This window comes from Zunongwangia sp. L-65, assembly GCF_056859415.1.
This window is the reverse complement of sequence record NZ_JBSXOK010000074.1, coordinates 65172-118610: the sequence shown is the minus strand read 5'-3', so window position 1 is coordinate 118610 and position 53439 is coordinate 65172. Positions and strand designations below refer to the sequence as shown.

Sequence of the window (53439 nt, the reverse complement as noted above, 5' to 3'; positions counted from 1 at the left end):
GTTTTCTTTGATCTGCCAATCTGTACCTTTAAAGCTGCGCTGGTGTTCTATTTTTGCATAATACTTAATATCTTCAATACGAATAGGTCGTCCATTGATTTCACGGTTAAAGGATGCCACATAATCCTTCATCAGTTCCCGCGTATATTTTTTTAAATCTTCGCTGCTATTCTGCAATCGATTCAATTCATATTTGGAAGGGCTAACCGTAATCGAATAGAATTTGGGTTCGTTCTTTTTGAGTTTAGCAGTGTTGCCATCAATTTCTTTTACGACTTCTTCAGCGGAAATCTTATCATCATATTGATTGAAAAAATCTTCCATTTCAGAAGGCTCTAAGCCTTCGTTTTCTTTTTCCAGGTAACCCACAAAATCGCCTGAACTTTGTGAATAATTGCCTCCCAGTTTTTGAGGTGTAATCGTGATGTACATAGCTCAAAAATTTAGTGTTCGTTATGATGATTTTGCTTTTCCTGAAACCTTACTTTAGGTTGTTCTTTGGCATATTTCTTTTCCACAATCAAGGGTTTCTTTTTGGGTTCTTCTATTTCAAACAGCGATTGAATCATTGCCGCAGTCGGTTTGGTTTGTGTCTTTTCCACATCCCGCATTATGGCGATAACGGCATTAATCCTTTTTAAAAGTTTCGCTTCTATGGTCCTCCCGGTAGGACCTAGCTTTTCTTTTGGGGAGATCTCGTTATAGAAGAAAAAGTCAAGCATTGTTTCCAATGCCTCGGTGTGTGATTTGAAGTGTTTTCTTGAAAATTCCTGGAAACGTTTTGCCGTTTCTTTTTTAAACCTGATACCGATAAATGAGTCCATAATTCGCCGATTTGTCGCAAATTATTCCCTAAAAATGGGCGCTTACAAGGCATTTGTCGCAAATTGTAAGAAGTGTAGAATTTCATATTTTTTCAAATTATTGAATATCAGTTATTTGAAAATAAAAAGGAGTACTAAACATCGCATCGCGTGTTATCCTCTTGCTACTCCTTTTCGTCCCGCAGCGCGGGACAAAAATTCCGTACAATTTGGCCTATTGCCTGTCTTGATAGACAGTCAAAAGCCCCTTGCCATTTTTCAGGAAAAAATTTCCGTTGTTAATTATTTGATTGCAGGTTTATCGGCGAAAGTCAAAAATGGATACGCCTGCGTAAATTTGAATGCTGAAAGTCAGCGAAATAAATATAAGGATTTTTTTAGTACCAGGTTGTAATAAACAAATATTTCCTATTCAACAGGGTGAGCAAATTCAGGAATTTTTTTATCTTTATTGAATAGGTTTCAATGACCTAAAAAGAAAGGGGAAATTCAGGTAACAGCGAATTTTCCCTTTTTGTTTTCAAGGAATTGGTTTATATAAAAAACTGCCGAATACATTTTAGAATAAAATACTTGGGAGCTTCTTGAATGATTAACCTATTCAGATATTAAAAATATAGGTATAGGAATATAAGTTTTTTAAGCCTTCCTCCTCGATTATTTTCTTAAAATCGGATTGGTGTTCCCTTGCATACCTTTGGATCGATTTCCCGTATTTTTGGGGTTACTTCTTCCCGGGAAATTTTGATTAGCCGTTTTTGGGGTTTTTTGTTCAAATCGTTAAAATTCAGATAAACCATGACTTTCGGGTTTTAAAGCATGCCATTATCGGCAAAACTATAGTAATCTCCACCGGGCGTTAAAATCAAATGATCCAACACTTTGATATCAAATAACCCAGCGGCATTTTTAATTTTACGGGTAAGGTCTTTGTCGGGGTTACTTGGTAGTAGCGTTCCCGAGGGGTGATTATGGCAAAGGATAACCGCTGTACTAAGGCTCTTTAGGATAACTCCGAAAATAAGGCGCAGATCCACAAGGGTATAGGTAATCCCGCCTCTGGACACTTCAAAAATCCCTTTTACACGGTTATTGTTGTTGAGCAGAAGGAGTTTAAAACTCTCGCTCACTTCTATTTCATCTTTATCCCAATTGGAATAAAGGACATCGGCAGCGGTAGCGGAAGATTTTATTTTTGGTGCTTCACTAAGTTTTACCCTGCTGCGATAGGCTATTTTTATTTCACTAACTTTGGTTTTCATAATTATTGATTTTCTTAGATTAATAATTAAAAGAGGGCGCAACTTTGGAGATAGGCGCCCTCTTAGTTTTAAAAATTACTGGTCTGCGTTTTCCTTGTTTCCAAGGAATAGGATTTCATTCACCAAAATTTCGGTAACATATCGTTTCTCCCCGCTTTGGGTTTCATAGGACCTGGAAGTTAGTTTGCCACGGATGGCCACTTCTTTACCTTTATCAACATATTTCTCGATAAGCTCCGCCTGTTTTCCCCATGTCACAACATTGTGCCATTGCGTATCCTGTACTTTTTCTCCTTTTGAATTTTTATAGAATTCATTGGTTGCAATTGAAAAGCTGGCTACTTTTTTACCACTTTCAAGATTTCTGATTTCCGGGGTTTGTCCCACATTTCCGATTAACTGAACTTTGTTTCTAAGCGTACTCATAATTAAAAGATTTAAAAATTAATAATTGATTTACTTATTATATCCGGGGCGTTTTCCTGTTTTTGATTTTTTTTACTTCGCTTCCGGGTATGTTGTTTTGAAATGATTTCATGAGATTTTTATTTGATTTACTTCCTATAGAGTATCCTATGATAAATCCAAATTTCCTTTCATAATTTTCTTCTATAGTTCTGCTTTTTATCCACAAAGCCTTTTTGATCGACATACTTTTTATATCCAGAGCATTTTCCTTTTTTTGATTCTTTTGTGCCGTTGCGATATTTTGTGGTGGATTTGATTTCATCTTTTTTTGTTTTCGACTTACTTCCCATAGAGCCTTTACATTACCTTTTTTTGATGCAAATAATTTTACAATATCCAGACCTGCATAGGGCGTATAAAAAGCGAAGCGGCTTTATGCCGCCCGCAGGAATGGATGTTGTTATTTCGCCACCAAAAAAAGTTAATGTGCTATGTGGACGGCCAGGAAGTCGAAGGCCTGAAGATGAAGAGAAGCTACCTTCAACGCTAAGGCATAAAATGAGGTATGAAGGAATTCTATGCAGAATTTGGAAAATAAGTTTCTAACCGCTAAAAATGTTCACTTGGATTGAACCTTCTTGCAGTACATATGAAGAATAACTGGAGCGGTGAATTAGGAAAAGTAGCCCATTGTATTCACATAAGGTGTCCCTCGCGCAATCACCGCAAATGCCCGGGCCACCAACTTATTTCTTATTATATTGATTGTACTCATTTTGCTCTTACCCATTTCAAGCCTCCTCTCATTGTATATATTATGACAATATCCCGTTGTCCCTACAGTAAAACCTAAAAACTTAATCATGAAATAAGTAGGGAAATCTTCAGAATATCCATGAGAACTAATTGAAATTTAAACTTTCTTACCAATACTTTAAAACCTATTTAACTAATTGCGTAAATAATTATATATAATTTGAAGTTCTAATAATAAAAATTAGAGCTATGAAAATATCTAATATTTTATTTGCATTCGCAGGCAGTATGGGAAGTGGGTATTTAGCCACTAAAGTGATGGAGAAAGTGTCCATGAAGCTGTTTGAGTTAGGACCTCAAAAAGATCAAGAGAAAGAAGAAGAGGTAAGGCCAGGTCCTCCCTTTAAAATCGCGGCAAAAAAAACTCTTAAAAATTTGGGATTTGAATTAAATGAGGATCAGGAAAAAATGATGGGACAGGTTTTCCATTTTGGTCTGGGTATGGGATGGGCAGGTCTATATCCTATTTTAAAATACACCAATTCCTTCTCGACTACTTCTAATGGCTTGATTACGGGTGCTTCCCTTTCTCTAATTGTAGATGAAGGGATTACCCCTGCACTAGGTTTTAGTGCTCCAAACAAAAAATATCCTACATCTACCCATATACGCGGTTTTCTTGCACATTTGGTTTATGGTGTGGCAGTGGCGGTGATTTATGAGGGGATTTCCGGTATAGTGAGTAAAATTGATGAAAGGAGATAATTCAGCAGTATAGGACCTTTTCGGTTGGAAAATTAAGCAGTCTCATCTAACATTCAAATTAAACCAAAAGGGAGGCTAGAGAATTTGCTAATTTTTATATTTAAGTTTTTGCTTAAATAATATATTAATGATACATTTGTTTCGTAATTAAAAATACTATTTATGAGTTTAGAAATAACCTGTACCAGAAATGAAGCTGATCATAAGCAAATATTACGCTGTAAGAACACTATTGACAAATCTTCTTCCAGCTTTCAAACAATGAGTAAAATTTTAACGCTTGCGGGAAATGAGGTACGTTTAAAAATCCTTTTCCTGTTAGATATGGAAAATGAACTTTGTCCTTGTGATATCGCTGATATTTTGGAAATGAGCGTGCCGGCAGTTTCCCAGCATATCCGGAAAATCAAAGATGCCGGTATCATTTCGTCACGACGGGAAGGTCAAACCCTATTTTATTCTTTAAACGATGGAGGGGAAAAAATCCTTTCTTATATATTTCAAGGAATAAAACAATCTAAAATAGCCGTTTAAATAGTTTAATAAATAAATCACAAAAATAAAATAGCTTAAATAATGAAAACGAATTCTAAATCACCTAAAAAAAATGAATCCAGCGGACTTTTAGGAGCTGGATTGCTTACAGCGGCGGCGGCCTCACTTTGCTGTATCACACCGATATTGGCCTTGATTTCAGGCAGCGCCGGCATCGCCTCCTCTTTTTCCTGGATGGAACCCTTCAGACCATATCTTATTGGTATTACCATCTTAGTACTGGCTTTTGCCTGGTATCAAAAATTAAAACCAAAAACCCAGGAGGAGATAGACTGTGCCTGTGATGAAGACGAAAAGCCTTCTTTCTTTAAATCCAAAGCTTTTCTGGGTATAGTTACTATTTTCTCCGTGTTAATGTTGGCTTTTCCTTACTATTCTGAAATCTTTTATCCTGATAATAAAAAAGATATTGTAGTGGTGAGCCAGTCAGATATTCAAACTATAAAGTTTGATGTTGAGGGAATGACTTGTGCTGGTTGTGAAGAAAGCGTAAAACACGCAGTAAATCAATTGGATGGGATTTTAGATGTAATCCCTTCTTATGAAAATAAAAACACCGAGGTTAAATTTGATAATACAAAAACTTCTAAAGAAGATATTGAAAAAGCGATTAATTCTACCGGATATAAAGTGGTACATAAGTAAATTCAAACAAAATATTATGAAAAATCTATTAGTAATAACAGTTCTAGTTTTATCATTAACCTCATTCCAGGTTAAAGCGCAACAATGTTGCCCTACATCAAAAAGCCAAACAATAATGGAAGCAAGTATCAACCAGCAAACAACAAACACAGTTAAGTTTAAAATTGACGGAATTACCTGCGCGGGTTGTTCTAATGCTATTTACAATGCGCTTAAAGAAGTAGAAGGTGTTGTGGAACATTCGGTTGAATATCCCGGGGATATTGCCATTATTAAATTCGAAAACTCTAAAACAAATATCGAGACCTTAAAAAAGATTATAGAAAAGAAAGGCTATAAAGTTGAAAAGGTAATAGAGACTACCCAAAACGAGTCATAATTTTTTATTTACTCATATACTTAAGAAGTTACTTATATAATTAAGGAACAATTTACCTTTTTACATATTCAAAAAAAACAAAATTAAAATGGAGTGGTGAATCGTTATTTTATGCCTTCTACAATTTTAAAACAATATAAAGGAACTGAAGCTGTTGCAGGTGAACTTGATGGGTTAGTTAGTAATATTATTGCAGAAGTAACAAAATAAATCTATAAGCTATGTTGAATAAAAAATCTTTTTTATCCTTATTAGCCTTGTTTACAGGAGGATTTGTGCCTATAAACTTAATTGTGCTTTCTTTTGGCTATGCCCAATATTTCAAGGGAATCACAATGGGACCGAAAGTCATTAAAACAGCCCATGAATTTGGTGAGCCATATATGCTATTTGTATATATCCCTTCTATGCTCATCTTAACATGGATTATTTTTTACAGCAAGAAAAATTTCCCTGATCTATATAAACGAATTGTCGTGGGCCTCTTAGCAGGGGCAATAGCTACTATAGGTCTGGACTGGCTTCGTCAGATGGGGGTGATAGCCAGCTGGTTACCGGGAGATACTCCGGAAATGTTCGGGAAGATGGTAACGGGTAGTTCCGACTTTAATTCGTATTACTGGATAGGTCAATTGATCCATTTTATGAACGGTGCAAGTTTTGGATTGATATTTACCCTGGTATTTGGAAACTTTATCTCATATAATAAAACGGTTTTATGGGCAATAGGCTGGATGCTGATTATGGAGTTAGGCATGATGACCGGCCCTCCTATGGGACCGATGGTTGGGCTTTTTGGCATCAAATATATGTGGCCTCAATTATTTTTGATCACCCTTGCGGCCCATATTGTCCACGGTACCATTTTAGGATTGTTGGTACACCACTGGCTGGGGATTAACCATACCAAATGGCTAATTCCATTTTTAAAAGATAAATCATAATCAAAAATAAATTGGGTAGTAATTACCCTCAATATAAAAATAAAATAAATATGCAGAAAGAGATCACTTTGCCCATTCAGGGTATGACCTGTACCGGTTGTGCTACAGGCATCGAAAAAAAAGTAAAGCAATTAGAAGGAGTTATAGCATTAGATGTATCTTATCCTAAAGGCGAAGGAAAATTCATCTTTGATTCCAGCACCACATCTCAGCAAGATATTATTGATAACATAGAAATGTCTGGCCAATATAAAGCTAGTAACGGCCAACAGGTTTCAGATAAAAATAATTTTGACCTTATCATTGTTGGTGGAGGGTCAGCCGCATTTTCAGCAGCCATAAAAGCTGAAAGTTTAGGTCTTAAAACCCTTATGGTAAACGCGGGCTTGAATTTTGGCGGCACTTGTGTTAATGTAGGCTGTGTTCCTTCAAAAAACTTAATAAGAGCTGCCGAAACGGCATATCACGCAACCCATTCTAATTTTCAAGGGATCAGGCCTAAAGGTGTAGATATAGATTTTAGCCAGGTTATTAAAGATAAAAAAGACCTGGTAGCGGCCCTGCAGCAACAGAAATATATGGATGTGGTAAAAGATTTTAAGAACCTGGCCATGTTAACAGGATGGGCTGAGTTTGTGGATAAAGGTACCATTATTGTTGATGGGAAAGATACTTACACAGCCACAAACATTCTTATTGCGACCGGAGCTACCACCTACATCCCTAATATTGAAGGATTAAATGAGGTTGGCTATCTAACCAATGTATCCTTATTCGATTTAGAAGAAAAACCGCAAAGCCTGACCATTATGGGTGCGGGCTATATCGGGTTAGAAATTGCCATGGCATACAATAGATTGGGCGTAAAAGTGCGTATCATAGAATTCACCGACAGGCCTTTAAGAAGCCAGACCAAGGACATAACAGATGTGCTCGAAGCACAAATGAAGAAGGAAGGAATAGAAATCCTGCCTAATTTTCGAGCCTTTAAATTTGAAAAACAGGGAGCGGATACTATTATTCATTGTAACTGTCCCGACGGTACTACCACACAAATTATTGAAAAAGGCAAAATAGTGGTTGCCACAGGAACAAAACCTAATACTTCTAAACTAGGACTGGATAAGATCAAAATGAACCTTTCAGCGGTGGGACATGTTTTGGTGAACGAAAAGATGGAAACCAATATATCCAATATTTTTGCTGCCGGGGATGTTACCCAGACCCCTCCTTTTGTTTATACTGCAGCCACTGAAGGAAGTACTGCTGTAAGCAATGCGTTCTCACTTTCAAAAACCGGTATCGATTATTCTTCATTGCCTTGGGTAGTATTTACGGACCCTCAAGTTGCTGGGGCAGGTATGGACGAAATAGTAGCCGAAGAAGCCGGCCTTCCCTTCGAAGTGTCTAAATTAGACCTTAGCCATGTTCCCAGGGCTTTGGCCGCACAGGATACCAGAGGGTTTATTAAACTCATACGTAATACTGAAACCGATAAATTAATTGGCGCCAGAGTAATCGCACCCGAAGGAGGTGAATTGATACAACAATTAAGTATGGCCATAAAGTTTGGTATAACCGTAAAAGATTTGGCAGAAAGCTTTTATCCTTATTTAACCTTAGGAGAAGGGATAAAACTGGCAGCTATTACTTTTGGAAAGGATGTTTCTAAATTAAGCTGTTGTGCCAGCTAATAGTATGGGAGTTTCACGATGTATTCAATTGAAGAAAGGGATCATGCCGGGATTATTGCTAATCCCGGATATTACTGGCTTTACTAAATATATTAACGAGGCAGATCTACAATACAGTCAGATTACTATCGCACTCTTGCTGGAGGCAATACTTAAAAACAACAAATTAGGGCTTCAGGTTTCAGAAATAGAAGGTGATGCCATACTGTTTTATAGTTTCAAAAAAGATTATACTGTAGATGAAATTATAGAACAATGTTTTTTAATGCATCGAGCGTTTCACCATCAATTAAAGCAAATAATTGAAACAGATTGTTCGTGTGGGGCATGTACGCTTTTAGGAGAGCTTAGTTTAAAGTTCATTCTCCATTATGGAGAATTGGGATCTGTTATGATCAATGATTTTTGCAAACTCTATGGTAAGGAAGTAATTATAGCCCATAGATTATTGAAAAATGATTTGGCACTCAAAGAGTATATCCTTGCTACGGAAGATTTCTTTACCCAGTACGGAACTAATTATATAAGAAATTTACAATTTGAAAAAACATCTCAGGTTATTGATGAAGTCGGGATTATAAATTATCGATTTCTAAAATTTTATTAATTGTAATTATTAAAAGCATATGAAGAAACAGGAAATAATATTTGACGGTCATCAATTTGTGAATGGTTTTGAAAAGATGCTCAAGGAAATGAACCTTCCCAATAGTGATAAAGTGTATTGGGAATTACTTAAGGGAAGACCCCTGCCTCGAGGTCGCTTTTCTGAAGTGATGGATGTCCCTATAGATAAAGCACATCAAATAATACAGCAATACGGAGAGGTCAATAAAGAAGGTGAAATTGTGGGTTATTTAGGACTTTCTTTAAATAAAACTGTACATCAACTAAACTTTGACAATAAAACTTTGTATGCCTGGTGTGCAATGGATAGTATTTTATTACCCCGGTATCTAATGCATAGATGGGAAATAATATCAATAGATCCTATAACCGACATTCCTGTAAAATTGTCTATTTCAGATAATCTTCTAGAATGGACCAGGCCTGTTCCCCTCTTTATTTCATGGGTCGAAAAGGCCGATAGTTGTGATATCAAATCAAGTTTCTGCCGGCACTCCTTCTTTTTTGGTTCAGAGGATGCCGCAAACAAATGGTTAGAAAAAAATCCATTAGGAAAAATTTCAAAAGTAGAAGATTTTTTTTCCAATTCTAGCGGGTTTAAATGTTGTTAATTCTATTTGTATGTATATCATAAAGTTATTCTAAACCTTCTTTGGTTTTTAGGAAAGAAAACGAGATTTATATAAATTAAAAACTAACCAATCTAAAATTTAAATTATGAAAAAGTACGATGTATTTGTAATAGGTTCTGGTATGTCAGGTATGACCGCTGCCAATAAATGTGCCTCCAAAGGCCTTAAGGTAGGCATTACCGATGAACTTCCCTATGGTGGAACCTGTGCCCTAAGAGGCTGTGATCCCAAAAAGGTGATTATAGGCGCAACGGAAGTACGTGATTTTGCAGAAAGGCTTAAAGGAAATGGAATAGATACAGTGCCTAAAGTCAATTGGGAAGATATTATGGCATTTAAACAATCTTTTGTGGATGCCATGCCTCCTAAAATTGAAAAAGGATATAAGAATAAAGACATAGACACCTATCATACTTCAGCTAAATTTTTATCTGATAACACCTTAGAGTTAGGTGATGAAGTTATTGAAGCCGATAAATTTGTGATCGCAACCGGAGCAAAACCCCGGGTACTGGATTTTGAGGGTGGAAATTTGGCTCTTTCAAGTACAGATTTCCTTAACCTGAAAAAACTACCTGAATCGCTTTTATTTATTGGAGGTGGCTACATTGCCTTTGAATTTGCTCATATCGCTGCACGGGCTGGTGCCGATGTTACCATATTGCATCGTGGTGATCACCCATTAGAAAACTTTGATCATGACATTGTACAACATCTTGTGAATGCAACCCGAAACCTGGGAATTAAACTTGTTTTGGAAACTGAAGTCTCTAAAATTGAAAAGAAAGAAGATCATTATGTAGTTACAGGAAAATCAAATGGAAAAGAGGCCACTTATAAGACTGACTCTGTCTTTAACTCGGCCGGTCGTCCTCCCGCCATATTTGATTTAGATTTGGAAAAAGCAGGGATATCTTTTTCAAAAAAAGGAATTGCGGTAAATGAATACCTTCAAAGTACCTCTAACGCCAATATTTATGCAGCGGGAGATTCGGCAGATTCAAGAGGATTACCCCTTACCCCTGTTGCAGTAATGGAAGGGCATGTTGTGGCATCAAATATCATCAAAGGGAACAAGAAAAAAGTTAATTATCCACCAATGCCTTCCGTAGTTTTTACTTTGCCTACCCTGGCATCAGTAGGATTAACCGAAGCAGAAGCCAAATCAAAACAGATAGAATATCAGGTCAATTATAACCATGCGGAAAGCTGGTTCAATGCAAAAAGACTGAATGTTAAGGAATATGCCTACAAAACTATCATTGATAAAGAGAATCAGACTATTCTTGGCGCACATTTAATAGGACCTAACACGGAGGAAACCATCAATTTATTTGCCATGGCGATAAAGACCAAAATGAAAATCAATGAGTTAAGGACGATGATCTTTACGTATCCAACTTTGTCATCAGATATCCCTCATATGCTTTAAAAATAAATAGATTATGGAAATAGAACTAGTTTCTACCATTACATGTCCTGGTTGCGGACACACAAAAGAAGAGGAAATGCCCACAACAGCCTGTCAGTTTTTTTACCAATGTGATAATTGCAAGCATTTATTAAAACCAAAAGAAGGTGATTGCTGTGTTTATTGTTCTTATGGTAATGTTGCCTGTCCACCCATTCAGGAAGGAACAAATTGCTGCTAAAAATTTAAAATACTTTTGGTGACCTCCCCCACTCCAGATGTATCTTGCTGAAAATTAAAAGTATGATTCCTAGAGATCTAAGTAAAGATATAAAAACTCGCTTGCAGAGCATCAGCGGCCAGCTTAACGGACTTATAAAAATGCTGGATGAAAATAAAGATCCAGAAAAGATTCTGATCCAGTTCAAAGCGGCGCAAAAAGGACTTGATAAGGCGCATTTTCTTCTTTTAGATGAAGTGTACCGCAAAGCGCTGGCGATCACAATTTCAGAAACTGTGGAAGCCTGTCCCGGTAATTGCGGTAATGAAGAGCGAATTGAATTTATTCGCAAACAATTTCCCGACCTTGAGCTTAACAGCCTTACCGATAAAATGAAGGAGATTGATGAACTTAAACGAAGGCTGGAATCTTACATTTCCGAAAATAGATCAGAGTAAAACATTCAAAAATTTTCCATTTAATTTTAATACTAATAAAAATCTGTCGTAAAAAAGCAGGTTTTTTTATTTGGAGACCACCCCGGTTCCGCTCTTATCTTTGGATTGTTCTTTAATAAGAAGGATAAAACTGATTGTTAATTTAAATTCAAAAAAAAATGAAAAGACAAATAGAAATATTTACGGCAAATTGTCCGGTTTGTGATCCGGTTGTAAAAATGGTGAAAGAGTTGTCCTGCGATAGTTGCGAGATTACCACCTATAACCTGGTGGAACAATGTGAGGATAAGACCTGTATAGACAAAGTGCAGGAGTACGGTGTAAAGAGAATTCCCGCGGTGGCGGTTGATGGAAAATTGCTTGAGTGCTGTACAAACAATGGTATAAGCAAAGAAAAACTTATCGAAGCAGGAATAGGAAAAGCCAGTTAGCAAAACCATCGTACTGAAATTAAAATCTGAAACTTTTTATGGCAGCCATTTTTGGCTGCCTTTTTTTTTAATCAAATTAAAATGTTAAATCTTTATTAATCGGCTTGCCTACCCCCCGGGCTATGAGTCGATATTTGAAAAGAGGTTCGGCTCTTAATCTTTTATTTCTGATTTCCGAGCAAATCAGGAAGTAACTAAAACCATTTAAATTATGAAACCATTAAGTTCAGAAATGCAAAAATGTATCGATGATTGCAACGCCTGCATTACTGCGGCGAGAATTTGCCTTGACCAACATTTGGGGGAACCAGACATGAAAGAATGCCACAAATTTTGTCTGGATTGTATTGCTTTATGCACAGCCTGTGTTCAACTACTTGCAAGCCAGTCTGATTATTCAAAACGCCTATGTGCCATTTGTGCCGACTTATGTAAAGCCTGTGCTGATGAATGTGCAAAGTTTGACAGTGAAGTTTGCCAGCAATGCGCAGAAAAATGTCGAACCTGTGCCGAAAGCTGTAAAGAAATGGCAGCTTAAAAAAAATGTAAAAAAATTTTAAAAGGAGCGGCTAAAAAGTTGCTCCTTTTTTTTAATAAAGAAAGCTAACATTAGGATACCACCCCAGGTTAGATTTTATGTTTGACATCTTTATAACTGTGAGATGGCAGTTTATTCAAGAAGCCAAATAAATATAACAGCTTTAAAATTCCCAGTAAAAATAATACAGAGTAATGGAAAATCCCAATTCAAATAAACCCTTAAAAACCATTTTTGCTCCCCTGGCCATGGCAGCGGGCTTAATATTTTTTCAGGCGTATATGATAGCGCCACTTATTCCTAAACTGGCAACTATTTTTAATGTATCAGAACAGCGGATTGGTCTTATAGTACCAGCTTATATGCTGGCTTACGGAGTTTCAGTCCTGTTTTATGGTTTCATATCCGATAAATTTGGAAGAAAACGCATACTTCAAATATCCCTACTGGCTTTTATTGTATTAACAGCGATAACCGCCCTGGTGCAATCTGCTTCACAACTCATCCTGTTACGATTGCTAACGGGTTTAGGGGCAAGCGGTGTGGTGCCAATGTCCCTGGCCCTTGTAGGAGATATGTTCAAACCTTCAGAGAGAGGGAGACCCCTGGGACTTTTATTTGCCGCTATGGAAGGGGGAATGGCTTTAGGTTCTACCGCCGGGGTAATGTTGGAACCTTATACAGGCTGGCGTATGTTATTTTTGGCAACTGCCCTCTTGGCCGCTTTGGCTTTGTGGATACAAGTAGCCCGAATGGGCTGGAAACAGGAACCTCATAAATCCAATCGTACTTCATTCAAAAAAATGGTAGGTGGGTTTTACAGGCTACTTGCTTTCCCACGCGGGTTAAGGACCTATTTATTTGTATTCTGGAATGGGATCTTCCATTCAGGTATTTATACCTGGTTAGGGGTCTATTTTGTACAAAAGTATGATCTGGGGCCAATAGAAATTGGTTTGGCCATTCTGGGTTATGGCCTGCCAGGATTTTTCTTTGGTTCCCTTATAGGGCGCGCAGCCGATCGCAGGGGGCGATATCCTATTATTTTAACAGGCTTGGCAACAGCGGCCATAGCAACAGCCAGTCTCGCCCTGGAAATACCCGTTCTTGTCGCGGCCCTTGCAGTCACCTTGATCTCTTTGGGATACGACCTCACTCAACCTCTATTTGCAGGTATAGTAACCGAATTGGGTGGTAAAACAAAGGGAGGCCAGGCCATGGGACTGAATGTTTTTGCATTGTTTACCGGCTTTGGCCTTGGGAGCTTATTGTTTGGGGAATTATTGAAATTAGGATTAGATCAGGCGTTAATTATTTTTGCGGTTGTACAGGCAGTATTTACGATTGTAGCCGCAAAACTTTTGCAGACAGAAATGAAATTATCAATAAAATGATAAGCTATAACATCCATTTAGATTCTGGTAAGGCCATAACTTTTTTAAGGTGGAGCATTGGCATAATTTTCATCTGGTTTGGGATGGTTAAATTTTTTATTGGTCTGAGCCCGGCAGAAGATTTGGCTTCCTCAACCATTTGTACCCTGAGCGGCCATTTCCTTCCACAAGGAAGTTGTATGCCTATATTGGCTATTTTTCAAAGCCTTATTGGCATATCCTTGTAATTGGGGAAGTTTTTGAAATGGGCTTTAGGCTTATTTTTCCTGCATATGTTAGGAACTTTTTCAACCTTCTTCATTTTTCCCGAACAAATGTTCTCCCATTTCCCATTTGTATTAACTATGAAAGGTCAATATGTAATGAAAAATATAATCATACTGGCAGCAGTGACCAGTATTTGGGCCTCAACAAGAAAAATGGTGTCAATAAGGGATGATCCCAAAAAATAGAATGTGCTGCAAACAATTTTTTAAAGCCTATTTTAAATATAAAATTTTTAGCCTATGAGAACTACAGAAGAAGTATTAAAAGATCATCTGGAACTTTCTAAAAAGGGATCTATAGAAGAGGACCTGCATAGAAACTTTTCCAAAAATTTGATCCTTCTTACTACGCATGGTATTGATAAAGGACATGAAGGACTAAGGGAATTAAATAAAATGCTGATAAAGGATTTCCCCGAAGCGGAGTTTAACTATATCAATTTTCTTTTTGAAGATGAAATAGCTTTTCTGGAATGGACTGCATATTCAGACAGTTCACAAATAGATGACGGAGCAGATTCCTACATAGTGCGCGAGGGGCTGATAATTGCCCAGACCATTCATTATACTATCCGAAAGAAAAAATGAAAAAAGAATATTTCAGATTTTTAGAAGATTAAGCAGTAGGATTTTTTTAAAGAAAAAAATAAAATCTAATTTGGTTACCACCCCCCTGCTGCCCCTAATTTTGACATAGTTAATTTTTAAAAATCAATTATAAGATGATAGGTTTACATAAAGAATTATTCGCGGTATTGTTAACCGGAACGACCCTTGCGTTTTCTGGAAATACCGCTAGCGCTATGGATCAGAAAAATGAAAATCAAATTGAATTTAAAATCCAAAAGGAGATGACGGAAAAAATCTTACACTTAAAAATTAAAGGCATGCATTGCCAGTCCGGTTGTGCTAATGGTATCGATACGATGCTGAAGGAACAAAAAGGCATTATAAAAAGTGAGACAAGCTTTGATAAAAGCTCCTCGATAATTGAATATGATCCAAAGCAGATTTCAGAAGAAAAGATACTCTCCCTTATCAAAGACCGTGGGTTTGAAGTGGAAGTTGTAACCGAAAAGGGGGCTTCTGTAAACGGATAGAGATACCTGTATAAAAACAATAAAGATGTTTGCTAAAATAAAAGAAGACTTCGTAAGTATAGGATCCCTTTTTACCTCGGTTTCCACCTTACTGTGTTGCGCCCTGCCTTCGCTACTGGTTGCCCTGGGAATGGGAGCTGTGGTTGCGGGATTGGCTTCTGACCTGCCCTGGCTCATTACCATGAGCAAATATAAAGACTGGACCTTCCTGATTGCCGGGATTATGATAGGCTTTAATTTCTGGTTGTTCTACGGAAGAAAAAGAAACCAAACCTGCGAGATCGATGAAAACGGAAATGAGACCGCATGTGATACAGCAACAAGATGGAGCAAAGCCATTCTTTGGTTTTCCTTTGGCCTTTATGTCCTTGGATTGTTTGCTGCTTATTTACTATTGCCCATTCAAAGATTTTTAGAAGTTTAAATTTACAAAACATGAAAAATTATTTTTTGATCCTATTCATAGGGTTATCGACACTGTATAAAGTAGAAGCCCAGGGGCATGGCCCAATTTATGGATTACAAACCCCCACCCTGGCAAAAGGCGGTATAAACATGAACGCTTCCGGAATGAGTATAGCGACCGAAGACGAGGCCTCTTATATGCTTCGGTATACATTTTTCTATGGCATTACGGAAGATTTACAGGTTACCCTTACCACTCCTACTGTGATTGAGCGTCTGGAAAATGCTCCACGAACCCGTGGAAATAGCATGATGCCTTCCAATGGAGATATCGAGGCTGCTTTGTGGTATCGTTTTTTTTCAAATGCTTTTGGGGTAGGAAAGAGGTTTGAATCCACAGCAATTTTAGGTGTATCTGCCCCTACTGAGGATGTTCGCGGACAGGTGAATGTAGGGAACTCTATCCATGGGGCCATTTCTACGGGATATGCCTCACGTACCTGGTACGCCTGGTTAGGTGGCGGTTACCAATATTATTTTGAAAAGGACAACGAGCAATTAGGCGATTTACCCTATGCAAGCATGGTGATAGGTTATCGTCCCGATGTTTTTATGGGGGATTATCCTAAACCCGACTGGCGGATATTTGTAGAATCACTGGCCGAATTTCCCGGAGATAATAAAGTTAACGGACAATTTTTTTCTACAGATGAACGGAGTAAAAAAGTATTGGTTGGTCCTTCAATTTTAGGACTTACCGGTCCCTGGGGAATTTCCTTCGGGGCATTGTTCCCGGTATACCAGGATCTTATTCCGAATACGCCCCGTGAAAAATATAGGGTCTCACTGAACATAAGTTATTGGTTATAACAGATATTAAAGAAGAATTTTAAACATAAAAAAAGAGTAAAATGAAAAGAATAGCATTAATTATCGTAGTGACAGTGTTTGGAATCATAAGTTCCAACGCCCAAATCACCAAAGTAGATCAGGAAGTTTTTGGAATGGATTGCGCACCTTGTGCCTATGGCCTTGAACGCGGACTCAAAAAAATGGATGGTATAGAAAAGGTACAAGTAAGTCTGAATGAAGGCAAAGCTTATTTAGATCTGACTGCAAACAATAATTTAAGCTTGAAACAAATTCAGGAAGAAGTGAAAGTGAATGGTTTTTCAGCTAAGAATGCCGAAATAGTTATAAAGGGCAACTTCGTTGAGCAGGATGGCACTTATGCAATACAAACCGGGAAAGAAACTTTTAAGATAGCTGAAGCAACTTCTACCAACTTACGTTCCAGGTTAAAACCCGGAGTCCTTACAGTTAAAGGGATAGTTCAGGATGAAGAAGACGGGGAGCTAACCACTAAGTGGGAAATTGAGCTTACTGAAATCCTTTAATTAAATGAAGATTAAAAAATACAGCTTATTGGGCGCAAGTTTTCTTAGTGCAGGGGTTCCATTTTTATGTTGCTGGACCCCTGCTATATTAACTGGAGTAGCGGGAGTCACCGGTATTTCCTCTGGTTTTGAATGGTTACATCCAGTAAGACCGTATATGTATAGCATGTCTTTCTTATTCTTAGGTGTCGCTCATTATAGGGTGTATAAGGATACCAAATTCTCGACTTTAGAAAATAACAAAGATGAAAACGAATGTGGATGTAGTCAAAATCCTGAAAATTCAACAAAAAACAAATCGATATTATGGCTAACCACTTTTTTGGTCTTTTTTATGATGATAATAAACTACTTTCTGGAATGGTGAAGATTTCCGGGAAGAATATTATTATTACCTGCTTAATATTCATATTGGGTTTTAATATGAATGCTCAGGGCCCGCCTATTTTTACGGATACACCTATCATATTAGGTGTGCAGGGACGTGGAGTGCGTACTTTTGGCAATATAACTTCTAAGGAAAATGCCAAGGCTTACGCGCAGGTACTTATTGTTCCTTATAACATTACCAGTAAATGGCAGGTAGATGCGGTAATACCCTATGTCTCAATTTCGCCCGATGGCTTGGATTCCCAGTCGGGATTTGGAGATTTAAAAGTATTTACAAAATATCAACTCTTTCAAAAGGATGATAAAGGAGAGGCCTTAAGAAGTTTAATTAAATTAACCGAAACTTTTCCTACGGGAAATTCCAGTCAAATGCCTGCCCTGGGTGCCAGTGCTTTTCAAACTACCATAAGCCTTGTATTGACGCACAACCTTCCCGTTCCCCTGTAAAACCTTCCTAAAAGTTCGATTAACCACGATCTGATCACCGGGACATGATTCCAGGTATCCAGTATACCTTGTATATCAAGCTTTTCGCGGAACTGTGAAAGCAAATCTGTATCTTCGTCGATAGCCTGTAGCATACCAAATTCAATCCCATTGTGCACCAGCTTAGTAAAGTGACCTGCCGATGGAGGACCGGCATGTACATAACTCTACCAGTAGCAACAGAATAGCTGCCTTACGATAATCTTTCGCACATATTGTTCATTGAATCTCGAATGGTTTGTAATACTTCATGTGTATAGAATATGGTTATCCTTAAATGGGTATAATCCAAATCCCGCTAAATTACTTTCTTTCTTATTTTCAACAACAGTTGCGAGGTTAAAGCCAAAATTGGCAATTCAATTAAAGGACCTATAACTAATGACAATGCAACCAATGGTTCATAAGCAAATGCGGAAACTGCAATGGCCAATGAAATAGGTGAATTTCTTGCCATTGTTGTCAATGTGAGGCTTACCCTGTTTTGATAACTGAATTTAAAAAACCTGCTGACCAGCTGTGCCAGTAAAAAAGTAATGATAAAAAATATAATCACGGGAAATAGCAATTTGTAAATAACATCAGGATTTTCCAGTAGATTTCTTCCTTCTGAAGCAAACATTGCGACTACTGCCAATGATAAAAACAACACCTGGGATTTTACAAAAAAGCCGGTAAAAGACGTCCCTGAAGTATTGCTTCGGCTAACTATTTTTTTGGTAACTAATACTAATAAAAAAGGAATCAGGAGCACCAGAAGAATACTTTCAACCAGTGACCTGAATTCAACATTTCCTGATCTTCCAAAGAATAGTAACAAAAATATTGGAAGTAAAAGAATCTGCAATATCAGGTTGATTGGAAGAATAGAAGTAGATAGCGGCACATTTCCTTTTGCAACACCGGTAAACACCAGGTACCAATCTGTACAGGGAGTTACCATAAGCATCACAAACCCTATCTAGATGGCCAGCTCGTTATCCAGAAACAAGTATCCCAGCAAATAAGCAAACAGGGGAGTCCAGATAAAATTAATAACAAGGCTGCTAACTGAAAATTTGAGATTGAAGAAAGCACTTTTAAGCTCGCCGATGTTTATACTTAAGAATAAGCCGTAAAGCATTACCATAAGCAAGAGTACAATAAAGCTCGATGCATATCTCTCCAAAATAGCCAAATTCCCCAATAATAATCCCAGTACAACTGCCAATAAAATGACACCTGTTTGGTATTTATTGATTTTTTCCATTTACTCTTCTGTAACCAATTCTTGTGAGGACTTGTCTGCTTTTTGATTCAGATTCCTCCATTGGAAAAAAACTATAATACCAAGTACGAGGAGCTGCGCCAGGATAGACTGTAAATTCGGGTAAATCCCCAATAGTTCTATACGGGGAGCAAAATCTATGGGTGAAATGGGGATGTAACCTGCTTCCTGAAAGGCCATAATTCCTTTGCCTGTTAAAACAATTGCCAGGGCTGCTACCATATAGGAAGCCAATTTGAAGAATTTTCCTACAGGTAGTTCTTTAGTAAATTTCAGAAACACGATTGTTATAATGGCTATTATAATAACGGAAGTCAATAAGGCCCAGTTAATAGCAGAATTTGCGACATCGGGATTGCTCAGTTTCAGTGATGAAAGAAACAGAACCACTTCAAAAGCTTCCCTAAACACCACGATGAACGAGAAAATCAACAAACCTATCATATTTCCGGTTTCAGAAATGCGGTTTATTTTATTTTTTATGAAGTGTTTCCACTTCGATATCTCAGAATGGGAATGAAGCCAAATACCTGCAAAGAGCAATACCAGTACAGCCAGAATAGCTCCAACACCTTCCATCAATTCTCTTGACGCACCGCTTAAATTGATAAGTTTATCTACAAAAAACCAACTCACCACACCAGTTAGTACTGCGAAAATCCATCCGGAATGGACGGCTATCACTGCGCGTTTGATTTTCATAGGTCTTAGAACACGGAGAATAATGAGGATAATAAGCAACGCTTCCAAGGCCTCCCTGATAAGGATTGATAATGCAGCACCATATATAAATGCAAAGGAATAATCCTTTTCTGCTAAAACAGTTTTGGCAGAGGTTATTTTTTCTTTAAGGGCATTATAATAATTTTCCGCACCTATTTTGTTGTTGTTTTGAAGTGCTTTTCGGTAAGCAATCATATCCCGCTCAATACCCCTCACTAATGAAGGCGCAGATGCACCCAATATATTCTCCACCAGCTCAACGCCTTCAAGGTAGGATGTCAAGGCATATTTTTCGGCAATTTTATTATTGCCTTTTTGAAATTCCTGATATGAAAGATCAAGGTTGGTCATAGCAACATTTAGAGGTTCAGGCCTTTCAGGTTCATAATTCCGCACCTGGCCAACTGTTATATTGCTGAAAGATTTATTCAAAAAATGTTGCAATTCTTCATCGTTCCATTTGCTGATGCTGTCAAGATGCAAATTGGAAGGCAATGGAGCTCTTGAAATTTCTTCATTGTGCTTTAGTGACAGCACGTAAAAAGATAAGTCCCAAAGCTCTTCTTCTGTAAGACGGTTGTAAGAAGCCATCCCCGTGCCCTCAATCCCCAATTTGATGACATTGTAAGCCTGAAGTGGGGACAACTGGGCTTCGTGGAAATTGGTCGGTGCAGGATTTAAATTTCCGGCTAAAGCTCCGTTCCCATATCCTTTGCCTCCGTGGCAGGATACGCAATTATTCTGGTACAGGGTGGCTCCATTCTTTAACGAGGGATAACGATTAGGTGTAATTTTTAAAATTCCAAGATCGAGAATTTTGTTTTTGATATTTAAAGCAATTGTAGAAATCGCTTCTGGATTTTTTTTGTCCGCAACAGCTTGTTGCAATTCCCGCAGGGGTTCATCAAGCTTTTCAAACCTGGTATTATTAATTGTCGGCAATAGATCCTGCTGAAGTGCAATGGATTTTTTTGCAAACTCGCTCATTTCGGCGAATTCAAACTCATTGATTATTTCGCCATTCTCCACCGCTACTGGATAATCCTTGGAAATGTAATCCAGGAGAGTCACCAAAGTGCGCAAATCTGTGTCATTAGCCGTATTTTGCGAAAACGTATTTATTGAAATGAAAATGACAAAGAAGAAGAATACCCTATATTTATTCATACTAAATCTAAATAAGGGCAAATATACAGTTCTGTGATTTTATAAAAAAATTTATAATCACTAATACAGATTTTTTTTTTCGTTTAGCTCCAAAAGGATAATGGGATTCCTTTCGGTGCCTTAATCCGGTGGTACAAGATTTAATCCCTGGGGTTGTTAAAGAAAACTATCGGGTATTTCTTAATTTAAGTTATTGGTTATAGTATAAACAAACTTTAAAAAATTAACAGATGAAACATCCATGACAAGGGACTTGACACAAAGAAGAATGATTATTAACTTTGAGACAATTCCAAAGGGCGATTTTTACTGGAGGTTGAAATATCTTATTCAGGCCTTGAGCCATAGAAACCCCGAAGATGAAACTGCCCTCACACAGCTAAACACAAAGAAGTATTGCCTTGAGAAGGAACCTGAAATTTTCAAATTCTTAGCTGTATTTTTCTTACCAATTAGAGTTCCTGCTTTAGTGGGTAAGGGTACTTTTGTGATGGTTCCAGTTAGTAAAAATCCTACTTAATTGAAAAACTTCCGGATGGGAGTGTAATAATAGTTATTGTATTTGGAAGTTTTAGTTCCAATGCTCAGATTCAGAAAGTAGATCAGGAAGCGTTTGGAATGGACTGTGCCCCCTGTGCCTATGGTCTGGAACGCGGACTTAAAAATATGGAAGGTCTGGAAAGTGTAAAAGTGAGTCTTAATGACGGTAAAGCTTATTTAGATTTGGCAAAAAATAATGATTTGAGCCTTAGGCAGATCCAGGAAGAAGTGAATAAGAATGATTTTTCTGCTAAAAAAGCCGAAATTGTTATAAAAGGTACTCTCGTTGAACAGGATGGTAATTAAGCCAATTCAAACCGGGAAAGAAACTTTTACAATAGCTGAAGGAACTTCTACCAGCTTAAAACCCGGAATTGTAAAAGTGAAAGGAACAGTTCAGATGAAGAAGATGATAATTTGACTAATGAGTGGAAATTAAATATCATCCAGATTTATTAGCCACTAAAAACGTAGTAATAATGAACACTAATTAATGGCGGACTCCACATCGAGTCCGCCATATTTTTTTAAATTTTAGAAGTAGAATATTCTTTTCTGGTAACAATCTGATACACATAAAAGGAAAATATGTTTGGAAACTATAAAAACTAACGGATTACTAATCATTTACTTTATATGGCTATTTGTTATCATTTCTGAAAGTTAATTTAAATCATTAACCTAAATCTACCTGCCGGCTGGACAGGCTGGCTTTACTATTTCAGAGTTCAGTAAATCGATTATTAGTTATACGATACTCGGTAAATTACGCCATTGGTATCATCACTAACTAAAAGCGATCCATCGGGCAATTCTACCAAACCGGCTAACCTGGCGAATCGGGAAGTACCTTCCTCCATTAAAAAACCTTTTACAAAATCTTCAGCCTTTACAGGCTTCCCATTTTCGAAAGTTACTTTCATTATTTTGTGTCCGGAAGCTGGCCGTCTATTCCAGGATCCCCGAAAAGTTACCAGGGCAGTATTTTTATATTCCGAGGGAAACATTTTCCCTCTGTAAAACTTTAAATTCATTGGAGCGCTATGGGCTGTAAATAACATCTCCGGTTCTGTAGCTTTCTGCGCGTATTCTTTCCAGGTCATTTTTGGCGGTTCATCTGCCTTATTATATTTACCATCGTCGTAGATATACGGCCACCCATAATCAGCTCCCTCAGTGATACGATTTAATTCTTCTTTTTGTTCATCATCTCCCAGCCAGTCAATTCCGCTATCCATCCCAAAAAGTTCCCCCGTCTCAGGATGCCAGTCAAAACCAATGGTATTTCGCAGTCCCGATGCAAATATGGTTCTATTGCTCCCATCAGCATTAGTCCGTACTATAGTGGCATTTTCTTCCCGTGTTTCATCACAGGCGTTGCAGGTGCTTCCAATCGATATATATAGCATCCCATCTGGGCCAAAACCAATCGTGCGGTTGGGGTGCTGACCACCATCTGGTAGGTTCCCTATAATCTTTTCCAGTTCTCCAATAGTACCATCTTCTTTTAACTGTGCCCTGAAAACATCATTTACCGTAACAAGGTAAAACATATCTTCATGAAAAGCTACCCCATGCGCTCCTTCTTTAGTTACTACCGTTTGTTGATGGTCAGGTTTCCCGTCATCATTAGTATCCTTAAGCATCACTACGTCTCCCTCCCTTCGAGAAACATATATATTTCCCTGGGGGCTTACAGCCATCATTCTGGGTTCTCCCAGATTATCTGCGAATTTTTCTATTTTAAACCCCTGCGGTAATTGAAGTTGCGATATCCTCTCTTCGGTGGCCCCAACCATCTTAGGTTTATAAATATGTCCCGTAATATTTTCTGAAATAAGGCTATCCTTCTTTTGTGCCATGATTATACTCGTTGAAAGAAGGAGAAACAGTAAAGCTTTTTTCATAAGTGATTGATTTTCAAAATTTAAACTCATTAAAAATATAACATATGGTTTCGATGGATTGTTAATACATGGTTAAATGAAACTTATTTTTTTCATCATATAAGATTCTAATTGAGCTGTTCGACAGAGGAAAAAAAAATTTAAAACCAACTATATCCGCCTGTCCGGCTAGCAGTACCGTGGCGAAGCTATCGGGGAATTTTTAAGATTAAAAGTTTAAAAAAATTGAAACTAAACACCTGTTCGACGTTATCTTACCGTTCTAAAATAATAAAATCTGAGACCGGTAATAAATAATATTAGGGGGACAAACCCGGAGATAAAAACTAAAATTCTCCCCAGCATGCCTGCCATTTCTCCAATATGAATCGGATAAAATTGTGCTGCTATCTGTTCGCTAACCGGGTCGTCGTTAAAGGATGAGGAATAAATGGTATTACTATTATTATCTAATTTTAATTCCCTGGTTTTTCTTAGACCGGGGTTTATAAATCGGTTTTTGATATATCTAAATTGATACACTTCATTTCCATCTTGAGGAAAATAAATTGCCCGGAGTGCATATTGGTTGTCTGGAGTCTCCAATAAGTGCAGTATATCGATCCCGGTACCTGCTTCAATCTTTTTTTCAGGTTGTTTATTGCCTATAAAACCATCTATTAACTTCAAACCATCCTTATAGTAGCTGTTATAAGTAAAATATCCACCAGAAAAGGCCATTACAGCCAAAGGAAGGGAAAAAAATATTCCAAGTGACTTATGTACATCGTAGTTAAATCTTTTTCTATTTCGTTTCCATTTAATTTTAATTCCCTTTTTAAAATTTGATTTATACTTTTTCCACCATAGAAATAAACCGGAGGTAAGAAGAAACAAGAAAAATATAATAGCACTACTACCTACAATGTATTTGCCAATCTTAGGAATTCCAAGGCTTCGATGGATCTTCAACAAATCTTCAAACAATTTTATGGAAGCTGATTTTTTTCCTAAAGGTACTCCCGTCTCCGGGTGATAATAAAGGGTTTGACCATTCTTATAAATAATGGAAACCGTCTCCTGCTCTCGATAAGGTAGGAATATCTTTGCTATAGTATCTTTCTGACTCCTATAAAGTTCTGAGGAAGTTTTTAATAATGTCTTTTCCGAAAGAGTATTAGTAGATTCCCTTTGTAGTAAGCGTTGATTTAAGGCCGACGTTATTTCCGGCTGCCATACATACATGGAACCAGTAAGACCTGAAATGGATGCCAAAACCCCACATGTTATTCCTAAAAAAAGATGTACTTTCTTAACTATGTTTGAAAATGCTTTCAAGCAATAAATTTTAGTGTAAAATGGTAGTCGTTACTTCTGAATATCAATTCTTAATAACGACTACCACCCCTTTTAAAAATTATAAGTTACACCAAGACGGGCATTCGCTCCCTCCCCAGCTGTAGTAAAAGACCTTAATGGCGCCGCCCATTGAGATCTTGCCGGTAAATAATACTCATTAAGAAGGTTATTGATACCCAAGAAAACATCAATATTACTCTTAATTTGGTAGGTGGCCGTTAGATTTACCAGGGTATATCCATTTACAGGAAATTCCGTATGCCTAAAAGCATAATTTCCTTCCCCATCCTGAAAAGGAGAAAACCTGTTTCGATCTCCTAAACTCATAACATTCAATGAAGTATTAAACTGTTCTGTTGGCTTCCAGGTAACATAAGCCGTTAATTTTGGAGCAGAAATGACATCACCACCAACATAACTTAAATTATTTTCATCATCGTTTGGGTTTTTAAGCCCTTCCACATACGAATAAGAAGTCCCAATAAGTAGTTTATTGCTTGGGAGAGCATAATCTATTGCTACCTCTCCACCGAATATTTTCTGAGGTTGTTCAGAAGGTATAAACGAGTTTAGTTCATCACTAAATACAACACCAGTACCTAAATTAGAGGTACTGTAGTATCCTACAGCCTCTAAACGAAAATTATTAAATTTTGAAATAAACCCGAATTCATAGTTATTGGTAACTGCGGGCTCCAGTTGAATGTTGTCTATACTTTCAGCTCTTGCAGATCTTAAAATAGAACCTAAATCAGCTATGGAGAAACCCTGGGAATAACTAATGTAGGGAATGAATTCCTGATGTTCAATATACCGGACTCCCATATTAAATGCCAGATTATCGAACGCCAACTCTCCGCCCTGAACGGAGACCGAAGGATTAAAGTTACCATCTCCTTTAGGTGAATAGGGAAGTGTATTATAATTGGCAATATCCATTTTTAAATCATCGTATCGTAATCCAGCTTTAAAGGCCCATTTTTTATCTAGTTTTAAAGTGGTTTGTAAATACGGTGCTACGCTCATCAGTTCGATATTCGGCACCCAAAGCCTTCCATCTAACAGCCCCTGATTAGTCTTATCCCTTAAAAGATCCAGTCCATAGATCAGAGATATATTCATATCGCCATACAAATTGAACTGAGTATTAAAATTAGGTCTTAAGCCATACTTTTCTGAATTGATCACGGATTGCCCTCCGTCTTCGAATTTATCAGAATAAAAGAAAATACTTTTGGCTTTGGAATAATATAGATCGGTTTCAAAATCTGTGGTACCGGAGAAAATATTATTTAAATTGTATTTTAACCTCCCATTTATCAATTCGGAACCAGTTGGTTCCTGTCCAGGAATTGATCCTTCGATACCATAACCCGGTTCTAAAGAGTAATCCCCTTGGTCATTAAACACCTGAATATTTGCAAAAACCGGAATAAAAGGAGAATCCTGAAGTGATTTATAAAGATTCCCGTTAATGGTTATTTTTTGATTAGAAGAAAGGAGATATTCCAGTTTTCCATACGTGCTGTAAATATCGGTATTATCTAATCCATAAGTAGGAAGTAAGGGAATCCCTTCAGCATCGTATTTATTCCCGGTATGTTCTATACTTCCGCTTATATAGTAACTAAACTTATTAAATTGTCCGGAAAAGGATTGATATACCCCATATCCCAAGGCATCTTGGCTATTGGAAAGTTGGGAGGTTCCCCAAATATCAGTAGTGCCGCTCAATTTTTCTGAAGTGGTTGGATTTTTGGTGATATAATTGATAAAGCCTCCACTACCACCATTTCCAAATATTGAAGTAGCTCCTTTGATTACTTCAACTCTGCTTATATCGTTAGGATTAATACTTTTAATTCCCAATTGTCCATTACGTAGCGGGGTGGATTGAGGGATTCCATCTACCATAACGAGTAATGACCTACCTCTTAATGTTTGTCCCCAATTGGAAAATGTTCCTGTGCTTACAGCAAGACCGGGCACTGTATATGCTAGAATCTCGTTAATATTGGAGGAGATTTTAGTAAATTCCCGCAGCTTTTCTGAGTTCACCACAGTAACAGAAGCTGGAATTTCTGAAAGATATTCCGGGTTCCTGCTTGCAGAAATCACCACTTCATCCAAACTTCCATACGTATCCTGAAGGTTCACACTATAGGTTGTTAAGGAATCTCGTCCAATTTCTATAATTTGCTCTATAGTTTGATAACCCAACATTTTGACCGTTACCTTCCAGTTTCCAGGGGGAACCTCCTGGAGTTTATAAAACCCGTCAAAATTTGTAGTAGTTCCTTTTTGTAATTCCTCGATATAAATAGAGGCACCGGCAATAGGTTCATTTGTTTCATTTTTTATTTCCCCTTTTAATCCTGATTGGGAGAAAGCAGAGAGGCTTAAGGCCATTAAGGCGAGAAAAGTAATGTGTTTCATTATTCTTATTTAGATTTATTAAAAATAAATGCAAATATAGAAGCCTCTTTTAATTACACCAAGAAAATTTGATTTTTTTCAATGGAGTGGAGTGGAGTGATCACAGCCCTCTTGAAGATAATTGGTAGATTATTTTTTGATTTAATATAATGATTAAAAGCAATTTTTTACTCAAAAAGGATTGGCATAAAAAATATGATATTGGGAAACAACTAAAGTTACCATTCTATCCCTTTCTCAGTTTTTAATCGTTTCATTATGAAATGCTAAAATCCTATTATTTAACAATACCTGTTATCTGCGATGGATTTGTGGGCGGATGTATTTTTAATTATGATTTACAAATAGAGCAATTGGATTCTCCAATTAATTTGCCATCTTTATCAAACTCGTATTTACAACATTCATTGAATTTTTGTTTTAAAATATCTTTAGCTCTTCGTGTTCTAGCCTTGACATTTGTAAGACTTATTTCTAAGATTTCAGCCGCTTCCTTTTGTTTTAGTCCTTTGATATAAATCAATTCAATTATCTTTTTATAAATATCTGGTAGTTCATATACGAATTTATCAAAACAGCATATTGACTGATATTTTTCTAAAGCAGTTTCATTCTGTAAATTAACACTCGGTAAATAAACAGATTCTTTATTGAAGTAGTTTGCTATCTCGTTTCGAGCAATTTGAAAAATCCAGGCTCTTACTTTTTCATCATTCTCAAGTTGATGTAATTTTTTATGGATTTTTAAAAATGTATTTTGAAAAATATCATTTGTAGCACTTTCATTTTTTACTTTTTTGAGAATAAAGAAGAATAACTCTTCATTGAAATTGTGCCAAACTTTTTGAGTCTCCATAGTTCAAAAATAAATAAAGGTTAGCTTTTAAACCAACCTTTATTCAATTCAGCAACAATCGCATTTACCACATTCACATTTTGTACAAGGGCAATTGTTATCTAAACAATTTATGCAATTACATTTAGTGCAATCACAATTAGTACATTTACAATCATTCATACTTATAAATTTTATTGTTTACTACGGAGACCTTTAATTTTCTAAAAAGATACATTTAAATTGAATTTTCTTTTAAAATATGGCTGCAGACTCATGTTAAGCATTTTATTGACTAAGCTTTGCGCCTGGAACATTTTCTCCAACTTCTCTAAAAAACTGAGAAATTTTAAGCCTTCTGCTTCGTAATATTGTAATTATCCGAAAGATAAACTAATCATGCTACCCCGAGCAGCCCACTCCATTAGTTAAAAAAGCATATCATTCTTAAAAATAGGTGCTAAAACCTAGGTACCAGGTGGCCGTTTTTGTGGCTGGATTATTTAAAATGTCATTCTGCCACTGATAACGATAATTCAACCTTAAAACCGTTGCAGGTGACGGTCTAAAACTTATGGAAGGAGTAACCGCAATTAAATCATCCCCTATATTTGTATTAGTTTGAGTGAAGTTACCAATATTAAAATCAACATAATCTGTCCGAGCGGAGACGTTTAAGGATGCATTTTCCCAACCGAACATTTTCTTTTGCAACACTGGTTGAACTACATCCAGAAAAAATCCTGCTTGTTTATTTCCAAACTGTTGCGTAAATGTTTTTGGCACATCCACCCACACATAAGCGCCTTCTCCAACAATATAAGTGCCGGTTGATTCAATAGTAGTGCTAAGATCAATAGCGAAGACATCCACCCTCCTATTCTTTTCATCTATCTGTAGTCCATCTTCCATTACACGATTGTATGTACCGCCCATATAAGAAAAACCAACCTCACCTATATTTCTATTTCCTATAGCGAGTTTTGTAGTAATTAAAGGGTCACCGCTGAAATTTTCTTCAAAACGCTCTTCATTTTCTTTAACGGATGAAAGAGAGGTTCGATCTTTTGAATTATTAATTATACTATTGTCAAATCCATTTGAGAGGTATGCTTCATATCCGATAATCCAATCTCCAGTATTTGTTTTACCATACATTCCAAAACCTGCATTAGAAAAAGTGGCGGGTAGTAATTTTACTGCCACATCAGGTCTTTCTACAAACTCCCATTTAGGACCATCGTGATTTTGATTAAAAGCACCGATTGGATTCAAGATTATTCCACCTCGTAAATTGAGAAGAGGATCAAAGGAGATATCCATAGCAGCAAATTCTATGGCAATCTCTTTACCTCCCTCTTCAAACTCTACTTCCGTTAAAAATTTAATTCTTTTGTTAATTGAGGCAGACAGAAATAATGTTAAACGTCGTGCTTGAAAAGATAATCCTTCTGTCAATCCATCTTCCACTGCATATATCGAATTGGCTTCAAGATATCCCCCAATAGATACCGGAGCTTTATTTATTGTTAGAGCTGGTCGATTGTATACCGCATCCATGTTAAGTTGAGTATCTGTTGTATCTGACTTCGTTCTTTTAAGTATATCATCCTCGTTTTGGGCTATTAAATTTCCACTGAGGGTGAACAATATTAAGGTAATGATCAAATAATTAGGAGAATAAAATATAGATGTTTTCATCGTCTGTTTTCGTTGGAAATGTTTTTAGTTTTTGTTCAGCAGGTCCTTGTAATACGGTTCCTTCATTGGAAAATTGGCTTCCATGGCAAGGACAACTATAGATACCCCCACCAACATTAAGCTCGCACCCTCGATGAGTGCATTTTAGTAAGGAAGCTATATAGTCTTCACCAACTTTATATAGACAAATAGGGAATCTGTATTTGTTATTTTGTATAAGGACAAACTCTCTTTTAGACACCTTGTTATTTTTTTCAAGAATAAACTCATGCTTCGCTATGGTTAACTTATCTACCTCTTCCTTTGCTGTAGCATAGTAAATTCCACTGCATGAATGTAAAAAACCTAAACTTGGTATTGTTATAGCAACAGAGGAAAGGGTTTGGATAAATTTTTTTCTTTTCATCATAATGAATTTATAAATTCAAGTAGTTGCTTTTTTTCCTGATTCGATAGGGCATTGAACTCATCCCTTGAATTTTTGGCTTCACCGCCATGCATCAAAATGGCTTCCTCAATACTTCTTGCCCTGCCATCATGTAAAAGAAACAAACCTCCTCCTTGTGAGTTTTCAGAAAGGCCAATTCCCCATAGCGGAGGGGTTCTCCATTCGGATGTTTCAGCAAAACCTTCGGTATATCCATCGTCCAGACCAGGACCCATATCATGAAGTAGTAAATCTGTATAGGGATGAAATCCTTTATTAGATAGTGCTTCGATAGGCGAATATCCCGTTTTCATGCTTGGGGTATGGCAGGCAGCACATTGAATTCGGGAAAAAATTTGTTTGCCAGATACAACATCAGGATCATTTTGATTTCGAGGTATCGGAGCTTTTAAGGTTTTTAAATAAAAAACCACCTCGTTAACTACCTGAGTACTGATTTCCGGGTCCTCTTCCAGCCCGCTATAAGGATCTATAGGTTCAAATAATGATGTAATACCTATATCTTGATTATACGCACCTACTGTTTGATGCAATAAGTCATAACTAATTGCCTTTTTACCAAACCTAAAAATATATTTACCTCCACGTGAAATACTATTTGGCCGAATTTGAACATATTCAGGAGGATATGCGAAATGAGCTCTACCACTTATTCCGTCGCCATTCTCATCATAAGGATCGGCTAGAGAAAGTATACTTTCATCTGGAACAGCATCCAAAAAACCTAATCCTGTGACCGCAGGCGCAACCAAGGTTGTGAAGGGTGCTCCTGGAGGTAGCTTTTCAGGCTGAAACCCCTGAATTGCTTTATTCTGTAATTGATTTTTACCATCCCCAAAGTCTGCAAAAGGATTTCCTAAAGTATCACTTTGACCGAATCTTATAAATTGATTAAACGGGTGACCTTTACCATCCCCAGAATGACAACTAACACAGCTAGTACCTACGAAAACGGGGCCGAGTCCAGTTTCTGCGGTAAATACTTCATCATTGAACGCTATATCCCCATTCAAGAACTGAATCTGCTCTTCAACTGATAATCCTTCTACAGGGCCATCAAGAAGTTCATTTTCCTTTGGAGGAACAGGACCATATTCATCAGCTAATTTTTCACAGGATGTAAAAAAAGCGATAAAAATAATTAGACTTAACCATTCTATTTTCATTACCTAAAATATTATTTAGACAAATCTAAAATTTATTTTTTAATAATCTAAATATTGAAAGTTATTATCTTAAGAATATATTTTTAAAGTTGTAGGAATATATAGTATTAAGCTTCTTAAAAGATTTACCAACGGCGAAAACCTCGTTTGTACGTTTAAAGTTTCTAACTTGGAAGCTTTGTATTTACTCCTATGAGACAGCCTACCTATTAGGAGTATTATGAAGGTTCTCAATAATATGAGTATAATTCTGGTCGCCCCTCCTTTAGAAGTACTTGAATTGAAATACCAGAGAACTCCCGATTCCTTATATTACAGGGAATCGGTTTTTAATTGAAGTATTTTGTTTACAAAAGGTCAATTTTCTACGCCTCTTAAAACTTCAACTTTTAAAAAGAAAAATAATGAATTCCATAGAATCATTAGATTAAGAAAAAGTTGGTAGGTAAACATTTTTAAATAATCAGGGCTTATGAATAAAGTCTTTTAAGACAAAAAAATACAATAAAAATGATGCAATGACCAAAAGGATTAATGAAAAAATTCCAAAAAGCTTTTCTTTTTTAGTTATTTTATTCCGGGAAGATTTTTGACCCTTCTTCTTTCTTCTATTTCTCCTATATTTTGACATTTTTCTTCTACACTTTCTTTTGGGTAAATTGCAAACTTATCGCTTTAAAAAGGGTTTATTCCCTCTAATTAGATAAAAATTCATTGTACTGTAGTCTTACAATTGCCTTAATTTAGGGCACCTAGGATACCATAGGAATATTTCACAAATAATTCTGTGGTCTTACTGAAGGTATGAAGCTCAGGAATTCAGTTAATTTCTAAAAAATAGTGACTTCATAAACTTAAAAATGCAGATTTGTTTTCAATCCTACTATCATTTTAAAATAAGTACAGGAACTTCTGATTTGAAAATCATTTTCCGTCTCAGCCCCAGTTCAGTTAGTTTTTCTATAAAGGCATGTTTCCTGTAAAGTAGCGCCAAAATATCTATGGCATTATCTTTCAAAAAACCGGTTATTTTATCTTCAGTTTTCCCTTCGGAAAAAAGGTGAACAGAAATATTCTGTAGATTAAAAAACTCCTCATAATAGTTTTTTATCTCCTGTTCTTTAATAACTTCATCTTTACTTTTAGCAAAATGAAATATAAAAAGGCGCGCGTTAAATGCCTTTAATAGATCAGCCAGAACCTTTAGTTCCCTATCAGGTTTCAGATTATCTGAATCCAGCGCCAGACAAATTCTTTTTAAACCAAAAGTTTCTAAATCTTCAGGTACAACCAGCACAGGGCAGGGTACATCCTTGCTCACTTTTTCACTGGTAGTTCCTGCAAGGTAACCTTCTACCTCACCTGCACCTTCTGTCCCCATAATTATCAAACCTGCTTTTTCTTCTGTTGCTAATTGATAAATTATATCTGAAGGTCTTCCTGGGGCTACCATACTCTTATATTTTATTGTCGCCAGACGTGGAAAATTTTCGAGAAATTCCAGCATTTTTTCTTTGTACAATTTCTGATAAGAACTAAAGTTGTCGGGAACCGGATAAACTATAGCCCCGTATCCGGCATATTGATAACCTTCAGAATAGGCATGAACAAAGATAATTTCTGAATTTAAAGATTCGGCCACCTTTATGGCATACTCAACTCCAATTTTGGAACTTTGACTAAAATCAATCGGAACTATTATTTTCATGGTTTTTTAATTTTAATTATACATTCAGTTTTTCAATTAATTGTTTAAATAAAAGCTTTATTGTTTAATCCACTTTTTGGCAATCTCCTTTTCCTCTAAGTCAAAATATTTTACTTCAGCATTGGTAAAAGGTTTCATGAACTTTGTAATCCAGTCCTGCCATTTTTTATCACCTACCATGGCGATTTTTTCATAATCTTTTGCGTGGGCAGTATCCATTTTTAGATCTTCCCACAGGCCTGGAAAATCCCAGCCGGTAAAATTCTCCATTTCAAAATACCAGCGTACGTTTAATCCTTTGTCCAAAATAGCATGAATAATGGGATGTACCTTCTCAATATCCATTTCGGATAAATCTCCCGATGCTCTGGTTGCAATAATATTATCTCCTGAAATCTCTATAATTTGTAACATATCTATTTTTATTAATTATTAACCGCCTAAATCGTAAAACCATTCTTCAGCTTTCATAATTCCTTCTTTTATGGCATTTCCCTTAGTATAATTCTTTTCTATAACCAGACTTTTAGCAATTTCCAGGGCTTTTTGCTTCACTGCAGGATGGAGGCCATCCAAACTGGTTTTAAATTCTTCAAAGGTCCATTCCATAGCTTCATTTTAATGGTTGAACAGTTCTTTTTCTTTTTCGGGATCCATCTCATTCTTTGACTTTTTGTCCAAAAAATAATCCAGCACGATGCCCACTATAATTGCTCCCACAAAAGCAACATACACCTGCCAGTTAAACTGAACTACCAGAGACAGGCTAATAATTATGGCCAAAATGGGTAGGATAGGTACTTTCCCTATGGAAAGGGGAACTTTAAAAGGTCTTTCTTTGTCAGGTGCTTTATAACGCAAAACGATGAGTGCAATATTCACAGCTACAAAAACGAGTAACGCCCCTAAAGAGGACATTCCTGCGACAATTTTAATATCTCCCAATAACAAAAATGCCGCTACCGCAGCCATAACCACCAGTGTAGTTACCCAGGGTACTTTCTGTGCATTGGTCTTGGTCATAAATTTTGGAAGCTCGCCCACGCTTGCCATACCGAAAAGCAACCTGCTAATGGAAATAATGCCACTAAAAGCCGCATTAGCCGTAGCAAAAAGTGCCGCAACTGCCAGGGCTACGGGCAACCAGGAATTTAAATTTGAAGCGGCCAGCGACAATGGGGAATTTACCTTTGCTATTTCTGCGGGGTCACTTATATTGAGTACCGTAAAAGATATTAGTAGGTATATAATTGTGGTAAACACCATTGTCAATAAAAATGCCCTCGGAATCGTCTTGCCCGGATTTTTTACCTCGGAACCCAATGCTGCCATATGCTCAAAGCCGGTATAAACAAAAAATAAGGTAGCAGTCGCTGCCAGGGTGCCGGAAAAGGACTCCACTTTAAAAAATTCTGATTTTGGTGGTCCTGTTTCCAAAAGTCCGACCGCAATAAGAATAAACAATCCCAATAGCTGAATACTGACCATAATGATATTGGCGGTAGATGATTTTTTGATGCCCGTAATGCTTATAAATGCAAGAATCAGTAGCACAGCATAGCTAACCAGTAAGGAAGGGATGTTAAAAAACGTATTGAAATACCCTGAAAAAGCAAGTAGCACCGCGGCGATGGTGGCCGAACTGTGAAATGCAATCGTCCAACCTGTTAGAAAAGATGGAATGTCGATTTTTGGAAAAGCTTTCCGTACAAAAATGAATTCTGCACCGGCATTAGGATAGGTAGAGGACAGCTCTGCATACGACATTGCCGAGACACTGGCCGCAATGGCGGCAAAAATAAAACTCAACCAAAGGTCTGTTCCCGCCTGTCCAGCGGCTGCACCAATTACAGTATATATTCCAGCACCAACAATGGTACCTACACCATAAAAAGTAAGGCGAAGAGTACCCAGAGATTTTTTTAATTCTGCCATAATACTATTAGTAATATATTATCCATTTCTATCTAAATTCCTTTTTTCCATCTCTGCCTTTACGATGCCACGCTCAATAGCCTCTTCTTTTGAACAATTTTTGTTCAAATAGAAATCCCTTGCATATTTTAATGCTACTGCTCTAATATTTTCATCCAGCACATTAAGCCTCTCCTGGTAATCCTTAAATAAATCCTCCTTCATTTTTTAAAATAGTTTTAGAACAAAAAACACCATAGTTAAAAGATATACAATATACGCTGCATCGAAAACGAATATCTGCCATCTGCTGAACCCGTGAAGTTCCTTGCTTTGATGGACAAATACTGAATATAAAAGCGGCATCAGTCCTACAAAAGCCAGGTTGACCCAAAACAACTGGAAATCTTCGATTGGGGTCGTTACCAGTGCCAGGGGGAAAAATGCCACTGTCATGGTAACGGCATTATCTGCAATCACACTGGTGGTACCCGCAGTCACTTCACCTCCCTTTACCACACTCCATGTTTTGAATATTTCAGGGGCGGTAGTCATAATTCCGGTGATAAACAACCCTCCAACAATTTCGGAAATATTCAGTGCCGAAACAATATTTTCGGTAGCTTTTACAATAAAAAAAGCCCCCACGGCTATGGCCAGGGCCCCTGCAACCGAAAGCCATATTTTCTTTTTATCCCATTCTACCTTCTGACCCTTTTCCCTGCCTTTTATAATGGCATGCGTTAAAAAAGCCGCATAGGCAGCCAGCATGATCCACCCATCAATGGGTTGTAATCCACGCCAGGCTTTGGGAAGCGTTAATATAGCCACCAACCCGATAATTACCAGATAGGGGATAGATAATACCGAGACGGAACGTTTGTTCAGGGCCAGCAGGTTGGCATCCAAATGTTTTTGATGCTCCTTATTGTTTTTAAACTTTCTTCTGGAAGCAAAGTATGCAATGGTTACCATGAGCGGAATGGAAATGATATTGGAACCAAGCAAATTCCCCAACCCGATATCAGATACCCCACGGGCGGCGCTCGTAATATTTATCGCCACTTCAGGGCTCGCTGTTACAATAGCCAGGAAAGCTGCCCCTGCAGAAGCAGTAAGCCCCCATTGTTTGCGCAGCATCTTTAAAGGGGTAAGGAGTTGATCAGCACCCCAATGGGCAGCCCAAGCTGCCAATCCCAATACTACTACCCAAAGCCAAGCGTTCATAACTAATCGATTTTTATAATTGTCCTGTTACTTTCAGTATATTTCAACTTTTTCTTATCCGATATTTTCTGGTCTTTTTTTTGTTGGCTTTGAAAGATCAGGAGTAAAATCACTCCCGTGCTAATCCAAACATCTGCGGTATTGAATACAGGGTCGAAAAAAGTAAATTCATTACCTCCCCATAATGGCAGCCATTCCGGAAGCCTTGTATCAATAATAGGGAAGTACCACATATCCACCACATTGCCATTTAAAAATCCGGCATAACCACCGCCTGAGGAGAATATTTCTGCAATATTGCGAAGTGCGGGATCACTTTTTTCAAAAATCAGTCCGTAAAATGCACCGTCAATCAAATTGCCCAATGCACCTGCGTATATAAATGCGGCACAGATTATAAAGACTTTTGCATATCCTTCACGTATCATCTTTTTGATATAAAAGGTCCCCCAAATAACGGCTACGAAGCGAAATAGTATTAAAACAAATTTGGCCAGATAACCTTCGCCAAATTTAAAGCCCCAGGCCATGCCGGCATTCTCCAAAAAATGTAAGCGAAACCAATCCAGGCCAAACACAAAATATTCCTCGCCATAATAAAAATGGGTCTTCACATAAATCTTTATGGCCTGGTCTATTACCAACAACAGTAAAATTAATAATGCTACACTACTTTTATTCATAATTTCCTTATTCTTGCCCAACGTCTTGTGCAACATATATTTGCATTATTTAGATAATTTTAAAATTCTTATGGCGCCCCGCATTACAAACGTGAAAACGATGCCGCCAATTACCAAATCGGGCCATTTGCTATCCAGAAAATAGACCAGCACCCCGGCCAGTATCACCCCGCCGTTTACGATGATATCATTGGACGTAAAAATAGCACTGGCCTGCATATGCGCCTCCTTACTTTTGGCCTTATTTATCAACCAGAGCGAAATAAGGTTCCCCAGTAAGGCTAAAATGGAAACTATGATCATCCATTCGAACATTGGTGTTTCACTACTTGTAAAAAACCTTCTTAATACCTCTGCAAAACCAAGTGTTGCCAATGCAATTTGAAAGTAGCCGCTGAATTTTGCCACCTTCTTTTTTCTGGAAATGGCACCACCTACTGCAAATAAACTTAGCGCATATACTATCGAATCTGCCAGCATATCCAAAGAATCTGCAATTAGGCCCATAGAAGAAGAAATCCACCCCGTGGTCATTTCGATAATGAAAAAGCCGAAATTTATCCCCAGGACCCACCAAAGGATTGTTTTCTGTTTGGATTGGTCTTCTATTACGGGAGGCTCGGCTTCTTCGGTCCCCATAAATTTATCACCTAATTTTAATTCTGAAATCGAGGCTTTGATTTCCTCATTCCCTTCAAGGTGATATACTTCAAGTTTTCGATTGGGTATATCAAAATCCAAATATTTCACTTGAGCATAAGATTCCAATTTCATCCGGATCATCTGTTCTTCTGAAGGACAGTCCATTTGACTTACTATAAAAGTACTTTTGTTCATTTCTCCCATATCACTTAACTATATTTTTCCTTCCTTTATTGGAAGTTAATAAGAGAATTACCGCACCGCCAATAGCTGCAAGTAATGAAGCTATCAAAATGCTTATTTTCGAAATTTTAATCAATTCCTGATCATTAAATGCGAGATTGGTAATAAAAAGGGACATGGTAAAGCCAATTCCCGCGATCATACCAATTCCAATTATATGTTTCCAGTTTAGTGTAATATGTAATTCGGAAACTCCAAGTTTTTGCCCGATCAATGTAAAAATACCAATCCCTGTTACTTTCCCAATAGCTAATCCCAAAAGGATCCCCAGCCCTAAAGAACCGGAAACAACCTCAATTAAATTTACATCGAGCTTTACTCCCGCATTCGCGACTGCAAAAATTGGAATGATAAAGAAAGTATTGAAATCAACAAGGGAATTTTCCAGTTTGAGCAAAGGAGGCCTTGAATTCTCAGTATCTGTTTTAATAGCTTTTAAAATTATTTGTTGTTTTTTATCCTGAAGAGGATTTAATTTTTCCAGCTCTGTTTTCTCAAGATTAGTAACGTTTGTGGCGGTCCTTTCTTTTAATATTTTACTGTCTAATTTGGGCACTATTGGAATGGTAATGGCAAAAAGTACTCCCGCAATAGTTGGATGGATCCCCGAATTAAGGAAGCAATACCATAAGATGATCCCAATAATAATATACCAAATCAAATTTTTGATCCCAGTCCAATTCATTAATAATAATAACCCAAATGCCCCCATGCCCGATCCAAGGTATATCCAGCTCAACTCGTTGCTATAAAACAATGCTATCACCAATATGGCACCTATATCGTCAGCAATAGCGAGGGCTATTAAAAATGTTTTTAACTGCCTGGGGACATTTTTTCCCAGTAGGCCAATAATCCCTAGTGAATATGCGATATCGGTAGCCATAGGGATGCCCCAACCCTTTATATTTTCAGTGCCTAAATTTAGGCTAATAAAAATGAGGGCCGGAACTGCCATGCCACCTAAAGCTGCCAACAATGGGGCTGAGGCTTTTTTAATTGAAGATAATTCCCCCACCATAACCTCCCTCTTCAATTCAAGGCCGGCAACCAAAAAGAAAATTGCCATTAGGCCATCATTGATCCATTCTTCAATTGTTAGCCCAAAACTAAGATGCTCGGAAAATTCAAAAAGCAATTCATCGCCAAGAAAATGATGATAGGCACCTGCCCACTTTGAATTAGCTAAAAGAAGGGCAACTATAGTAGCAATTATTAAAAAAATCCCCCCAGCTGTTTCCCTGTCGAGGAACTTTGTTGCCGTTTCCCTGATATACCCAATAGTGGATTGATTTCGAACTGATTGTCCCATTTTATCTTATCTGTTTTTTGAGTTCATTACTTAAACCTTAATATTTCAAAAAGCTCAGTAGCGTCTTAATTTTTAAGAACTTACTGTTAGGTCAACTTTAAATATGCAACGCCCTGTCTTCGGTAGCTGCCAGACAGGCCTCCTTAAAGGTCTCGGAAAATGTGGGGTGACCGTGTGACATTCTTGCAATATCCTCGGCAGCCGCCCTAAATTCCATCGCTACCACCGCTTCGGTATAACTGTCTGCTATGCGAGGGCCTATCATATGCACGCCCAATATCTCATCGGTTTCCTTATCTGCGATTACCTTGATAAAACCATCCGTATCCATACTTATCTTCGCCCGTGCGTTTGCCTTATAGGGAAAAGAGCCCGTTTTTATACTTCTATTGGTCTTCTTCAGTTCTTCTTCCGTCAAGCCTACACCGGCGACCTCAGGCTGGGTGTACACGATATTTGGGATAAGGGAATAATTGATATGTGGCTTTTGACCTGCTATGCTTTCGGCTACAAAAACGCCTTCTTCACTGGCTTTATGGGCAAGCATTGCCCCCCGGATTACATCCCCAATGGCATACACACCCTTGACATTGGTTTCAAGGTTTTTATCTACCGTTATCTGTCCTTTCTCATTGGTTTCCACTCCTATATTTTCAAGCCCTAAACTGGCGGTGTATGGTTTTCGGCCAATGGCCATAAGACAGTAATCGCCATCTAAACTCATTTCTTCTTTATCGGAAAGATTTTCCGCTTTCAATTCTACTTTATCCTCAGTTGCCGTTGCGTTTGTCACCTTATGTTCCAAATAAAAATCAATTCCCTGTTTTCTAAGGGAACGGTGCAATTGATGTCCCAGTGCGCCGTCCATAGTGGCGATAAGGCTATCAAAATATTCTACTATGGAAACCTTTGAACCCAGGCGGGCGAATACGGAACCTATCTCAACACCGATAACGCCACCCCCAACGACCATTAAGTGCTTGGGGATTTCCTGTAGGGCAAGGGCTTCGGTGGAAGAGATGATACGCTTTTTGTCTATTTTAATATTGGGCAGTGAAGCGGGTTTGGACCCTGTGGCAATGATGATTTTATCGGTTGTTATGGTTTCCGTTTTGTCCCCGCCCTTAATCTCAATCGTGTTTTTGTCCTTGATGGTGCCGTGGCCTTGATAGACGGCAACCTTGTTCTTTTTCATCAGATAATCAACACCATTGATGATTTCCTGTACCACATCCTGAACCCTTTGGTTCATTTTCAGGATATCGACATTGGCCTCTTTAACATCAATCCCAAAATTTTCGAATTGATGCTTGAGTTTGTAATAATGCTCAGAGGCTTCCAACCAGGCTTTTGACGGGATACAGCCCACGTTAAGGCAGGTGCCGCCAAGCGTGTTGTACCTTTCGATTATGGCCACTTTAAAGCCCAGTTGTGCAGCACGTATGGCACACACATAGCCACCCGGACCGGAACCAATAATTGTTAAATCATATTTATCCATTTTTCTGTTTTTTTAAGATCAAATCTTTCCAGCTTCACTCGAATTATTTGCCTTTCTGAAGGGCAGTCTATTTTGATTATTTTCAATATATTTTTTTCAATTTTCCAATTCTTTATACGCCAACAACTTCGCCACCTTGAAGGTAACAACCAATGGAGGGCCTTCGTGCGTTATTCGTATAGATTTTGCGTTTCTTCATCAAGCAAACCTTCAAACTCGGGCACAGGCCTTTTTTTCCTTTCATCTTCTGTTTCTACTACACCATTTTCTCTAATGTCATTGATCAACCACTGCATTTCCATTATTTCCCTGCGTTGGGCTTTGATAATTTCATCAGCCAGTTTCCTTACCCGTATATCCTTAATCTGGGCACGCTCACTTGTAAGAATAGCTATGGAGTGATGCGGAATCATACCTTCCATATAATCAACACCTGTAACAGTAATCTGGCTTCTCACCAGTCCAATGCCCCCGGCAATGAGCAAAATACCCAACGAAATGACGGCGATATTGGCACTACGCTTCTTGTACATATTGAGCATAAACAACAGCATGATGATAATCATGGAACCGGCCATGACCAGCGTCATAAAAAGCCTTGTTTCACTGAACCAGAAATGATCAATGATCTGGTAAGAGTTGGTATACATCAAGAAGAACATTGCTACCATGGCGGTTGCAATCATTGCAAAAAATTTTGCGTAATTTCCTTTTTTCATTTCTTTGTGATTATTTTCTTTTGAGTTCATTTGTTTTTGATTTTTTAATAGGTTTGTACTAATCGTTGACCATTTGGATAATTTGGGACAGCAAGGAATCGGAACCTACCCAAAGTCTACCACAGCAGTGGGTGCTGAGTGGTTACGGCGTCTAATGCCAAAACCAATATGGGCCTCGTGATAATAAATCCTTTTTTCATCCTTTAATTTTAATGTGAATGTTCACTGCTTTCCTTTTGGCCTTCTTCAGTTTCACTACCTAAGTATTTTCCTTGTGGGCCCACACCTTCAATATATACCAGTTGTGAGCCGTAGTGACCCGCCTGGGATACGGAATAGGCCGAAAATGCCATCACCAGCAACACGGCAATCTCGAAACCGCGTCTTAGTTTAAACCAAAACAGGCTTACCAATTTCATTACCGCCGCGACGGCACTTGACCACACGGTCCAGCTGGCATATTTATCGTGTTCTTCCAGTACTTTTTTGGCCATTTCGGTAAGTCCCTCGGTATCAGGATGAACCAAAGTGCCTGCTACATAGGCCCCTATAAATCCAGATCCCACTATTAACAGGATGACCCAATCCATAGTGTGTTTCATAACGAATAGTTGGATCAATTGCAAAATGGCGGCGAACAATAAAAGCACAATGGGAAAATGAACCACCATAGGGTGCAAATTTGGAAATTCATCAAAGTCTGCCTGCACATTCCCTGATTGCATGGCTACAGATGGGACGGTCATTAGTTCGGTGACATCAACGTTACTGGGCTCTATGCCTATAGCATAAGAAGGGGCTACAAACGCGATCACGGCAATTATTGCCAGGCTCAAAAAAATGTTCCTAATGTTCATAATTATAGTTTTAAATTAATTTCCGTTCAGTTTTTATATCACAGATAATTACGGCCGCAATCATGGCATACAGGACAAGATGGAATCCTTTCTTTGGCACCCTTGCCTTGGGTTTTCTTTGAACCTGTTTTGTAAAAGTCATTCAGCGGCTTTTATTTTTATAGATTTTGAGTTATTGATTAATTGATAATTGGTCTTAAAATCTTAATGATAGCCCACCTCCCGCACCAAAGCGGTTATCATAACTGCCCATTAGCGAAAAATTCTTGGATAAGAAATATTCTATACCGGTACTCCAGGTAATTTCTTTTTTAAAATTATCCCCTTGTGGCAACTCATCCACCCATCCAAAATCTGCCTGGTACTCGTAGGTTCCAAACAAGATGGTCCTTGGGAAGATCGATATGGCACGACTCAAACTTATCTGTGGCCGCAACTTACTGTCCATGCGAACATCAAGGGTAAAGAGGTAAGGGGTGAGGTACCGAATCCCGGCAATGGCAGTAGTTGTTATCTCCTCAAGGCTATCCTCCATTCCATTTTCAATATTCACACCACCAAAAACGGTCAAATAATCATATAGATACCTGTCATAAGCCGCTTCTACTTCCATATTTTTGTTCCAGCCGTATTCGGCCCTCAGGGAAAACTGGTTGCGTATGTTTGAACTTACCAGGTTCAATGCGGTCATATTGGAAGCGGCATCCACCATACCCCAAGAGTAGTACTGGTCGGTCTCATCAATAAGTTTGGACACAGGATATTCTTCCATCCTAGGGTCACGTGGCGTACCATAGCTTACTATGCGGGACATACCGCCTACCAGATGGTATAGAATATGGCAATGGAAAAACCAGTCGCCGTATTCATTGCCATAGAATTCAATGGTTACCTTTTGCATAGGGGGTACATTCACCGTATGTTTTAGGGGGGAATATTCCCCGTTCTCGTTGATGACCCTAAAGAAATGACCGTGCAGGTGCATAGGGTGGTGCATCATGGTGAGGTTATTGAAGGTAATCCGGGTTACCTCGTCCCCCTTTATCTTGATTTTATCCGCTTCGGAAAGGGGCACACCGTTCATACTCCAGATGTACCGTTGCATGTTTCCGGTCAGGTTCAATAGGATTTCTGTTACGGGCACATCGGGATCATAGTTGGTTTTTTCGGGGGCTTTTAAATAATCATAATTGTATTGTGAAAAAAGGCTCATTCCCTGCATATCTCCCGTTTCCCCCATTTTCATTCCACCCATATCAGCCATTTTCATGTCATCCATTCCAGTCTGTCCCTTCCTTTCAGGATCCTTTTCCATACCTGCCCGTCCGGCAGGCGGGTCCATTTTTGCCATTTTGGAATGGTCCATCTGCATGGAATCCTTTTTCATATTGGACTTCTCCCTGTTCATATTGCCCATACCTTCCGATCCGGCATTGGGCGCCATATCGTTCATCCCTTCCATCTGCATGGTTTCGTCCATTTGCATTCCCCAATCCTCGGCCATTTTATAGGGATCTACCTTACCGGGCCTAAATTTTAATGCCGGGGCGCCCATTCTCATCTTCATCTTGGCCATTTGCTGCATCATCCCTATTTTATCCGGCTTGGGAACGTCCGCGGCAGCAACGATTGTGCCCTGGCCCAGATAGGCAGTTGCGGTACCGGAACCATCCTGGGCCATAATCTTGAATTCCAACTTGCCAGTTTCCGGTATGGTCACGATAAAATCGTAGGTTTCTGCAACCGCAATAAAGGTTTTGTTCTTTTCTACGGGAACAACGTCCTTACCATCGGCTGAAACCAATAGTGGGTCTTCCCCACCAAAGGTCATCCAGAACGAAGTGGATGCAGAACCATCGATAATACGCAGACGTACTTTCTCCCCGGGCTTGAACTCGGGATATTCGACCTTTTCCTTTCCATTGATCAGAAACGCGGGATAGTAAATATCCGCTATATCCGCACTTTCCATGCGTTGCCTCCAGAAATTAAATTGTGCGCCCAAAGCGCCTCTTTTGATGACCTGGTTCAACGGTGTGGCCGTTCCCTTCCTGATGTTGTACCATTCCGTGCCCCGTTTTAAAAACCGCATTACGTCCCTAGGTTTCTCATTGGTCCAGTCTGAAAGCAGCAGTACCAGTTCCTTGTCATACTCCAAATCTGTTTCTTCCTTTGGTTGGATAACAATAGGGCCATAAACACCACTTTGTTCCTGAAGCATGGTATGGGAATGGTACCAATAAGTACCGTTTTGCTTAATTGCAAATTCATATTTCAGGGTTTCTCCGGCTTCAATGGGGGGTGTGGACAGGTAGGGCACCCCATCGTAGAAATTTGGCAACAGAAGGCCGTGCCAGTGTATCGATGATTCTACGCTCATCTCGTTCTTGACATAGATTACTGCGTATTCACCTTCATTAAATTCAAGTGTCGGTCCTGGTATCTGACCATTTATAGTCATTCCCATAACCTCCTTGCCCGCCTTGTTTACAGCTTCTTCCCGCAGTGTAAGGGTATATTCCCTTACGGGCAGGTTATCTACATTCCCTTCTACGGAAGGTTCGGTTTGTGCCTGTAACCCAACGGCAAATAAAAAGGCAAAATAGATAAATAGAGTTGTTTTCATTGATAAATTATTTTTACATTAAACTTTATTTATATGGTTCCTAATTTTCATAATATCCATCTAACCAGAAATGAAATAATATAGATTAACATTCAACCCGAACTTATCACAAAATACAGGCTTCTAAATCACTTTTATTTTTTATAAGCCAAAAGCCTTAATGCATTGACCACCACTACCAACGTAGAGCCCTCGTGAATGGCCACGGCTATCCCTATACTTGCCCAACTCATTATGGTCGCAGGAATTAAAAGGGCAACAACCCCCAAGCTAACCCATAAGTTTTGCTTGATTATCGCCTTCGCTTTTCTGCTCAAACCGATGGCAAAAGGCAAGGTTTCCAGTTTGTCTGCCATTAGTGCTATATCTGCGGTCTCTAAAGCCACGTCGCTTCCCGCCGCACCCATTGCAATACCAACGGTACTGTTTGCCATAGCAGGGGCATCATTGACCCCATCACCTATCATTGCCAGTTTATTTTCCTGTTCCGCAAGTTTTTTGATGGCCTCCACTTTTTCTTCGGGAAGCAGACTTCCGCGAGCTTCGGTCAAACCGATTTCCTCGGCTACAGCGTCGGCTACTTTCTGGTTGTCGCCGGTAAGCATTATCATTTTCTTGATGCCTATTTCCTTTAGTTGGGCAAGGGTTTCCTTGGCTTTTTCCCGTGGCGTGTCCATCAGCCCCAGCATCCCTATAAATTCATTGCCCCTTTTTATTAGCATCGTGGTCTTTCCTTCCCCTTCAAGCGCTCTTACCTTTTCTGATACATCGCTGGGAACACCTTTATCAATATCCTCAAAAAGCTCAAGGTTGCCTATGTAAATGGAATTCCCTTGATAGTTTGCCTTTATGCCCTTGCCCTGTACGGCCTCCAAATCATCGGCATCCGGAATCTTGGTGTCCTTCCCAAGCCGCTCCATCCCATCCCTTACAACAGCCTTTGCCAGGGGATGGTCGCTCAGTTCCTCAACCGCAATCGCGATTTCCAACAGTTCCTTTTTATCTATACTGCCAAAACTTTCGACGTCGGTAAGCTTTGGTTTTCCTTCGGTAAGTGTTCCCGTCTTGTCAAAAGCCAGTGCGGTAAGTACCCCTAAGTCTTCCAAGGGGCGACCGCCTTTTATCAAAACCCCGCCCCTTGCTGCTCTTGCCACACCACTCAATACAGCAGATGGCGTAGAAATGGCCAGCGCGCACGGACTGGCTGCCACAAGTACCGCCAGGGAACGGTACAGGCTTTCATTCCACGTTTCATCGATGACCAAAAAAGCAAAATTTAATACTATGACCAATAAGATTACCGATGGCACGTAGTACCGCTCAAACTTGTCTGTCAATAATTGTGTAGGCGATTTTTGGTCCTGGGCCTCTTGAACCATAGTGACCAAGCGGTTGAGGGTAGAATCTTTTGCCTCTTTAATCACCTTTATTTCGAGGGTATTGTTGCCATTGATAGTTCCTGAAAATACACGGTTCTCGTCGGGAATATCGCTTTTTGCTGTATATTCCTTATCGGGATTTTCTATTGGTGTTTTGTCCACTGGAACGCTTTCCCCGGTAATGGGTGACTGGTCTATACTACTATTGCCCTTTACAATAACACCATCAGCAGATATTTTACTGTTGGGGCGTACCACGATAGTATCACCTATCTGTAACTCTTCTATACCGACTTCAACGGTATCGTCATCCTTCTTTAATAGTGCGGTTTTAGGCGCAAGGTCTGTTAACGCTGCAATGGATTTCTTGGCCTTGCCCATTGCATAGTTTTCCAGTGCGTGACCCAAACTAAACAGGAACAGCAACAAGGCACCTTCTGCCCATTCGCCCAAATAGGCGGCTCCTGCAGCTGCGACCAGCATCAGGAAATCGATTTCAAATTCGCCTTTGGACACTTTGGTAATGGCCTCCTTTAGGGTAAAATAACCTCCAAAAAAGTAGGCTGCAATATAGAGCCCAAAAGGGATGTTAGCTGAAACCCCTGTATATTTTTCCAACAGGAAACCTGTAATTAGTGTGACCCCACTTAAAATTGCAAAATAGAGCTCCGTGTTTTTACCGAAGATGCCACCGTGGTCGTGATTGTGGCCATCGCCTTTGCTGTGTTTTTCCTTGTCTTTCATATTATTAATGGTTTTGTTATCGTTAATTAAGATTTAATCCAGTTTTGAGCCTGTTGTTTCTCAGAAATATCAAAAAATTTAACTTCAGACTTTATGAAAAAATCAGTTGCCTTCGCGGCCAATTCCTGCCATTTTTTATTGCCCACAAAGGCCATCTTGCCATAATCTCCCAAATGAGCCGAATCAATCTTTAGGTCTTCCCAAAAGCCTTTAAGGGTATAACCTTTAAAATCTTCCATTTCAAAATAGAAGTCCACTTTATGGCCTTTTTCTATGATGTTGTGGATAAGCGGATGCATCTTTTCCATATCCTTTTCCGTAAGTTTCCCGCTGATTTTAGCGGCAATAAGGTGTTCTTTTTCCAAGTTTATTATCTGTAACATATTTGTATATCTTTATATTCATCTATTTAAAATATTAGTGCGTTGTATGTGCAAATGATACGCTCTACACGTCACACTAATTTTCTTATTTCAATTACACTTTGTTTATTCATTGTTACCCCTTGTTTCTTTACCGTACTTAGCCTTAAAAAATGGGAAATGATGCGAAACCAGCAATAGTATAATCAATAGTGTACTGGTTATACCAATTAAATACATCCCATATCCTATGGCAATGCCAACACCAGCACTGGCCCAGATGGTAGCGGCCGTTGTTAACCCTGATATGGTATTCTTTGAACTGTCCCTAAAAATGATACCCGCTCCCAAAAAACCAATACCAGAGACAATATTGGCGACAATCCTGGTTTGGTCTGCCACTTCAATATGTGTATTGATGATAGTTAATAGTGCCGCTCCCAAACAAACGGAAGCATAGGTCCTTATGCCAGCGTCGTGACCATGAATTTCACGGTCAAGCCCAATCAAGAAACCCAGCAACAAGGCAACCAATAATCTGGGAATTAGCGTTATTTCAGTTTGCAAATCCATATCATAAAACGTAATATGTTTCAGGTTTCTTTTTCTCGGGGATGTCCTCATCACCTGTCATCTGCTTTAAATTAATTTCTATAGTTTGAGCCAAATCGGTCATTGGTGTGTCCATTGGGTCGTTTTCAAAGGGATCCTGCATTAAAATCGAGGTCTTCTCAATGGCTATAAAGATGATAGGGATAGCGATGGTAAGCCCAATTTCCACAGATAGGTAATTATCAGACAGGCCGAATGGTAGCATTGTGGCAAATACATAAATGATAAGGTGGATTAACAGGCTATGCGCTTTGGGGAAAACCGTATTTTTGATCCTTTCGCATTTGCCCATTGAATCGCAGAGACGCGCAATAGTGCTATCAATTTGTACCTGTTGGAATTTATTGATCACCTTATCGTTAAGGGCTTCTGATAAGGCTTCAGAATGTTTTAATAGAATAGCATTAGGAACATTTTGATCATTAATGTCCTGAATTTTTAAAAAGCCAGCTACCTTAGGGGAAAAATCCACTTTCCTTAATGACTCACCCAGTGCATAGCACCACGTAATTTGTCGTAAAACTATTTCTTTAATCCTAAATTCATACTGACCATCCTGCCGGTCATAAAAGGTTATGCCCTGTCGTACCAAAGTACGGGAGTCGTTGACAATGGCGCCCCAAATAATACGGGCTTCCCACCAGCGTTCATAGGCTTGATTGGTTCTGAAACCTAACAGTAGCGCTACAGCAGTCCCGAAAACACCTGTAACGGCAATAGGGATCGAAATTTTACTCAGAAAACCAAATTGGTCCAAAACACCAATTGCTATAGCATAAAATACAATAAATAAAATATCATATTTAATATATTTAAGAAAGGACCAGATGGATATTCGTTTATTTAAGAGCATTTCATTTGATTATTAAATTACTGGTTGTCCAATTTCAAAACCATTTGGGCAAATTGTACCTCTATGGTGTCATCGATACCCTCTATTATGGAATCCAAACCAGTATTAGAAACCAATAATTGTCCAGTTGCACTTATAAGACACGACATACGTAAACCTTGTTCTATATGAGTGATGGTTGCTTTAAATTGTGATTTAAAGGCTTTTCCTTGATAAGTAACATCTATCAGCCAATTAAAGTTGATAGGGTCGTGCCGTTTTGACAAAAAATCAACAGAAGGCACCGTACCGGTAAACCGAAGCATCAAGGGGTCTTCCTGCCTTTCCAGCATTGCGCTGATTTCAGGGTTGTTGGTCGATAGCGTTTTAAGGTCGAGTACCCCACTGACCACTTTGGAATCATAGTCGAGATATAAGGCCAATTTATGACTTTCTGCCTTAATGGGTAAATTCTCAACCATTGCCATCATCTCAACGTGGCCTTCTTCGGTCCTGTAAATTTTTTGGGCGTTCGCTTTCAGAAAACCAAAAAACAGGATTATTAAAACATAGTATTTCATCTATTGTTTTATTTCAGTACCGCAATTAGGGCAAAATTTTGCCTCGACTGGCACACTCTCGTTACAGTTACTACACTTGGACTTGCCTAAAGGTGAACCGCACTTTTTACAAAAGGCTGCGCTCTCTTCATTTTTCTCACCACAGGCCGTGCAACGAATCATAACCTTTGCATCTGGATTATTTTCCCTATAATCATAACCGCGCTTATTATGATGCCCGCGGGAATGATGGCCTCCATATCCGGAGCCTCTAAATAAATGTTTTAAAAATCCCATATCAATATATTTTTAGTTTATTCTTTTGTTAATCACCAATGCCATGTCATTACTCACTTTCAATCCATATTTTGGCCTCCTGTTTCTCGTCTGGATCGAAATATTTAATTTCGGCATTGCAAAATGGTTTCATAAACTGGGCCGCCCACTTTCGCCATTTTTTTTCCCCTACCAATGCTATTTTTTCGTACTCCTTTTCGTGGCCAACATCTTTAGAGAAATCTTTCCATAGACCTTCTATATGCCAGCCTTGAAAATCGTTCATCTCTAAATACCACCGAATCTTTAATCCTTTTTCAAGAATACTATGGATAAGGGGATGTATTTTTTCAAGATCGTGTTGATTTAATTTACCACTGGCGACCGTGACAACCACATTCTCTCTTTTTATATCTGTAATCTGCAACATATATTAAATGTAATTTGAACAAACGTGCAACGTAAGTGCCACAGTTATTCCCGAAAGCCCCCTATGAAGTTACTTTAAATTATACTGAGCCTTTATACTATGTATAAATCCCAGAGCTGCTAGCAGAGCGAGTTCTCCTAGGGCAAATAGATAAATTTTATTTTTTATCCTTTAGCAGGAACGCCCTGCGTTTTTCGAACTCCTTTTCGTCGATTTCGCCGCGGGCGTACCGCTCCCTCAGGGCTTCAATTGCCCTGTCCTTTCTGTTTTTCTGTCCCGGTGTGGGGTAGGGAATTAAAAATATCCAGAAGATGAGGATTATCCATAAACCCCACCATATCCAGTGCATTCCCCCAAAATATCAGTCGTCCATCATAATCTTTCTGTTTAAATTTATTTAACTTTTTTAATGATTTCCTTTCTCCATCCATTCCTTGGCCAAATCTTTTTCTTCAGGGCTAAAGAATTTAATATGTGCCCTTGTAAAGGGAATCAAAACTTCCGTAAACTGTTCCTTCCATTTTGTATTTCCCACCAATGCAACCTTTTTAACGCGTTCTTCGTTCGGAAGTTTCAGTTCAATGCTCTTCCAATACGCACTTGCGGTCCACCCCTCAAAATTTTCCATTATTAGTAATAAGCGAAAAATGATAAGACGGAAATATTTATATATCACATCTATGTCCCTAATTGCGGTACAAATTTTGTACGGCAGGAGGATATTTTATTTACACTTATTACATCTCCCCAGCGCTATTTTAATAAGGCACTACTGGAAGAGGATGGGATTCTATTTATACTTTTTCATCTTTCTATGTTATTTTGAATTAAATGGCATTCACTCTTTCTTTAAAATAAGCTGGGCAAATTTTATTTCTATGGATCCTTCAAGTCCAGGAACCACTTGATTTAAGCTTGGGCTTATAGTTTTCTCTATAAATCCACCGGCACTTAAAAGACAGGAAAATGTAGGACCTTGGGGGATGTGGGTCAATGTCGCTTTAAAGTAGTTTTGCACTTCTTTATTAGGAAGCCTGATCGTTACCAACCAATTAAAATCAATTGGTTCATGTGGGCGCAAAAGGAAATCCTCAACCGGGACCTTCCCGGAAAATCTTATCCATATAGGTGCTTGAGTACTTTTAAGATAGGTGGCTAGCTGTGGATTATTTGTGTCTATAGTTCTCAAATCTATGGAACCCGTAATTTCTTTACTTGTGTAATCAAAAAACATGGAAAGTTGATGGCTTTCCGCCTTAAATGCATTGCCATCTATATTAGCTTTTATAAGGATATGCCCCTCCCGTGTACTGTATATAGTTTGGGTATGCAGGATAGGAGCCAGCATTAAAAAAAATATAGTTAGTTGTCCTTTTCCCATTATTTTTCCTGCCTAATTTTTTTCTGGTCCTTTGGTTCATTTTTATTTTGAAGTATATTTACCCGGTGTTTATATTCTTCCTCGCTTATTTCGCCCCGTGCAAAACGCTCCCTTAGAATTTCCATTGCTCCGTCTTTTTTCCGTTTTTGTCCCGGGGTGGGGTAAGGAATTAAAAATATCCAAAAGATAAGAATTATCCAAAGTCCCCACCATATCCAGTGCATTCCCCCAAAATTCCAGTTGTCCATCATAATCTTTCTGTTTAAATTTACTTAACTTTTTTAATGATTTCCTTTCTCCATCCATTCCTTGGCCAAATGTTTTTCTTCAGGGCTAAAGAATTTAATATGTGCCTTTGTAAAGGGTATCAAAACTTCGGTAAACTGTTCCTGCCATTTTGTAATTCCCACCAATGCAACCTTTTTAACGCGTTCTTCATTCGGAAGTTTCAGTTCAATGCCTTTCCAATACGCACTTGCGGTCCACCCCTCAAAATTTTCCATTTCAATATACCAGTACACTTTATGGTTTGCCTGTATATGGTTTTTTAATTGAGATATCAAATTGTCATAATCGGTAGCATCCAATCTATTTTGAGCTACCATATATACCTTGCTTTCTTTCTTATAAATTTTCATCATTGTTCCAATTTTTTAAATCAAAAAACTTAATCCAAGTCATTGCTACATTTCTCACAGACTCCCTTGGCCACCAGATTGATATCCTCTGCCACATAGCCTTCGGGCAGGTTTATCTGAGGGATTTTGTGCTCTGTAAGGCACACGGTTTCCCCGCAACTATTGCAATGAAAATGTAAGTGAAGGTCGTTGCCAACCTCGCATTCACAATTGTCTTCGCACAGGGCATATTTAATGATGCCGGTGCCATCCTCAATTTGATGCACGATTCCTTTTTCTTCAAATGTCTTCATAGTACGGAAAAGCGTACTCCTTTCCGAGCTTTCGAAATCCTTTCCAAGGTCGCCTAAGCTAACGGCCACATTCAGTTGTGCCAGCCGTCTATAGGTCATCAGGCGCATTGCCGTAGGGCGGATGCCTTTGCTTTCCAACTTTTTTACTATTTTTTCCATTTGCTATAAAAGTATTTAGGGATCGTAACGCTTTATGGATTCCCCGGTTTTTATCTGGAAAGCATCTTCAATATCGGAAAGATAAATTATGCCATCACCTGGATCCGGTGTTTTCCCGTTTTCCAGCATGATATTGATAGCTGATTGGGCTTCTTCGTTTTGACATACCAGTTCTAACTTTACAACCGGACTGTCTGTTACACGGAAATCTAAAGAAGGTGATGCGCCTTTTGCTTTAAAAGCCCCGGTACCTTCCCCCTGGGAAAGCGTCATACTTTTGAATCCACTTTCACTAAGGGATTCTATCACTTTTTGAACTCGTTTCGGTTTTATAAATGCTTTTATTTCTTTCATTGCTGTAATATTAATTTTAGTATTAAGGATGAACCCTCTGGAATTTTAATTAAGACAAACATTTAACAGAGAGTCCATCCATCTAATTTTTTTAATTTAATGACCATGGGAAGTCTGGCTTTTCTGCATTTCAGAAACCAGATAATAGGCATTATTATAGGCAACCAACGTACCTTCAGGCAGAGGCTCCAGCAGTTTAATTTCAACCCAACCATCTTCATTTATTCCCGTTCTAACCTGCACTGGTTTCAATTCCCATTCGGTTTCACCATCTTCCTGGTGTTTTTGGGCCGTAAAGATGTAGGGATTTCCTTCTTCTTCAATTATTGCTTCTTCCGGTAAGGCAGGAACAGCTTCTTCACCGGTCCTGATTTTTCCGTTTATATACATCCCCGGAATTAGAAAATCTTCTTTATTATCGATTTCTGCATGCACATGTACCGCTTTGGGGTTTTGTTCAAATTGTTTCCCC

General features: G+C 38.4%; 67 protein-coding genes and 2 pseudogenes (1 of these 69 cut by a window edge). 24 read left to right on the top strand and 45 right to left on the bottom strand.

Annotated features, from left to right (window positions below):
- From mobB to AC13DP_RS16605, 5 genes are all read right to left on the bottom strand, one after another.
- Positions 1–432: MobB family relaxase (gene mobB / locus AC13DP_RS16625; protein WP_483068126.1), on the bottom strand; the 432-nt coding region annotated here is incomplete at its 3' end.
- 11 nt (positions 433–443) lie between these two features.
- A complete protein-coding gene (locus AC13DP_RS16620) occupies positions 444–824 on the bottom strand; it encodes a BfmA/BtgA family mobilization protein (RefSeq protein ID WP_223090200.1) in 381 nt (126 codons plus the stop codon).
- Positions 825–1636: 812 nt separating this feature from the next.
- On the bottom strand, positions 1637–2086 hold the full coding sequence (locus AC13DP_RS16615; protein WP_013073400.1) for a JAB domain-containing protein: 450 nt from the start codon (positions 2084–2086) through the stop codon (positions 1637–1639).
- 75 nt (positions 2087–2161) lie between these two features.
- Positions 2162–2512: a single-stranded DNA-binding protein gene (locus AC13DP_RS16610; protein ID WP_013073401.1), complete on the bottom strand. Its 351-nt coding sequence runs from the start codon at positions 2510–2512 to the stop codon at positions 2162–2164.
- A gap of 37 nt (positions 2513–2549) precedes the next feature.
- Entirely contained in the window at positions 2550–2816 is a 267-nt protein-coding gene (locus AC13DP_RS16605) for a hypothetical protein (RefSeq protein WP_013073402.1), read from the bottom strand.
- Positions 2817–2869: 53 nt separating this feature from the next.
- On the opposite strand from AC13DP_RS16605, the gene AC13DP_RS16600 reads away from it, so the two are divergent.
- The gene (locus tag AC13DP_RS16600) at positions 2870–3100 is read left to right on the top strand and encodes a hypothetical protein (protein ID WP_013073403.1); all 231 of its coding nucleotides are present in this window, start codon (positions 2870–2872) and stop codon (positions 3098–3100) included.
- Between the two features lie 67 nt (positions 3101–3167).
- Here AC13DP_RS16600 and AC13DP_RS16595 read toward each other — a convergent pair.
- Positions 3168–3305: pseudogene (locus AC13DP_RS16595) on the bottom strand (IS110 family transposase); the annotation flags it as partial.
- Positions 3306–3499: 194 nt separating this feature from the next.
- Between AC13DP_RS16595 and AC13DP_RS16590 the strand changes: the two are divergent.
- The 21 genes from AC13DP_RS16590 to AC13DP_RS16490 all read left to right on the top strand — a co-directional run bounded on the left by AC13DP_RS16590 (position 3500) and on the right by AC13DP_RS16490 (position 17948).
- Positions 3500–4015, top strand: a complete 516-nt coding sequence (locus AC13DP_RS16590; RefSeq protein ID WP_013073404.1) for a DUF1440 domain-containing protein — start codon at positions 3500–3502, stop codon at positions 4013–4015.
- Positions 4016–4177: 162 nt separating this feature from the next.
- The gene (locus AC13DP_RS16585) at positions 4178–4549 is read left to right on the top strand and encodes an ArsR/SmtB family transcription factor (RefSeq protein WP_037314308.1); all 372 of its coding nucleotides are present in this window, start codon (positions 4178–4180) and stop codon (positions 4547–4549) included.
- A gap of 42 nt (positions 4550–4591) precedes the next feature.
- Positions 4592–5215: a mercuric transport protein MerTP gene (gene merTP, locus AC13DP_RS16580; RefSeq protein WP_037314311.1), complete on the top strand. Its 624-nt coding sequence runs from the start codon at positions 4592–4594 to the stop codon at positions 5213–5215.
- Positions 5216–5231: 16 nt separating this feature from the next.
- Positions 5232–5594: a heavy-metal-associated domain-containing protein gene (locus AC13DP_RS16575; protein WP_229792233.1), complete on the top strand. Its 363-nt coding sequence runs from the start codon at positions 5232–5234 to the stop codon at positions 5592–5594.
- Positions 5595–5815: 221 nt separating this feature from the next.
- Positions 5816–6538 carry a hypothetical protein gene (locus AC13DP_RS16570; RefSeq protein ID WP_013073410.1) on the top strand — a complete coding sequence of 241 codons (723 nt, stop codon included), beginning with the start codon at positions 5816–5818 and terminating at the stop codon, positions 6536–6538.
- A gap of 50 nt (positions 6539–6588) precedes the next feature.
- A complete protein-coding gene (merA, locus tag AC13DP_RS16565) occupies positions 6589–8232 on the top strand; it encodes a mercury(II) reductase (RefSeq protein WP_013073411.1) in 1644 nt (547 codons plus the stop codon).
- A complete protein-coding gene (locus tag AC13DP_RS16560) occupies positions 8222–8839 on the top strand; it encodes a DUF2652 domain-containing protein (protein ID WP_075325754.1) in 618 nt (205 codons plus the stop codon). The genes merA and AC13DP_RS16560 overlap by 11 nt, the downstream gene beginning before the upstream one ends.
- A gap of 19 nt (positions 8840–8858) precedes the next feature.
- Complete coding sequence (gene merB, locus AC13DP_RS16555; RefSeq protein ID WP_013073413.1) at positions 8859–9470, top strand: organomercurial lyase; 612 nt, start codon at positions 8859–8861, stop codon at positions 9468–9470.
- A 106-nt stretch (positions 9471–9576) separates the two neighbouring features.
- Positions 9577–10923: a dihydrolipoyl dehydrogenase family protein gene (locus tag AC13DP_RS16550; RefSeq protein ID WP_013073414.1), complete on the top strand. Its 1347-nt coding sequence runs from the start codon at positions 9577–9579 to the stop codon at positions 10921–10923.
- 13 nt (positions 10924–10936) lie between these two features.
- Positions 10937–11143, top strand: a complete 207-nt coding sequence (locus tag AC13DP_RS16545; protein WP_075325753.1) for a GDCCVxC domain-containing (seleno)protein — start codon at positions 10937–10939, stop codon at positions 11141–11143.
- A 62-nt stretch (positions 11144–11205) separates the two neighbouring features.
- Complete coding sequence (locus AC13DP_RS16540) at positions 11206–11580, top strand: metal-sensitive transcriptional regulator (RefSeq protein WP_011709211.1); 375 nt, start codon at positions 11206–11208, stop codon at positions 11578–11580.
- Positions 11581–11738: 158 nt separating this feature from the next.
- Positions 11739–12011, top strand: a complete 273-nt coding sequence (locus AC13DP_RS16535; RefSeq protein ID WP_013073416.1) for a thioredoxin family protein — start codon at positions 11739–11741, stop codon at positions 12009–12011.
- Positions 12012–12222: 211 nt separating this feature from the next.
- Complete coding sequence (locus tag AC13DP_RS16530; protein WP_075325752.1) at positions 12223–12549, top strand: four-helix bundle copper-binding protein; 327 nt, start codon at positions 12223–12225, stop codon at positions 12547–12549.
- Positions 12550–12743: 194 nt separating this feature from the next.
- Positions 12744–13943, top strand: a complete 1200-nt coding sequence (locus tag AC13DP_RS16525) for an MFS transporter (RefSeq protein WP_013073418.1) — start codon at positions 12744–12746, stop codon at positions 13941–13943.
- A 506-nt stretch (positions 13944–14449) separates the two neighbouring features.
- Entirely contained in the window at positions 14450–14797 is a 348-nt protein-coding gene (locus AC13DP_RS16520) for a nuclear transport factor 2-like protein (RefSeq protein ID WP_013073421.1), read from the top strand.
- 134 nt (positions 14798–14931) lie between these two features.
- Entirely contained in the window at positions 14932–15309 is a 378-nt protein-coding gene (locus AC13DP_RS16515; RefSeq protein WP_013073422.1) for a heavy-metal-associated domain-containing protein, read from the top strand.
- Between the two features lie 25 nt (positions 15310–15334).
- The gene (locus AC13DP_RS16510) at positions 15335–15733 is read left to right on the top strand and encodes a hypothetical protein (RefSeq protein WP_013073423.1); all 399 of its coding nucleotides are present in this window, start codon (positions 15335–15337) and stop codon (positions 15731–15733) included.
- An 11-nt stretch (positions 15734–15744) separates the two neighbouring features.
- Entirely contained in the window at positions 15745–16584 is an 840-nt protein-coding gene (locus tag AC13DP_RS16505; RefSeq protein WP_013073424.1) for a hypothetical protein, read from the top strand.
- Positions 16585–16625: 41 nt separating this feature from the next.
- The gene (locus AC13DP_RS16500; RefSeq protein ID WP_041579141.1) at positions 16626–17111 is read left to right on the top strand and encodes a heavy-metal-associated domain-containing protein; all 486 of its coding nucleotides are present in this window, start codon (positions 16626–16628) and stop codon (positions 17109–17111) included.
- Between the two features lie 4 nt (positions 17112–17115).
- Positions 17116–17478, top strand: a complete 363-nt coding sequence (locus tag AC13DP_RS16495) for a hypothetical protein (protein WP_049771487.1) — start codon at positions 17116–17118, stop codon at positions 17476–17478.
- Positions 17418–17948: a hypothetical protein gene (locus AC13DP_RS16490; protein WP_013073426.1), complete on the top strand. Its 531-nt coding sequence runs from the start codon at positions 17418–17420 to the stop codon at positions 17946–17948. The genes AC13DP_RS16495 and AC13DP_RS16490 overlap by 61 nt, the downstream gene beginning before the upstream one ends.
- On the opposite strand, the pseudogene AC13DP_RS16485 reads toward AC13DP_RS16490, so the two are convergent.
- From AC13DP_RS16485 to AC13DP_RS16470, 4 genes and pseudogenes are all read right to left on the bottom strand, one after another.
- Positions 17897–18112 (bottom strand): annotated as a pseudogene (locus tag AC13DP_RS16485) (hypothetical protein); the annotation flags it as partial. The gene AC13DP_RS16490 and the pseudogene AC13DP_RS16485 sit on opposite strands and share 52 nt — an antisense overlap.
- 173 nt (positions 18113–18285) lie before the next feature.
- Positions 18286–18936 carry an arsenic resistance protein gene (locus AC13DP_RS16480; protein ID WP_013073427.1) on the bottom strand — a complete coding sequence of 217 codons (651 nt, stop codon included), beginning with the start codon at positions 18934–18936 and terminating at the stop codon, positions 18286–18288.
- A 12-nt stretch (positions 18937–18948) separates the two neighbouring features.
- A complete protein-coding gene (locus AC13DP_RS16475) occupies positions 18949–19236 on the bottom strand; it encodes a sodium/bile acid symporter family protein (protein WP_013073428.1) in 288 nt (95 codons plus the stop codon).
- Positions 19237–21144 (bottom strand): cytochrome c/FTR1 family iron permease, encoded by a 1908-nt coding sequence (locus AC13DP_RS16470; RefSeq protein ID WP_057482991.1) that lies wholly within the window; start codon positions 21142–21144, stop codon positions 19237–19239.
- Between the two features lie 241 nt (positions 21145–21385).
- On the opposite strand from AC13DP_RS16470, the gene AC13DP_RS16465 reads away from it, so the two are divergent.
- A complete protein-coding gene (locus AC13DP_RS16465) occupies positions 21386–21664 on the top strand; it encodes a hypothetical protein (RefSeq protein WP_041579146.1) in 279 nt (92 codons plus the stop codon).
- A 98-nt stretch (positions 21665–21762) separates the two neighbouring features.
- The gene (locus tag AC13DP_RS16460) at positions 21763–21990 is read left to right on the top strand and encodes a heavy-metal-associated domain-containing protein (protein WP_229792205.1); all 228 of its coding nucleotides are present in this window, start codon (positions 21763–21765) and stop codon (positions 21988–21990) included.
- Between the two features lie 437 nt (positions 21991–22427).
- Here AC13DP_RS16460 and AC13DP_RS16455 read toward each other — a convergent pair whose 3' ends face one another.
- From AC13DP_RS16455 to AC13DP_RS16285, 35 genes are all read right to left on the bottom strand, one after another.
- Complete coding sequence (locus AC13DP_RS16455; protein ID WP_201765797.1) at positions 22428–23546, bottom strand: PQQ-dependent sugar dehydrogenase; 1119 nt, start codon at positions 23544–23546, stop codon at positions 22428–22430.
- Positions 23547–23840: 294 nt separating this feature from the next.
- Positions 23841–24908, bottom strand: a complete 1068-nt coding sequence (locus tag AC13DP_RS16450; RefSeq protein WP_013073433.1) for a PepSY-associated TM helix domain-containing protein — start codon at positions 24906–24908, stop codon at positions 23841–23843.
- Positions 24909–24980: 72 nt separating this feature from the next.
- Positions 24981–27365 carry a TonB-dependent receptor gene (locus AC13DP_RS16445; protein ID WP_041579150.1) on the bottom strand — a complete coding sequence of 795 codons (2385 nt, stop codon included), beginning with the start codon at positions 27363–27365 and terminating at the stop codon, positions 24981–24983.
- 331 nt (positions 27366–27696) lie between these two features.
- Complete coding sequence (locus AC13DP_RS16440; RefSeq protein ID WP_013073435.1) at positions 27697–28221, bottom strand: sigma-70 family RNA polymerase sigma factor; 525 nt, start codon at positions 28219–28221, stop codon at positions 27697–27699.
- Positions 28222–28647: 426 nt separating this feature from the next.
- Positions 28648–29901: a hypothetical protein gene (locus tag AC13DP_RS16435; RefSeq protein WP_037317188.1), complete on the bottom strand. Its 1254-nt coding sequence runs from the start codon at positions 29899–29901 to the stop codon at positions 28648–28650.
- Complete coding sequence (locus tag AC13DP_RS16430) at positions 29873–30310, bottom strand: QcrA and Rieske domain-containing protein (protein ID WP_013073437.1); 438 nt, start codon at positions 30308–30310, stop codon at positions 29873–29875. Before AC13DP_RS16430 ends, AC13DP_RS16435 begins: the two co-directional genes overlap by 29 nt.
- Positions 30307–31515 (bottom strand): di-heme oxidoredictase family protein, encoded by a 1209-nt coding sequence (locus tag AC13DP_RS16425; RefSeq protein WP_013073438.1) that lies wholly within the window; start codon positions 31513–31515, stop codon positions 30307–30309. The genes AC13DP_RS16430 and AC13DP_RS16425 overlap by 4 nt, the downstream gene beginning before the upstream one ends.
- An 886-nt stretch (positions 31516–32401) precedes the next feature.
- Positions 32402–33223: a universal stress protein gene (locus tag AC13DP_RS16420; protein WP_013073440.1), complete on the bottom strand. Its 822-nt coding sequence runs from the start codon at positions 33221–33223 to the stop codon at positions 32402–32404.
- 57 nt (positions 33224–33280) lie between these two features.
- Positions 33281–33637: a SpoIIAA family protein gene (locus AC13DP_RS16415; RefSeq protein ID WP_008615606.1), complete on the bottom strand. Its 357-nt coding sequence runs from the start codon at positions 33635–33637 to the stop codon at positions 33281–33283.
- A gap of 18 nt (positions 33638–33655) precedes the next feature.
- Positions 33656–33832 carry a hypothetical protein gene (locus AC13DP_RS16410; RefSeq protein WP_013073441.1) on the bottom strand — a complete coding sequence of 59 codons (177 nt, stop codon included), beginning with the start codon at positions 33830–33832 and terminating at the stop codon, positions 33656–33658.
- A gap of 9 nt (positions 33833–33841) precedes the next feature.
- The gene (locus tag AC13DP_RS16405; protein ID WP_013073442.1) at positions 33842–35158 is read right to left on the bottom strand and encodes an APC family permease; all 1317 of its coding nucleotides are present in this window, start codon (positions 35156–35158) and stop codon (positions 33842–33844) included.
- Positions 35159–35176: 18 nt separating this feature from the next.
- On the bottom strand, positions 35177–35362 hold the full coding sequence (locus tag AC13DP_RS16400) for a hypothetical protein (RefSeq protein WP_013073443.1): 186 nt from the start codon (positions 35360–35362) through the stop codon (positions 35177–35179).
- Positions 35363–35365: 3 nt separating this feature from the next.
- On the bottom strand, positions 35366–36364 hold the full coding sequence (locus tag AC13DP_RS16395; RefSeq protein WP_013073444.1) for a sodium:calcium antiporter: 999 nt from the start codon (positions 36362–36364) through the stop codon (positions 35366–35368).
- 2 nt (positions 36365–36366) lie between these two features.
- Positions 36367–37047 (bottom strand): lipoprotein signal peptidase, encoded by a 681-nt coding sequence (locus AC13DP_RS16390; protein WP_041579156.1) that lies wholly within the window; start codon positions 37045–37047, stop codon positions 36367–36369.
- Between the two features lie 45 nt (positions 37048–37092).
- Positions 37093–37884, bottom strand: coding sequence for a cation efflux transmembrane domain-containing protein (locus AC13DP_RS16385; protein WP_217806691.1), 792 nt, complete (start codon positions 37882–37884; stop codon positions 37093–37095).
- Between the two features lie 10 nt (positions 37885–37894).
- Complete coding sequence (gene nhaA / locus AC13DP_RS16380) at positions 37895–39244, bottom strand: Na+/H+ antiporter NhaA (RefSeq protein WP_013073447.1); 1350 nt, start codon at positions 39242–39244, stop codon at positions 37895–37897.
- Between the two features lie 97 nt (positions 39245–39341).
- The gene (lpdA, locus tag AC13DP_RS16375) at positions 39342–40745 is read right to left on the bottom strand and encodes a dihydrolipoyl dehydrogenase (RefSeq protein WP_013073448.1); all 1404 of its coding nucleotides are present in this window, start codon (positions 40743–40745) and stop codon (positions 39342–39344) included.
- A gap of 170 nt (positions 40746–40915) precedes the next feature.
- The gene (locus tag AC13DP_RS16370; RefSeq protein WP_013073449.1) at positions 40916–41494 is read right to left on the bottom strand and encodes a DUF305 domain-containing protein; all 579 of its coding nucleotides are present in this window, start codon (positions 41492–41494) and stop codon (positions 40916–40918) included.
- Positions 41495–41673: 179 nt separating this feature from the next.
- Positions 41674–42321, bottom strand: coding sequence for a DUF2231 domain-containing protein (locus AC13DP_RS16365; RefSeq protein WP_041579163.1), 648 nt, complete (start codon positions 42319–42321; stop codon positions 41674–41676).
- Positions 42322–42517: 196 nt separating this feature from the next.
- Positions 42518–44947 carry a multicopper oxidase domain-containing protein gene (locus AC13DP_RS16360; protein ID WP_013073451.1) on the bottom strand — a complete coding sequence of 810 codons (2430 nt, stop codon included), beginning with the start codon at positions 44945–44947 and terminating at the stop codon, positions 42518–42520.
- A gap of 134 nt (positions 44948–45081) precedes the next feature.
- A complete protein-coding gene (locus AC13DP_RS16355; protein ID WP_013073452.1) occupies positions 45082–47070 on the bottom strand; it encodes a heavy metal translocating P-type ATPase in 1989 nt (662 codons plus the stop codon).
- Between the two features lie 26 nt (positions 47071–47096).
- Positions 47097–47453, bottom strand: coding sequence for a SpoIIAA family protein (locus AC13DP_RS16350; RefSeq protein ID WP_041579168.1), 357 nt, complete (start codon positions 47451–47453; stop codon positions 47097–47099).
- Between the two features lie 105 nt (positions 47454–47558).
- Positions 47559–48005, bottom strand: coding sequence for an MgtC/SapB family protein (locus tag AC13DP_RS16345; RefSeq protein ID WP_013073454.1), 447 nt, complete (start codon positions 48003–48005; stop codon positions 47559–47561).
- Between the two features lies 1 nt (position 48006).
- Positions 48007–48897, bottom strand: a complete 891-nt coding sequence (locus AC13DP_RS16340) for a bestrophin family protein (RefSeq protein WP_013073455.1) — start codon at positions 48895–48897, stop codon at positions 48007–48009.
- A 17-nt stretch (positions 48898–48914) separates the two neighbouring features.
- Positions 48915–49457: a hypothetical protein gene (locus tag AC13DP_RS16335; RefSeq protein ID WP_013073456.1), complete on the bottom strand. Its 543-nt coding sequence runs from the start codon at positions 49455–49457 to the stop codon at positions 48915–48917.
- Positions 49458–49733, bottom strand: coding sequence for a zinc ribbon domain-containing protein (locus AC13DP_RS16330; protein WP_041579171.1), 276 nt, complete (start codon positions 49731–49733; stop codon positions 49458–49460).
- Between the two features lie 49 nt (positions 49734–49782).
- Entirely contained in the window at positions 49783–50142 is a 360-nt protein-coding gene (locus AC13DP_RS16325; protein WP_013073457.1) for a SpoIIAA family protein, read from the bottom strand.
- Between the two features lie 157 nt (positions 50143–50299).
- A complete protein-coding gene (locus tag AC13DP_RS16320; protein WP_083759793.1) occupies positions 50300–50491 on the bottom strand; it encodes an SHOCT domain-containing protein in 192 nt (63 codons plus the stop codon).
- Positions 50492–50548: 57 nt separating this feature from the next.
- The gene (locus tag AC13DP_RS16315) at positions 50549–50770 is read right to left on the bottom strand and encodes a SpoIIAA family protein (RefSeq protein ID WP_013073459.1); all 222 of its coding nucleotides are present in this window, start codon (positions 50768–50770) and stop codon (positions 50549–50551) included.
- A gap of 210 nt (positions 50771–50980) precedes the next feature.
- The gene (locus AC13DP_RS16310) at positions 50981–51523 is read right to left on the bottom strand and encodes a hypothetical protein (RefSeq protein ID WP_013073460.1); all 543 of its coding nucleotides are present in this window, start codon (positions 51521–51523) and stop codon (positions 50981–50983) included.
- Positions 51523–51774 (bottom strand): SHOCT domain-containing protein, encoded by a 252-nt coding sequence (locus AC13DP_RS16305; protein WP_013073461.1) that lies wholly within the window; start codon positions 51772–51774, stop codon positions 51523–51525. Before AC13DP_RS16305 ends, AC13DP_RS16310 begins: the two co-directional genes overlap by 1 nt.
- A 30-nt stretch (positions 51775–51804) precedes the next feature.
- Positions 51805–52164 carry a SpoIIAA family protein gene (locus AC13DP_RS16300; protein WP_013073462.1) on the bottom strand — a complete coding sequence of 120 codons (360 nt, stop codon included), beginning with the start codon at positions 52162–52164 and terminating at the stop codon, positions 51805–51807.
- A gap of 26 nt (positions 52165–52190) precedes the next feature.
- The gene (locus tag AC13DP_RS16295) at positions 52191–52613 is read right to left on the bottom strand and encodes a Fur family transcriptional regulator (RefSeq protein WP_008613756.1); all 423 of its coding nucleotides are present in this window, start codon (positions 52611–52613) and stop codon (positions 52191–52193) included.
- Between the two features lie 15 nt (positions 52614–52628).
- Positions 52629–52967 (bottom strand): P-II family nitrogen regulator, encoded by a 339-nt coding sequence (locus AC13DP_RS16290; protein ID WP_483068125.1) that lies wholly within the window; start codon positions 52965–52967, stop codon positions 52629–52631.
- Between the two features lie 96 nt (positions 52968–53063).
- Positions 53064–53439: the final stretch of an efflux RND transporter periplasmic adaptor subunit gene (locus AC13DP_RS16285; protein WP_190324899.1), read on the bottom strand. Its footprint extends 875 nt past the window's final position; 376 of the gene's 1251 nt are visible here — the last part of the coding sequence; its start codon lies beyond the right edge, outside the window; the stop codon is at positions 53064–53066.

Coding starts and splice junctions, on each gene's coding strand:
- merTP (WP_037314311.1), top strand. CDS start 4,592: ATGAAAACGAATTCTAAATCACCTAAAAAAAATGAATCCAGCGGACTT.
- AC13DP_RS16590 (WP_013073404.1), top strand. CDS start 3,500: ATGAAAATATCTAATATTTTATTTGCATTCGCAGGCAGTATGGGAAGT.
- AC13DP_RS16430 (WP_013073437.1), bottom strand. CDS start 30,310: ATGATGAAAAGAAAAAAATTTATCCAAACCCTTTCCTCTGTTGCTATA.
- AC13DP_RS16490 (WP_013073426.1), top strand. CDS start 17,418: ATGGCTAACCACTTTTTTGGTCTTTTTTATGATGATAATAAACTACTT.
- AC13DP_RS16605 (WP_013073402.1), bottom strand. CDS start 2,816: ATGAAATCAAATCCACCACAAAATATCGCAACGGCACAAAAGAATCAA.
- nhaA (WP_013073447.1), bottom strand. CDS start 39,244: ATGGGACAATCAGTTCGAAATCAATCCACTATTGGGTATATCAGGGAA.
- AC13DP_RS16480 (WP_013073427.1), bottom strand. CDS start 18,936: ATGCTTATGGTAACTCCCTGTACAGATTGGTACCTGGTGTTTACCGGT.
- AC13DP_RS16540 (WP_011709211.1), top strand. CDS start 11,206: ATGATTCCTAGAGATCTAAGTAAAGATATAAAAACTCGCTTGCAGAGC.
- AC13DP_RS16510 (WP_013073423.1), top strand. CDS start 15,335: ATGTTTGCTAAAATAAAAGAAGACTTCGTAAGTATAGGATCCCTTTTT.
- AC13DP_RS16520 (WP_013073421.1), top strand. CDS start 14,450: ATGAGAACTACAGAAGAAGTATTAAAAGATCATCTGGAACTTTCTAAA.
- AC13DP_RS16570 (WP_013073410.1), top strand. CDS start 5,816: ATGTTGAATAAAAAATCTTTTTTATCCTTATTAGCCTTGTTTACAGGA.
- AC13DP_RS16370 (WP_013073449.1), bottom strand. CDS start 41,494: ATGAACTCAAAAGAAAATAATCACAAAGAAATGAAAAAAGGAAATTAC.
- AC13DP_RS16320 (WP_083759793.1), bottom strand. CDS start 50,491: ATGCACTGGATATGGTGGGGTTTATGGATAATCCTCATCTTCTGGATA.
- AC13DP_RS16465 (WP_041579146.1), top strand. CDS start 21,386: ATGACAAGGGACTTGACACAAAGAAGAATGATTATTAACTTTGAGACA.
- AC13DP_RS16440 (WP_013073435.1), bottom strand. CDS start 28,221: ATGGAGACTCAAAAAGTTTGGCACAATTTCAATGAAGAGTTATTCTTC.
- AC13DP_RS16295 (WP_008613756.1), bottom strand. CDS start 52,613: ATGGAAAAAATAGTAAAAAAGTTGGAAAGCAAAGGCATCCGCCCTACG.
- AC13DP_RS16505 (WP_013073424.1), top strand. CDS start 15,745: ATGAAAAATTATTTTTTGATCCTATTCATAGGGTTATCGACACTGTAT.
- merB (WP_013073413.1), top strand. CDS start 8,859: ATGAAGAAACAGGAAATAATATTTGACGGTCATCAATTTGTGAATGGT.
- merA (WP_013073411.1), top strand. CDS start 6,589: ATGCAGAAAGAGATCACTTTGCCCATTCAGGGTATGACCTGTACCGGT.
- AC13DP_RS16530 (WP_075325752.1), top strand. CDS start 12,223: ATGAAACCATTAAGTTCAGAAATGCAAAAATGTATCGATGATTGCAAC.
- AC13DP_RS16305 (WP_013073461.1), bottom strand. CDS start 51,774: ATGATGGACAACTGGAATTTTGGGGGAATGCACTGGATATGGTGGGGA.
- AC13DP_RS16300 (WP_013073462.1), bottom strand. CDS start 52,164: ATGATGAAAATTTATAAGAAAGAAAGCAAGGTATATATGGTAGCTCAA.
- AC13DP_RS16535 (WP_013073416.1), top strand. CDS start 11,739: ATGAAAAGACAAATAGAAATATTTACGGCAAATTGTCCGGTTTGTGAT.
- AC13DP_RS16600 (WP_013073403.1), top strand. CDS start 2,870: ATGCAAATAATTTTACAATATCCAGACCTGCATAGGGCGTATAAAAAG.
- AC13DP_RS16315 (WP_013073459.1), bottom strand. CDS start 50,770: ATGGAAAATTTTGAGGGGTGGACCGCAAGTGCGTATTGGAAGAGCATT.
- AC13DP_RS16415 (WP_008615606.1), bottom strand. CDS start 33,637: ATGTTACAAATTATAGAGATTTCAGGAGATAATATTATTGCAACCAGA.
- AC13DP_RS16355 (WP_013073452.1), bottom strand. CDS start 47,070: ATGAAAGACAAGGAAAAACACAGCAAAGGCGATGGCCACAATCACGAC.
- AC13DP_RS16585 (WP_037314308.1), top strand. CDS start 4,178: ATGAGTTTAGAAATAACCTGTACCAGAAATGAAGCTGATCATAAGCAA.
- AC13DP_RS16550 (WP_013073414.1), top strand. CDS start 9,577: ATGAAAAAGTACGATGTATTTGTAATAGGTTCTGGTATGTCAGGTATG.
- AC13DP_RS16335 (WP_013073456.1), bottom strand. CDS start 49,457: ATGAAATACTATGTTTTAATAATCCTGTTTTTTGGTTTTCTGAAAGCG.
- AC13DP_RS16400 (WP_013073443.1), bottom strand. CDS start 35,362: ATGAAGGAGGATTTATTTAAGGATTACCAGGAGAGGCTTAATGTGCTG.
- AC13DP_RS16435 (WP_037317188.1), bottom strand. CDS start 29,901: ATGAAAACATCTATATTTTATTCTCCTAATTATTTGATCATTACCTTA.
- AC13DP_RS16495 (WP_049771487.1), top strand. CDS start 17,116: ATGAAGATTAAAAAATACAGCTTATTGGGCGCAAGTTTTCTTAGTGCA.
- AC13DP_RS16460 (WP_229792205.1), top strand. CDS start 21,763: ATGGACTGTGCCCCCTGTGCCTATGGTCTGGAACGCGGACTTAAAAAT.
- AC13DP_RS16345 (WP_013073454.1), bottom strand. CDS start 48,005: ATGGATTTGCAAACTGAAATAACGCTAATTCCCAGATTATTGGTTGCC.
- AC13DP_RS16425 (WP_013073438.1), bottom strand. CDS start 31,515: ATGAAAATAGAATGGTTAAGTCTAATTATTTTTATCGCTTTTTTTACA.
- AC13DP_RS16620 (WP_223090200.1), bottom strand. CDS start 824: ATGGACTCATTTATCGGTATCAGGTTTAAAAAAGAAACGGCAAAACGT.
- AC13DP_RS16545 (WP_075325753.1), top strand. CDS start 10,937: ATGGAAATAGAACTAGTTTCTACCATTACATGTCCTGGTTGCGGACAC.
- AC13DP_RS16470 (WP_057482991.1), bottom strand. CDS start 21,144: ATGAATAAATATAGGGTATTCTTCTTCTTTGTCATTTTCATTTCAATA.
- AC13DP_RS16575 (WP_229792233.1), top strand. CDS start 5,232: ATGAAAAATCTATTAGTAATAACAGTTCTAGTTTTATCATTAACCTCA.
- AC13DP_RS16330 (WP_041579171.1), bottom strand. CDS start 49,733: ATGGGATTTTTAAAACATTTATTTAGAGGCTCCGGATATGGAGGCCAT.
- AC13DP_RS16500 (WP_041579141.1), top strand. CDS start 16,626: ATGAAAAGAATAGCATTAATTATCGTAGTGACAGTGTTTGGAATCATA.
- AC13DP_RS16615 (WP_013073400.1), bottom strand. CDS start 2,086: ATGAAAACCAAAGTTAGTGAAATAAAAATAGCCTATCGCAGCAGGGTA.
- AC13DP_RS16420 (WP_013073440.1), bottom strand. CDS start 33,223: ATGAAAATAATAGTTCCGATTGATTTTAGTCAAAGTTCCAAAATTGGA.
- AC13DP_RS16360 (WP_013073451.1), bottom strand. CDS start 44,947: ATGAAAACAACTCTATTTATCTATTTTGCCTTTTTATTTGCCGTTGGG.
- AC13DP_RS16390 (WP_041579156.1), bottom strand. CDS start 37,047: ATGAATAAAAGTAGTGTAGCATTATTAATTTTACTGTTGTTGGTAATA.
- AC13DP_RS16395 (WP_013073444.1), bottom strand. CDS start 36,364: ATGAACGCTTGGCTTTGGGTAGTAGTATTGGGATTGGCAGCTTGGGCT.
- AC13DP_RS16385 (WP_217806691.1), bottom strand. CDS start 37,884: ATGAACAAAAGTACTTTTATAGTAAGTCAAATGGACTGTCCTTCAGAA.
- AC13DP_RS16445 (WP_041579150.1), bottom strand. CDS start 27,365: ATGAAACACATTACTTTTCTCGCCTTAATGGCCTTAAGCCTCTCTGCT.
- AC13DP_RS16515 (WP_013073422.1), top strand. CDS start 14,932: ATGATAGGTTTACATAAAGAATTATTCGCGGTATTGTTAACCGGAACG.
- AC13DP_RS16405 (WP_013073442.1), bottom strand. CDS start 35,158: ATGGCAGAATTAAAAAAATCTCTGGGTACTCTTCGCCTTACTTTTTAT.
- AC13DP_RS16325 (WP_013073457.1), bottom strand. CDS start 50,142: ATGTTGCAGATTACAGATATAAAAAGAGAGAATGTGGTTGTCACGGTC.
- AC13DP_RS16290 (WP_483068125.1), bottom strand. CDS start 52,967: ATGAAAGAAATAAAAGCATTTATAAAACCGAAACGAGTTCAAAAAGTG.
- AC13DP_RS16340 (WP_013073455.1), bottom strand. CDS start 48,897: ATGCTCTTAAATAAACGAATATCCATCTGGTCCTTTCTTAAATATATT.
- AC13DP_RS16365 (WP_041579163.1), bottom strand. CDS start 42,321: ATGAACATTAGGAACATTTTTTTGAGCCTGGCAATAATTGCCGTGATC.
- AC13DP_RS16350 (WP_041579168.1), bottom strand. CDS start 47,453: ATGTTACAGATAATAAACTTGGAAAAAGAACACCTTATTGCCGCTAAA.
- AC13DP_RS16610 (WP_013073401.1), bottom strand. CDS start 2,512: ATGAGTACGCTTAGAAACAAAGTTCAGTTAATCGGAAATGTGGGACAA.
- AC13DP_RS16310 (WP_013073460.1), bottom strand. CDS start 51,523: ATGGGAAAAGGACAACTAACTATATTTTTTTTAATGCTGGCTCCTATC.
- AC13DP_RS16525 (WP_013073418.1), top strand. CDS start 12,744: ATGGAAAATCCCAATTCAAATAAACCCTTAAAAACCATTTTTGCTCCC.
- AC13DP_RS16475 (WP_013073428.1), bottom strand. CDS start 19,236: ATGGAAAAAATCAATAAATACCAAACAGGTGTCATTTTATTGGCAGTT.
- AC13DP_RS16455 (WP_201765797.1), bottom strand. CDS start 23,546: ATGGCACAAAAGAAGGATAGCCTTATTTCAGAAAATATTACGGGACAT.
- lpdA (WP_013073448.1), bottom strand. CDS start 40,745: ATGGATAAATATGATTTAACAATTATTGGTTCCGGTCCGGGTGGCTAT.
- AC13DP_RS16410 (WP_013073441.1), bottom strand. CDS start 33,832: ATGGAATGGACCTTTGAAGAATTTAAAACCAGTTTGGATGGCCTCCAT.